Origin of the sequence: Pseudomonas sp. NCIMB 10586 (genome assembly GCF_023127895.1) — a bacterium.
Classification (GTDB): domain Bacteria; phylum Pseudomonadota; class Gammaproteobacteria; order Pseudomonadales; family Pseudomonadaceae; genus Aquipseudomonas; species Aquipseudomonas synxantha_A.
Genome location: NZ_SPKQ01000018.1, coordinates 403,701 through 461,371, shown reverse-complemented (window position 1 = coordinate 461,371; position 57,671 = coordinate 403,701). Strand labels below are relative to the sequence as shown.

General features: G+C 59.5%; 41 protein-coding genes and 2 pseudogenes (2 of these 43 cut by a window edge). 18 read left to right on the top strand and 25 right to left on the bottom strand.

Features of this window, described 5'->3' with window-relative positions; translation table 11 throughout:
- Positions 1-114 carry the 5' end (the start) of a carboxylating nicotinate-nucleotide diphosphorylase gene (nadC, locus tag E4P01_RS10020; RefSeq protein ID WP_032877839.1) on the bottom strand. The gene continues 735 nt to the left of window position 1, outside the view, so only the first 114 of its 849 coding nucleotides appear in the window; it begins with the start codon at positions 112-114; its stop codon lies beyond the left edge, outside the window.
- Between the two features lie 245 nt (positions 115-359).
- On the opposite strand from nadC, the gene E4P01_RS10015 reads away from it, so the two are divergent.
- From E4P01_RS10015 to E4P01_RS09995, 5 genes are all read left to right on the top strand, one after another.
- Positions 360-2,513 (top strand): DUF1631 domain-containing protein, encoded by a 2,154-nt coding sequence (locus tag E4P01_RS10015; protein WP_216090729.1) that lies wholly within the window; start codon positions 360-362, stop codon positions 2,511-2,513.
- Positions 2,514-2,574: 61 nt separating this feature from the next.
- A complete protein-coding gene (gene ampD, locus E4P01_RS10010; protein WP_078820266.1) occupies positions 2,575-3,138 on the top strand; it encodes a 1,6-anhydro-N-acetylmuramyl-L-alanine amidase AmpD in 564 nt (187 codons plus the stop codon).
- Entirely contained in the window at positions 3,135-3,971 is an 837-nt protein-coding gene (ampE, locus tag E4P01_RS10005) for a regulatory signaling modulator protein AmpE (RefSeq protein ID WP_032877836.1), read from the top strand. Before ampD ends, ampE begins: the two co-directional genes overlap by 4 nt.
- A 546-nt stretch (positions 3,972-4,517) precedes the next feature.
- Positions 4,518-6,548: a HAMP domain-containing methyl-accepting chemotaxis protein gene (locus tag E4P01_RS10000; protein ID WP_032877834.1), complete on the top strand. Its 2,031-nt coding sequence runs from the start codon at positions 4,518-4,520 to the stop codon at positions 6,546-6,548.
- Between the two features lie 125 nt (positions 6,549-6,673).
- Positions 6,674-7,102: a hypothetical protein gene (locus E4P01_RS09995; RefSeq protein WP_032877832.1), complete on the top strand. Its 429-nt coding sequence runs from the start codon at positions 6,674-6,676 to the stop codon at positions 7,100-7,102.
- Here E4P01_RS09995 and E4P01_RS09990 read toward each other — a convergent pair.
- Positions 7,049-7,825: a TatD family hydrolase gene (locus tag E4P01_RS09990; RefSeq protein ID WP_216090730.1), complete on the bottom strand. Its 777-nt coding sequence runs from the start codon at positions 7,823-7,825 to the stop codon at positions 7,049-7,051. The genes E4P01_RS09995 and E4P01_RS09990 overlap by 54 nt on opposite strands.
- A 2-nt stretch (positions 7,826-7,827) precedes the next feature.
- Positions 7,828-8,823, bottom strand: a complete 996-nt coding sequence (gene cra, locus E4P01_RS09985) for a catabolite repressor/activator (RefSeq protein WP_032877829.1) — start codon at positions 8,821-8,823, stop codon at positions 7,828-7,830.
- A 291-nt stretch (positions 8,824-9,114) separates the two neighbouring features.
- Between cra and ptsP the strand changes: the two genes are divergently transcribed.
- From ptsP to E4P01_RS09965, 4 genes are all read left to right on the top strand, one after another.
- Positions 9,115-11,973, top strand: a complete 2,859-nt coding sequence (gene ptsP, locus E4P01_RS09980) for a phosphoenolpyruvate--protein phosphotransferase (protein ID WP_216090731.1) — start codon at positions 9,115-9,117, stop codon at positions 11,971-11,973.
- Positions 11,974-12,894, top strand: a complete 921-nt coding sequence (pfkB, locus tag E4P01_RS09975) for a 1-phosphofructokinase (RefSeq protein WP_216090732.1) — start codon at positions 11,974-11,976, stop codon at positions 12,892-12,894.
- Between the two features lie 11 nt (positions 12,895-12,905).
- On the top strand, positions 12,906-14,624 hold the full coding sequence (locus tag E4P01_RS09970) for a PTS fructose-like transporter subunit IIB (RefSeq protein ID WP_216090733.1): 1,719 nt from the start codon (positions 12,906-12,908) through the stop codon (positions 14,622-14,624).
- A gap of 131 nt (positions 14,625-14,755) precedes the next feature.
- On the top strand, positions 14,756-16,297 hold the full coding sequence (locus E4P01_RS09965; RefSeq protein WP_216090734.1) for an alkaline phosphatase D family protein: 1,542 nt from the start codon (positions 14,756-14,758) through the stop codon (positions 16,295-16,297).
- Positions 16,298-16,366: 69 nt separating this feature from the next.
- On the opposite strand, the gene E4P01_RS09960 is transcribed toward E4P01_RS09965, so the two are convergent.
- Together E4P01_RS09960 and E4P01_RS09955 are read right to left on the bottom strand one after the other, a co-directional pair.
- A complete protein-coding gene (locus tag E4P01_RS09960; RefSeq protein ID WP_216090735.1) occupies positions 16,367-18,892 on the bottom strand; it encodes a sulfite reductase flavoprotein subunit alpha in 2,526 nt (841 codons plus the stop codon).
- A gap of 136 nt (positions 18,893-19,028) precedes the next feature.
- On the bottom strand, positions 19,029-21,314 hold the full coding sequence (locus E4P01_RS09955; RefSeq protein WP_148853454.1) for a TonB-dependent siderophore receptor: 2,286 nt from the start codon (positions 21,312-21,314) through the stop codon (positions 19,029-19,031).
- Positions 21,315-21,519: 205 nt separating this feature from the next.
- Between E4P01_RS09955 and E4P01_RS09950 the strand changes: the two genes are divergently transcribed.
- Together E4P01_RS09950 and E4P01_RS09945 are read left to right on the top strand one after the other, a co-directional pair.
- On the top strand, positions 21,520-22,200 hold the full coding sequence (locus E4P01_RS09950) for a Fe2+-dependent dioxygenase (protein WP_148853455.1): 681 nt from the start codon (positions 21,520-21,522) through the stop codon (positions 22,198-22,200).
- Position 22,201: 1 nt separating this feature from the next.
- Positions 22,202-22,951, top strand: a complete 750-nt coding sequence (locus tag E4P01_RS09945) for a tetratricopeptide repeat protein (protein ID WP_216090736.1) — start codon at positions 22,202-22,204, stop codon at positions 22,949-22,951.
- A gap of 48 nt (positions 22,952-22,999) precedes the next feature.
- On the opposite strand, the gene E4P01_RS09940 is transcribed toward E4P01_RS09945, so the two are convergent.
- From E4P01_RS09940 to E4P01_RS09920, 5 genes are all read right to left on the bottom strand, one after another.
- Complete coding sequence (locus E4P01_RS09940) at positions 23,000-24,163, bottom strand: type III PLP-dependent enzyme (protein ID WP_005784717.1); 1,164 nt, start codon at positions 24,161-24,163, stop codon at positions 23,000-23,002.
- A gap of 474 nt (positions 24,164-24,637) precedes the next feature.
- Positions 24,638-25,795 (bottom strand): ABC transporter ATP-binding protein, encoded by a 1,158-nt coding sequence (locus tag E4P01_RS09935; RefSeq protein WP_005784718.1) that lies wholly within the window; start codon positions 25,793-25,795, stop codon positions 24,638-24,640.
- Positions 25,792-26,445: an ABC transporter permease gene (locus E4P01_RS09930; RefSeq protein WP_005784720.1), complete on the bottom strand. Its 654-nt coding sequence runs from the start codon at positions 26,443-26,445 to the stop codon at positions 25,792-25,794. The genes E4P01_RS09935 and E4P01_RS09930 overlap by 4 nt, the downstream gene beginning before the upstream one ends.
- Before the next feature lie 12 nt (positions 26,446-26,457).
- On the bottom strand, positions 26,458-27,351 hold the full coding sequence (locus tag E4P01_RS09925) for a glycine betaine ABC transporter substrate-binding protein (RefSeq protein ID WP_032877818.1): 894 nt from the start codon (positions 27,349-27,351) through the stop codon (positions 26,458-26,460).
- A gap of 19 nt (positions 27,352-27,370) precedes the next feature.
- Complete coding sequence (locus E4P01_RS09920) at positions 27,371-28,087, bottom strand: ABC transporter permease (protein ID WP_004372306.1); 717 nt, start codon at positions 28,085-28,087, stop codon at positions 27,371-27,373.
- Positions 28,088-28,418: 331 nt separating this feature from the next.
- Here E4P01_RS09920 and E4P01_RS09915 point away from each other — a divergent pair, with 331 nt between their 5' ends.
- On the top strand, positions 28,419-30,002 hold the full coding sequence (locus E4P01_RS09915) for a peptide chain release factor 3 (protein WP_078820278.1): 1,584 nt from the start codon (positions 28,419-28,421) through the stop codon (positions 30,000-30,002).
- 86 nt (positions 30,003-30,088) lie between these two features.
- Here the strand turns inward: E4P01_RS09915 and E4P01_RS09910 are convergent.
- Together E4P01_RS09910 and tnpB are read right to left on the bottom strand one after the other, a co-directional pair.
- A pseudogene (locus E4P01_RS09910) lies at positions 30,089-30,498 on the bottom strand (transposase); the annotation flags it as partial.
- A 24-nt stretch (positions 30,499-30,522) separates the two neighbouring features.
- Positions 30,523-30,813: pseudogene (gene tnpB, locus E4P01_RS09905) on the bottom strand (IS66 family insertion sequence element accessory protein TnpB); the annotation flags it as partial.
- Positions 30,814-31,238: 425 nt separating this feature from the next.
- Between tnpB and E4P01_RS09900 the strand changes: the two are divergent.
- Positions 31,239-32,186 (top strand): fimbrial protein, encoded by a 948-nt coding sequence (locus E4P01_RS09900; RefSeq protein WP_248129984.1) that lies wholly within the window; start codon positions 31,239-31,241, stop codon positions 32,184-32,186.
- Positions 32,187-32,725: 539 nt separating this feature from the next.
- Here E4P01_RS09900 and E4P01_RS09895 read toward each other — a convergent pair.
- The 12 genes from E4P01_RS09895 to E4P01_RS09840 form a co-directional block, all read right to left on the bottom strand.
- Positions 32,726-34,984: a TonB-dependent siderophore receptor gene (locus E4P01_RS09895; RefSeq protein ID WP_216090737.1), complete on the bottom strand. Its 2,259-nt coding sequence runs from the start codon at positions 34,982-34,984 to the stop codon at positions 32,726-32,728.
- 331 nt (positions 34,985-35,315) lie between these two features.
- A complete protein-coding gene (locus tag E4P01_RS09890) occupies positions 35,316-36,287 on the bottom strand; it encodes a peptide ABC transporter ATP-binding protein (RefSeq protein WP_248129982.1) in 972 nt (323 codons plus the stop codon).
- Complete coding sequence (locus tag E4P01_RS09885) at positions 36,287-37,255, bottom strand: ABC transporter ATP-binding protein (RefSeq protein WP_057701629.1); 969 nt, start codon at positions 37,253-37,255, stop codon at positions 36,287-36,289. The genes E4P01_RS09890 and E4P01_RS09885 overlap by 1 nt, the downstream gene beginning before the upstream one ends.
- 10 nt (positions 37,256-37,265) lie before the next feature.
- Positions 37,266-38,177 carry an ABC transporter permease subunit gene (locus tag E4P01_RS09880; protein ID WP_005784738.1) on the bottom strand — a complete coding sequence of 304 codons (912 nt, stop codon included), beginning with the start codon at positions 38,175-38,177 and terminating at the stop codon, positions 37,266-37,268.
- 10 nt (positions 38,178-38,187) lie between these two features.
- Complete coding sequence (locus tag E4P01_RS09875) at positions 38,188-39,198, bottom strand: ABC transporter permease subunit (protein WP_003171721.1); 1,011 nt, start codon at positions 39,196-39,198, stop codon at positions 38,188-38,190.
- A 75-nt stretch (positions 39,199-39,273) separates the two neighbouring features.
- Positions 39,274-40,872 carry an ABC transporter substrate-binding protein gene (locus tag E4P01_RS09870; protein ID WP_216090738.1) on the bottom strand — a complete coding sequence of 533 codons (1,599 nt, stop codon included), beginning with the start codon at positions 40,870-40,872 and terminating at the stop codon, positions 39,274-39,276.
- Positions 40,873-40,952: 80 nt separating this feature from the next.
- Positions 40,953-42,353 carry an OprD family outer membrane porin gene (locus tag E4P01_RS09865; RefSeq protein ID WP_078820283.1) on the bottom strand — a complete coding sequence of 467 codons (1,401 nt, stop codon included), beginning with the start codon at positions 42,351-42,353 and terminating at the stop codon, positions 40,953-40,955.
- A gap of 171 nt (positions 42,354-42,524) precedes the next feature.
- Positions 42,525-44,129: an ABC transporter substrate-binding protein gene (locus tag E4P01_RS09860; RefSeq protein WP_032877813.1), complete on the bottom strand. Its 1,605-nt coding sequence runs from the start codon at positions 44,127-44,129 to the stop codon at positions 42,525-42,527.
- 304 nt (positions 44,130-44,433) lie between these two features.
- Positions 44,434-46,062 (bottom strand): ABC transporter substrate-binding protein, encoded by a 1,629-nt coding sequence (locus E4P01_RS09855; protein WP_005784750.1) that lies wholly within the window; start codon positions 46,060-46,062, stop codon positions 44,434-44,436.
- 259 nt (positions 46,063-46,321) lie between these two features.
- A complete protein-coding gene (locus E4P01_RS09850) occupies positions 46,322-47,923 on the bottom strand; it encodes an ABC transporter substrate-binding protein (protein ID WP_216090739.1) in 1,602 nt (533 codons plus the stop codon).
- 115 nt (positions 47,924-48,038) lie between these two features.
- Entirely contained in the window at positions 48,039-50,837 is a 2,799-nt protein-coding gene (locus E4P01_RS09845) for a hypothetical protein (protein WP_216090740.1), read from the bottom strand.
- 350 nt (positions 50,838-51,187) lie between these two features.
- Positions 51,188-51,898 (bottom strand): SIMPL domain-containing protein, encoded by a 711-nt coding sequence (locus E4P01_RS09840; protein ID WP_032877810.1) that lies wholly within the window; start codon positions 51,896-51,898, stop codon positions 51,188-51,190.
- 205 nt (positions 51,899-52,103) lie between these two features.
- Between E4P01_RS09840 and E4P01_RS09835 the strand changes: the two genes are divergently transcribed.
- The 3 genes from E4P01_RS09835 (at position 52,104) to E4P01_RS09825 (ending at position 55,744) form a co-directional block, all read left to right on the top strand.
- Positions 52,104-53,366 (top strand): ATP-binding protein, encoded by a 1,263-nt coding sequence (locus E4P01_RS09835; protein WP_032877809.1) that lies wholly within the window; start codon positions 52,104-52,106, stop codon positions 53,364-53,366.
- Entirely contained in the window at positions 53,359-53,919 is a 561-nt protein-coding gene (locus E4P01_RS09830; protein WP_003171731.1) for a response regulator transcription factor, read from the top strand. Before E4P01_RS09835 ends, E4P01_RS09830 begins: the two co-directional genes overlap by 8 nt.
- Before the next feature lie 100 nt (positions 53,920-54,019).
- Entirely contained in the window at positions 54,020-55,744 is a 1,725-nt protein-coding gene (locus E4P01_RS09825; protein ID WP_216090741.1) for an ABC transporter ATP-binding protein/permease, read from the top strand.
- Between the two features lie 190 nt (positions 55,745-55,934).
- On the opposite strand, the gene E4P01_RS09820 is transcribed toward E4P01_RS09825, so the two are convergent.
- Positions 55,935-56,372: a DUF1043 family protein gene (locus E4P01_RS09820; RefSeq protein ID WP_005784763.1), complete on the bottom strand. Its 438-nt coding sequence runs from the start codon at positions 56,370-56,372 to the stop codon at positions 55,935-55,937.
- 146 nt (positions 56,373-56,518) lie between these two features.
- Between E4P01_RS09820 and E4P01_RS09815 the strand changes: the two genes are divergently transcribed.
- Both E4P01_RS09815 and E4P01_RS09810 read left to right on the top strand, forming a co-directional pair.
- A complete protein-coding gene (locus E4P01_RS09815; RefSeq protein ID WP_005784765.1) occupies positions 56,519-57,148 on the top strand; it encodes an alpha/beta fold hydrolase in 630 nt (209 codons plus the stop codon).
- A 16-nt stretch (positions 57,149-57,164) separates the two neighbouring features.
- Positions 57,165-57,671 carry the beginning of a tryptophan--tRNA ligase gene (locus tag E4P01_RS09810; protein ID WP_078820287.1) on the top strand. Its footprint extends 849 nt past the window's final position, so the window shows 507 of its 1,356 coding nt (coding positions 1-507); it begins with the start codon at positions 57,165-57,167; its stop codon lies off the right edge, out of view.

The following is a 57,671-nucleotide window of genomic DNA, read 5'->3' as shown; positions in this document are numbered from 1 at the left end:
TTCGGCGGGGATCAACTGCGCGGTGATATCGCCACTGCCGATGTCTTCCAGCAGTGCGCGGCGCACGTTGGCTTCGATTTCGGCGGTGAGGTCGGCAAGACGGAGGTTCGGCATAACAGGCTCCACAAACAAAGTGCCTGGATTATAGGGGCTGCGTGCGTTCGAACCCAGCGCGCCGCTCATTTACAGCGTAAAGGCAGAGTTTGCTGGCGCAACCCCCCTCATTTGCAAGATAATCTCGCGCCTTTCAATTGGCGTCATAGCTTTGACGTCGAGGTGGTAGCCGGTTTATTTGCAGCGCACTGCCGTGCCTGCCCCGTTCTTTGCCCCTCTCAACACCGCCGTTTCAGGAGGCCAGGATGCACAATGACGGAAAGGTGGTGCCTATCAACAGGGCACAGGCCACGCCATCGCCGCTCGCGCGCCTGCCGGTGGTGTTGCTGCAGGTGCGTGACAAGGCCGCGCAACAATTGCAGCAGGGTTTGCAGGAACTGTTCGATAACGCCGACGACACCCTGTTCGAAATGGCTGACAAGGCCCGAAGCACCGTCGACCATCATATTTTTTTCGAAGCAATGCGCGACCTGCGCCTCAAGCGCAAGAACTTCGAACGCGTGTTCATGGAGCAGCTGTTTGTCGCCTTCGCCAATCTGGGCCAGGCCGGAAGCGGCGATCTGCACCTGGTGCCGGTGGTGTCCTACGAAGCGGTATCCGGTACCAGTGCCGACGATATGGAAAAAGCCGTAGCCCTTGAGGCGATGCTCGGTCGGGTGCGACATCGTGATGGCTTGGCCCTGGGACAGTTAAGCGCGCGCATGAGCCGATTGCTGGGCCGGCGACTGGATGACCATACCAACCCACTGGGTCCGGCACTGCTCTGTGAGTTTTTCCTGCAGGCAGGGCGCAGTCTGGGGGTGGAAATCCGCGTCAAACTGATCATGCTCAAGCTCTTTGAAAAATACGTGCTCAGTGACGCGGACCTGTTGTATGGCGAAGCCAATCAACTGCTGGTCGCCGTTGGTGTACTGCCTGAACTCAAGGCCGTGCCATCCCGTCGTCCCGGCGGGCGCGCCAGCCGGGAACACCAACGCGCCAGCCAGCCGATCGTCGACCCGCCGCTCGATCAAAGCGGCCAGCAAGCGTTCAGCGCATTGCAGAAGTTACTGCAAGCCGTGCGTGGCAGCGTGGCGCCGACCCTCGAAGCCAGTGCCGAGCCGCAACCCATTGCCACCCGTGATCTGCTACGCCTGCTGTCGCATTTGCAGCAGTACGTCCCCGAGCCCGAGGCTGAAGACGATTTCGACCTGCGTAACCAGCTTGAACAGCTGCTCACCCGAGTCAGCGTCAAGAGTGGCAAGTCGCGGGTCCTGGAAGATGCTGACGAAGATGTAATCAATCTGTTCGCTATGCTGTTCGCGTTCATACTCGGTGATAGCAGCGTGCCGGACGCGTTCAAGGGCCTGATCGCCCGTTTGCAGATACCCTTGCTGAAAGTCGCCGTGCTGGACAAGAGCCTGTTCAGTTGCACGCGCCATCCGGCGCGACGCTTGCTCAATGACATCGCGGGCGCCGTCATGGGCTGGAGCCCGCCCGAAGACGCTTCCCGCGATACTCTGTACCTGTGTGTCGAGCAGGTCGTGCAGCGTTTATTGAATGAGTTTGTTGAAGACCCGGCGATTTTCTCCCAGCTACTGACGCAATTCAGCGCGTTTACCGCTGATGAATCCAGGCGCAGCGAGTTGCTTGAGCGCCATACCCGAGAGGCCGAGCAGGAGCGCCTGCATACCGAGGCTGCCCGCCAACGTGTGGCGCAGGTGCTTGATCGAAGGCTGGCGGGCAAGGTTCTGCCGCAGTTTGTGGTGCAATTCCTCCAGCAAGCCTGGAGCCAGGTGTTGCTATTGGCCATGCTCAAGCATGGCGGACAGTCGCTGCAATGGCAGGCAGCGCTGCGCACCCTCGATGAGTTGATCTGGAGCGTCGGCCTGCGGGAAGACACCGAAGCGGGCCGGCATTTGCTTGAGCAACTACCCGCGTTGCTCAAGGCGTTGCGTGACGGTTTGGCCGCTGCGGCGTTCGACTCTTTTAGTACCCGCGAATTTTTCCGGCGGTTGCAGGCCATGCATGTTCAGTGTTGCGGGGGCGACGGCGGCGAAGTGCTGGTCGAAGTCCGTGAGTCCTTCACGCTTGGCACCGGTGCGCCGTCCGTCGTTGCGCCGCTGCCCGATGATGACCCCGACCTGCTCAAGGCCAGGCAGTTGCAGATCGGCGCCTGGGTAGCGTTTCAGCACGATCAGGAAAACACCCTGCGCTGCAAGTTGACGGCAATCATGCCGCCTACCAATACCTGTATTTTCGTCAGCCGCACCGGGCTCAAGGTTCTGGAAAAAACTACCGACCAATTAGCCCATGCGTTCAAGCGTGGTGTGCTGCGCACGCTGGATGATGGCCCTTTGTTCGAGCGTGCGCTGGCTGCGGTGATGGGCGACCTGCGTCAACTCAAACGCGGCAAGTGATCGCAACCGCAGGGTGGAACGCGGCATACTGGTAACACCTCGTCTCATTTCAGGAGCCTGTATGCAGTTGGACCCCGCCAGCGGTTGGTGCCAGGGCATCCGTCATTGCCCGTCGCCCAATTTCAACGAGCGCCCTGAAGGCGAAATCTCGCTGTTGGTGGTGCATAACATCAGCTTGCCTCCAGCGCAGTTCGCCACGGGCAAGGTGCAAGAGTTTTTTCAGAATCGTCTGGATGTTTCAGAGCATCCCTACTTTGCCGGTATCGACCACCTACGCGTGTCTGCGCATTTTCTGATTGAACGTGACGGCACTGTGACGCAATTTGTCTCGTGCCGGGACCGGGCCTGGCACGCCGGTATTTCCAGCTTCGAGGGGCGCGAGGTGTGCAATGATTTCTCGCTGGGGATCGAACTGGAAGGCACAGACGAACTGCCGTTCACCGATGCCCAGTACGCGGTGCTGACCGAGCTGACGCGCCAGTTGCTCAAGGCTTACCCAAAGATCACTCGCCAACGTATTTGTGGTCACAGCGATATCGCCCCGGGGCGCAAGACTGACCCGGGCCCCGCTTTTGATTGGGCGCGCTTTCTCGGCGCCCTGCAGGATGGAGGACACGAACAATGAGTTTCCTGGTGTTGGTGCTGGCGGTGTGGATCGAGAAGTTCTCGGCCTTGCGCCTGCGGTTGCAGCGTGACGGTGGATGGCTGCGTGAGCTGGCCAAGCTGGAGTCGAGCCCGCGTATGGGCAAGCGACCCTGGCTGATCCTGACGCTGCTGGTGCTGCTGCCGGTAGCGTTGCTGGCGCTGTTGTTGTTGGTACTGGAGCCGGTGGCCTATGGCCTGTTGGCGTTACCGGTGCACATGCTGGTGGTGATCTATAGCCTGGGCCGTGGTGATTTATTGGCAGGGCTGGGGCCGTTCCGTGATGCCTGGCGGCGTGGTGACCTGCAAGCCGCCGAGCATGTGGCCGAGCGCGACCTGAAGCTTGGCGCCGACAGTGGCGAGCAATTGCTGGAGCGGGTCCAGGGCTATCTGTTGTGGCAGGCGTACCAGAGCTTTTTTGCGGTGATTTTCTGGTATTTCCTGCTGGGCCCGGTGGCGGCTTTGGCCTACCGGCTGTTGGCGCTGGCCAGCGAACATAGCCAGAACCCCTTGGTGGCCGAACGTGCCGCGCAGTTGCGTCACGCGTTTGACTGGTTGCCGGTACGCCTGTTGGCGGCGAGCTTTGCTTTGGTGGGCAACTTTGTCGGGGTCAGTCGGGTGATGCTCCACGAACTGCTGAGCTGGGACATCAGCGCGGCGCAGTTGATGGAAAAGGTCGGGCTGGCCGCGGCTGAAATCCCTCCTCCAGTGGTGGGGGCTGACGGCATCAATAGCCTGGATCGGTTGTGGGAGCTGCTGCTGCGTGCGGCGGTGTTGTGGTATGCCGGGTTTGCCATTTGGACTGTGTTGCCCTGAACACTGTGGGAGGTGGGCTTGCTCCCGATGGCGGCCTCCGGGCCGACCAGGGTGCTGGATCAGACCGAGTACATATCCATTCCTGCGGTAACGGCCACGGTTGGTTCCGCTTTTACAGCGGGTCACTTTGGAAAAGAGCCCCAAAGTAACCGAAGGGCTCTTGCCCCACCACTCGGCACCTCGCTTAGGCTCGGTGTGCCCGTAATCCGCGAGTGATTTGGGGGGCCGCCGCCACGCGCCATCCATGGCGCGGGGCGGCTAAACCGGCATCCCTGCCGGTTTACCCCCCAAATCCCTGTCGAATTCCGGCCAGCGTGGTTTAACGGGGCGCCTAAGATCAAGATCAAAAGCAGATCAAGATCAAGAGCGGCTCGCTTCGCATCGTGGTTACGGGGGCAAGCCCTCCTACATGTGCTCTCCGGATCTGCCGTTAACCTTACGTTACAAAACTTCCCTTCGAATTGAGCTATACAGACAGAGCGCCAAATAGTGGCTATCTGCCGCCGCCCTGCGCCTCAATAACAATAAAAGAAGGGGAGGTCACCTGTGATGAGCTTGCTCTATCCTGCCGTCGCGCTGATGAACCGCCTGAGCTTCGGCATGAAGTTCAGCCTGATCAGCGTGCTGTTCCTGCTGCCGATGCTGGCGACCAACTATTACCTGGTGCGTGACTCGTGGCGCGAATTTCAGGGCACCCGTATCGAACTGCAAAGTCTCGACCTGCTTGGCAGCAGCCTGGCATTGCGCCGTGAGTTGGAAACGCTCAACAACCAGGTGCAGATCAACGTCATCCTCGGACAGTCCGGCAAGGCGGCTGATCTTGAAGCGCAGATTACTGCCCTGGAGCAAGGTGTGCTGGAGCGGTTGCAGGGGTTGCACGCCATGGCGACGCAGCCCGAGCAAGTCGAGGTTTTTGAAAACAAGCGCGACGAGCTGATCGCTGCGTTCAAGGCGCAGCAACAGGAAACCTCGTTGCTCAACAAAGCGGCGTTGATCGGCAAGTTACTCAACCAGGCCCAGATGCTCAGCCAAATCATCGCCAGCCAAGCCGGCTTGAGCCGTGATGCGCAGAGTGACCTGCGCCAACTCAGCGACCTGGTCACTGCGGTCACCCCACAGGTCACCCAACTACTCGGTGAGGGCCGCGCGATGGGCGCGTATTCCCTGGGCCAGGGCTTTATCAATTCCTCCTCCAGTACGCGCTTTGACGAGTTACTGCAGCAGGTGGAAAAGCTCCAGGGCGAATACGGCTTGAAGCTGCAGGACGCGCTGGGCGCCAGCAACGCCGCGCATGCAGCACTCGATAGCTTGGCGCAAGCCAGCCAGGCCAGCCTCAAGCAAGGCAGTGAGTTGTTCGAAGAACAGGTAGTGATGGCCGAGACCCTGGATACACCTTGGCAAGGTTTTTACGACGGCGTCAGTCAACTGATGGCCAAGACCTATCAACTCGATGACGCCACCTTAGCGTTCATCGGCCAGCAACTGGAGCAGCGTCTGACGCAAAACCGCCTGCACATGGTGTTGCTGGTCGCGGCCCTGGTGGCGGTATTTGCGCTGATCTTCTACTTGTATGCAGGTTTCTTTGTCTCCACTCGCACTACCTTGCGCAGCCTGGGGGCGATGATGGACAAAGTCGCGGCCGGTGACATGACGGTCACTTTCGTCGCCCACAGCCGCGACGAGCTGGGAGACCTGGGCCAAGTATTCAATGGCACCGTGGCCAAGATCCACGACCTGATTGAGCGCGTCGGGCATACGGTCAGCCAGGTCGAGTTGCAGGCCAGCCAGGTGCAGACGATTTCGGCACAGAGTAACCAGGCGGTATCCGGCCAGCGCAGCCAGATCGAACAAGTGGCAACGGCGATGAACCAGATGTCCGCCACCGCGCAGGAGGTAGCGCGCAGCGCGGCGGCGGCGGTCAACAGTGCACAGAGCGTCAATGATGAAACCGTCAGCGGGCGGGCGCTGGTGCAATCTCAACAAAGCGGCATCGCACGCCTGGCTTTAGAGATCGATGAGTCGGTGCGGGTGATCAATCAGTTGGCGGCCGATAGCCAGTCCATCAGCAGCGTATTGGAGGTGATCAAGAGCATCGCCGAGCAAACCAATTTGCTGGCGCTCAACGCGGCCATCGAAGCTGCGCGTGCCGGTGAGCAAGGACGCGGTTTTGCCGTAGTGGCCGATGAGGTGCGCACCCTGGCCCGGCGTACCCAGCATTCCACCGGAGAAATCGAGCAAATGATCAGCCGCTTGCACAGCGGCGTCGGTGCAGCGGTGAAGGCGATGGGCAGCAGCCATGAAATGGCGAGTGGCACGGTAGGGCAGTCGGAAAAGGTCCAGCACGCCCTGGAAAATATCCTCGGTGCCGTAGGCATGATTGTTGACCAGAACCAGCAGATCGCCGCTGCCGTGGAGCAGCAAACGGCGGTCGCTCACGACATCGACCAGAATATTGTCCAAATCAACCGCGCCGGTGAACATGCAGCACAAGGCGCCCAACAGACCGAAGCGGCCAGCCGGCAGTTGTCGGCGCAGGTCATTGAGCTGAAGCAATTGATTGGTGCGTTTCGGGTGTAAGAACTTTCTGTGGGACTGGGCCATGAATCACGTGGCATTTGTCCTGATTTGCCGGGCTGTGTTTTATCGCGACGTGAATGGGTGAGAATTTGTTTCATCAGTCACGGTCACGAGGGGATACGACGATGGCCGCTGCAATCGGCATCAAAGGGCATTGTGCCCAGTGCAACATGACGTTTGAACTCAAGCCTTGGCAACTGAACGCCATCGCCATGGAAGTACCGTTTGACTGTGCGTACTGCCACTCGGGCCTGCAGTTGTGCTGCCACAAGCAGTTGCGTCAGTTTCGCGCCCTGGACCAGTGGGCGCTGGTGCGGCCCGGCATGATCATGCTGACGTGCGCGACCTTGCTGATGGCGTTGTTCGCAGAGTGGTTGGGGCTGCTCAGCGTGATCGGGCAGCTGAACATTTCGCTGGTCGCGGTGTTGATTTATCTGCTGGTCGTGCGCTACGCCCGTTATCGGCAAAGGATGACCTTGAACTTGCAGGTCATCAGCCCGCTACCAGTTGAACAGCTCGCACGCATTGCGTGTGCTCGTCTCACCCAGCAATAAAGGGCTGATGCCCATACGCTCAGCCAGGGCGGTGCAGATATCCGGCAGGTGTTGCGGGCAATTGCGCTGGTTGGGATACATGGCCGGGGCCATGTCCGGCGAATCGGTTTCCAGTACCACGGCTTCAAGAGGCAATTGTGCCAGTACCTTGTGCATGCGCAGGGCCCGGGGCCAAGTGGCGGCGCCGCCCAGACCGAGTTTGAAACCCAGTTTGATGTACTCGCGGGCCTCTTCAATGCTGCCGGCGAACGCATGAATGATCCCGCCCCTCGGTAGACGGATGCGCTTGAGCGTGGCAATCACGACGGCGTGGCTGCGGCGTACATGCAGCAAGGCGGGGAGTTGGAAATCCGCCGCGAGTTTCAGCTGGGCTTCGAACAGGCTTTGCTGGCGCTCGCGATCCAGGTGCTCAAGGAAGTAATCCAGACCGATTTCGCCCACGGCGCAGAGTTGCCGGTGGCCGTGCAAGCGCGTCAACCAGTCACCCAGCTCCAGCAGGTCGGCAGGGCGATGCTCATCGAGATACACCGGGTGCAAACCAAAGGCCGCGAACAAACCGTCGTCATGCTGCACCAGATCCCACAGCTGCTGCCAGTTTTTCTGATACACCCCCAGTACCACCAGACGCCGCACCCCGAGTTCACGGCTATGGGCGAGGACTTGCGGGCGGTCGTGATCGAAGTCCGCAAAGTCCAGGTGGGTGTGGGTGTCGATCAGCTCCACGTTCAGACCTCGTGAATGCGCTGCTTGAACGTGCGGCCAATCGCATGCACACCCGGTTGGTACTGTTCTTCTTCGATGGCCGCCAGGGCCAGGCGCAGAGCTGTCTCGGCGATCAGTTGATGTTGCTGGGCCATGGCGTTGACTGGCAGCGGCAGGAAGTCCAACAGTTGGGTGTCGCCAAAGGTGCCCAGGCGTAGCGGCCGCGACCGGAGCGGGAAGTCATGCAGCGCATCGAACACGCCTTGCAGCAGCACGTAGGAGGTAGTCACCAGCGCGTCAGGCAAATGCCCCAGGCGCTGCAGCAGTTGCTCCATCAGCTGTCGGCCACAGTCACGGCTGAAGGCTTCGCCCTGTTCGATGATCACTTCGCCGGTGAAGTCTTGCAGCGCTTCACGAAAACCCGCAGTACGTTCCTGGCTGATGCTCAGCTCGGGACGTGCGCCGATCAGCGCGATTTGCTTGGGCAGCGGTTGTAGCAGGCTGCTGGTGAGTTGCTGACAGGCCTGGTGATCATCGCTGACCACTGAGCAGAACTGGTCAGGCTCCATCACCCGGTCGATGGCAATCACCGGCAACCCCTTGGCTTGCAAGTCGCGATAGCTGTCATCGCTGGCCGGCAGGCAACTGGCGACGAACAACGCATCGCAACGCCGCGCGCGGAACAGTTGCAGCAGTTGGCGTTCGCTGTCGGCTTCGTCATCGGAGCTGGCAATCAGCAACTGATAGCCCCGTGCCCGGGCGCCTTGCTCCAACAGCTTGGCAATGCGTGCGTAGCTGGGGTTTTCCAGGTCTGGCAGGATGAACCCCAGGGTGCGCGTATGCCGGCTGCGCAGCCCGGCGGCTTGAGGGTTGGGAGTAAAACCATGGGCCTGGACCACGGCACGCACACGCTCAACGGTTGCGTTGCTGATGCGCTGTTGTTCGGCCTTGCCATTGATGACATAGCTGGCGGTGGTCACGGACACACCGGCCAGACGTGCAATATCACTGAGTTTCAAACCGGGATTTCCTTGTTTTTTAGAGCGTGCCCCGACATTTTGTCCAATCGTAACCGATTCCAGCCCGCGACCAATGTCCCACGACAGGTGCCGAGTGGTGCTTCAAGCTTGCGCAATTAACGCGTAATCTGCCATAAATTCTAGATTAAACGTTTCAGCAAGCGTATTTTTACGATGTTCGCCGCTGAGTGGCTACTGCCAATTGACTACTCGGTCAGTTATTTTTGAACGTCGCGCTGATTTATTCAAAACAATACCTAGTGCGCACATCGCACTAACTAGGAGAACGGCATGCTTGAGCTCACTGTAGAGCAGATATCCATGGGCCAGGTGGCTGTGGATAAATCTGCTGCCTTGCACCTGCTCGCTGACAAACTGGTGGCCGATGGCCTGGTTGCCGAGGGGTATCTGAGCGGCTTGCAAGCCCGTGAGGCCCAGGGTTCGACCTTTCTCGGCCAGGGCATCGCCATTCCCCACGGTACGCCAGAGACTCGCGACCAGGTGTTCACCACGGGTGTGCGCCTGCTGCAGTTCCCCGAAGGGGTGGACTGGGGCGATGGCCAGATCGTCTACCTGGCGATTGGCATCGCCGCCAAATCCGACGAACACTTGCGCTTGTTGCAGCTGCTGACCCGTGCCCTCGGTGAAACCGATCTCGGCCAGGCGTTGCGCCGTGCCGGCAGTGCCGAAGCGTTGTTGAAGCTGTTGCAAGGTGCGCCCCAGGAACTGGCGCTGGATGCGCAGATGATCAGCCTGGGCGTGTCTGCCGATGATTTTGAAGAGCTGGTATGGCGCGGTGCGCGCCTGCTGCGCCAGGCCGACTGCGTGAGCAATGGTTTTGCTGCGGTGTTGCAACAGGTCGACGCGTTGCCCCTGGGCGATGGCCTGTGGTGGTTGCACAGCGAACAGACGGTCAAGCGCCCGGGCCTGGCGTTTGTCACGCCGGACAAACCCATGCGCTACCTCGGCCAGCCGCTGCACGGCCTGTTCTGCCTGGCGAGCCTGGGCGAAGCCCACCAAACCTTGCTTGAACGCTTGTGTGCCCTGTTGATTGAAGGGCGCGGCCAGGAATTGGGGCGTGCCACCAGCAGCCGTGCGGTGCTGGAAGTGCTGGGCGGCGAATTGCCGCCAGACTGGCCCAGCGCCCGCATCAGCCTGGCCAACGCCCACGGCCTGCACGCACGCCCAGCCAAGATCCTTGCGCAACTGGCGAAAAGTTTTGATGGCGATATCCGCGTGCGCATCGTTGATGGACCGGTGGGCGCGGTATCGGTCAAAAGTTTGAGCAAGTTGCTCAGCCTCGGTGCGCGTCGTGGCCAGGTGCTGGAGTTTGTCGCCGAGCCGACGATTGCCGGCGATGCACTGCCTGCACTGTTGGCCGCGGTCGAAGAGGGCCTTGGCGAAGAGGTCGAACCATTGCCGGCCCTGAGCGCCCAGCCTGCTCCTGTGGATATCGAGCCGGTGCTCAGCGCGCCATCGAGCGGCAGCCAGATCCAGGCCATCGCCGCCGCGCCGGGCATCGCCATCGGCCCGGCGCATATCCAGATTCCACAGCTGTTCGATTACCCCCTGCGCGGTGAGTCTGCCGCTATCGAACGCCAGCGCCTGCACACCGCCCTGGGCGATGTGCGTAAGGATATCCAGGGCCTGATCGAGCGCAGCCAGGCCAAGGCCATCCGCGAGATTTTCATTACCCATCAGGAGATGCTCGACGACCCGGAGCTGACCGACGAAGTCGATACCCGCCTCAAGCAAGGCGAAAGCGCGGAAGCTGCGTGGATGAGCGTGATCGAAGCCGCCGCCAAGCAGCAGGAAGCCTTGCAGGACGCCTTGCTGGCCGAGCGTGCCGCTGACCTGCGTGACATCGGCCGTCGCGTGCTGGCGCAGTTGTGCGGCGTCGAAACCGCCCAGGAGCCCAGCGAGCCCTACATTCTGGTGATGGATGAAGTCGGCCCCTCGGACGTTGCGCGCCTGGACCCGGCCCGCGTAGCCGGCATTCTGACTGCCCGCGGTGGTGCCACCGCTCACAGCGCCATCGTCGCGCGCGCCCTGGGGATTCCCGCCTTGGTCGGTGCTGGTGCTGCGGTGCTGCTGCTGAGCGCCGGTACGCCACTGCTGCTCGACGGCCAGCGCGGTCGCCTGCATGTCGACCCGGACGCCGCCACCCTGCAACGCGCCACCGTGGAGCGCGACACCCGCGAACAACGCTTGCAAGCTGCCTCGGCTCAACGCCACGAGCCGGCGCTGACCCGTGACGGTCACGCCGTGGAAGTGTTCGCCAATATCGGTGAAAGCGCCGGTGTGGCGAGTGCGGTGGAGCAGGGCGCCGAAGGCATTGGCCTGCTGCGCACCGAACTGATTTTCATGGCCCACCCTCAGGCGCCGGACGAGGCTACCCAGGAAGCCGAGTACCGCCGCGTCCTCGATGGGCTCGGCGGTCGCCCGCTGGTGGTGCGCACCCTCGATGTAGGCGGCGACAAGCCCTTGCCCTATTGGCCCATCGCCCAGGAAGAAAACCCCTTCCTTGGCGTGCGCGGCATTCGCCTGACCTTGCAACGCCCGCAGATCATGGAAGCGCAATTGCGGGCACTGCTGCGCTCGGCGGATAACCGGCCGCTGCGCATCATGTTCCCCATGGTCGGCAGCGTGGATGAATGGCGCGCCGCCCGCGACATGACCGAGCGCCTGCGCCTGGAAATCCCGGTCGCCGATTTGCAACTGGGCATCATGATCGAAGTGCCGTCAGCCGCCTTGCTGGCGCCGGTACTGGCCAAGGAAGTCGACTTCTTCAGCGTCGGCACCAACGACCTGACCCAGTACACCCTGGCCATCGACCGCGGCCACCCGACCCTGTCGGCACAGGCCGATGGCTTGCACCCAGCGGTCTTGCAACTGATCGACATCACCGTGCGCGCCGCCCATGCCCATGGCAAATGGGTCGGCGTATGCGGCGAGTTGGCGGCGGACCCGCTGGCGGTGCCGGTGCTGGTCGGCCTGGGGGTGGATGAGTTGAGCGTGTCGGCCCGCAGCATTGCTGAAGTGAAGGCGCGGGTGCGCGAATTCAGTCTGAGCGAGGCCCAGGGCCTGGCGCAACAAGCACTGGCGGTGGGTTCGCCCGCGCAAGTGCGTGCCCTAGTGGAGGCCGTGTAGATGGCGAAGATTCTGACCCTGACGCTGAACCCGGCGTTGGACCTGACGGTGCGCCTGGCGCGCCTGGAGCCCGGTGCAGTCAATCGCAGTGAGGCGATGTTGACCCACGCGGCCGGCAAGGGCGTGAATGTGGCGCAGGTGCTGGCCGACCTGGGCCACCACGTCAGCGTTGGAGGGTTTCTCGGTGACGCGAACCCTCAGGCTTTCGACGCGCTGATCGCCAGCCGCGGGTTTGGCGATGCGTTCGTCCGCGTGCCGGGCGAAACCCGCAGCAATATCAAGATTGCCGAACAGGACGGACGTGTCACCGATATCAATGCGCCGGGGCCGCTGGTGAGTGAAGCGGCGCAAACAGCGCTGCTTGAGATGATCGCGAAGAAGGGTGCGCAATTCGATGCGGTGGTGGTGGCCGGTAGCTTGCCGCGCGGCGTCAGCCCGCAGTGGTTTCAAGCACTGTTGGGTCAGTTGAAAGACCTCGGTTTGAAAGTCGCCCTGGACACCAGTGGTGAAGCGTTGCGCGCTGGTTTGCAGGCTGGCCCGTGGCTGGTCAAACCCAATACCGAAGAGCTGGCAGAGGCCCTGGATAATGCCACCGATGCGATCAGCCGACTGCATCAGCAAGGCGTCGAGCATGTGGTGGTCTCCGACGGCGCCGCAGGCGTGACCTGGTACCGCCCAGGCGCGGCTCTACACGCCACGCCGCCCAAGGTGACGGTGGCCAGTACCGTGGGCGCTGGCGACTCGCTGCTGGCCGGGCTGCTTCACGGTTTGCTCAGTGGCGATACGCCTGAGCACACTTTGCGCCGCGCCACGGCGATTGCCGCGATGGCCGTCACGCAGATCGGTTTTGGCATCAGCGATGACGCGCAGTTGGCGCGCCTGGAAAGCGGCGTCGATGTACGCGCGCTGACAGAACAATAAGAGGGTTTGTGATGAAGTTAGCCATTGTTACCGCCTGCCCCAACGGCATGGTCACCAGTGTGCTGTGCGCCCGCTTGTTGGACGCCGCCGCCCAGCGCATGGGCTTGCACACCAGTGTCGAGGTCGTTGATGTGCAGCGCCCGGAACGTCAGTTGTCCCAAGCCACGATCGATGATGCCGAGTGGGTACTGCTGGTCAGCAGCACGCCGGTGGATATGCAGCGTTTTGTCGGCAAGCGCGTGTTTCAGACCACACCGGCCCAGGCGCTGGCAGATGTCGAAGGCGTATTGCGCCGGGGCGCTGAAGAGGCCCAGGTGTATGTCGCCAGTGACGCCCCGGTATCGGCGAAGAATGCGCCGCGTATCGTCGCGATTACTGCGTGCCCGACCGGGGTGGCCCACACCTTCATGGCCGCCGAAGCTTTGCAGCAGACCGCCAAGCGCTTGGGCTACGACTTGCAGGTCGAGACTCAAGGCTCGGTCGGCGCCCGCACACCGCTGAGCCCGCAAGCCATCGCCGAGGCCGACGTGGTGTTGCTGGCGGCGGATATTGAAGTCGCCACCGAGCGTTTTGCCGGCAAGAAAATTTACCGCTGTGGCACCGGCATCGCCCTCAAGCAATCCGAAGCCATCCTTAACAAAGCCCTGGCTGAAGGCGCGGTGGAAAACGCCGGCAGTGGCGCGCCGGCCAAGTCGGAGAAAACCGGGGTCTACAAGCACCTGCTCACTGGCGTGTCGTACATGTTGCCGATGGTGGTGGCGGGGGGCTTGTTGATCGCCTTGTCATTTGTGTTCGGCATCCATGCTTTCGAACAGCCAGGCACCTTGGCAGCGGCGCTGAAAAGCGTCGGTGACCAGGCATTCCTGCTGATGGTACCGCTGCTGGCGGGCTACATCGCCTACTCGATCGCCGACCGTCCTGGCCTGGCGCCGGGCATGATCGGCGGCTTGCTGGCGGGGACGCTGGGGGCTGGGTTTATCGGCGGCATCCTGGCCGGTTTCGTCGCGGGTTACTGCGTCAAGCTGATCAGCCGTGCGGTGCAATTGCCCCAGAGCCTGGAGGCGCTCAAGCCGATCCTGATCATCCCGTTGCTGGCCAGCCTGTTCACCGGCCTGGTGATGATCTACCTGGTGGGCCCGCCGGTCGCACGTTTGCTGACGGGGCTCACCGATTTTCTCAGCACCATGGGCACTACCAACGCAGTGCTGCTGGGCATTTTGCTCGGCGGCATGATGTGCGTGGATTTGGGCGGGCCGATCAACAAGGCGGCGTATGCGTTTTCCGTCGGCCTGCTGGCGGCGTCGAGCGGCGCACCGATGGCCGCGACCATGGCTGCCGGCATGGTGCCGCCGATTGGCATGGGCATCGCTACGTTATTGGCTCGGCGCAAGTTCGCCCAGACTGAACGCGAAGCCGGCAAGGCCGCGATGATCCTGGGCCTGTGCTTTATCTCCGAAGGCGCGATCCCGTTCGCGGCCAAAGACCCGCTGCGCGTGATCCCGGCCAGCATCGCCGGTGGTGCGCTGACCGGTGCGCTGTCGATGTACTTCGGCTGCAAGTTGGCCGCGCCCCATGGCGGGTTGTTTGTGCTGGTGATTCCGAATGCGATGAACCACGCGTTGTTGTACTTGCTGGCGATTGTGGCGGGCAGTGTGTTGACGGGATTGGTGTATGCGCTGCTCAAGCGACCGGAAGCCGTGGAGCTGACGGACACTGCTGCCAGGGGCTGATGGGATTCAGAATGTGGGAGGGAGCAAGCCCCCTCCCACATTTGGATCTCCATTGTTTGTATGGCCGGTGTCATCTTCGCTTCATCCCATCATGCTTAAGTGGCCCTTTTGATACTCAAGAGGGCACCTGCATGAGCCACTTCGATCTCGGCCGCCGCCGCGTGATGCAAGCCGTGGGCGCCGGCCTGTTGTTGCCGGGCCTGGCCCCGGCGGTGATCGCTTCGGTGAAGGACCGGCCGCAACTCACGGATGGCGTGCAATCGGGCGACCTGCTCGGCGACCGTGCGGTGATCTGGAGCCGCAGCGACCGCCCCGCGAAGATGGTGGTGGAGTGGGATACGCGCAGTGTGTTCAGCAACCCCCGCCGCTTGGTTTCCCCCCTGGCCGACAGCCGCAGCGACTTTACTGCCCGTGTCGAGCTCACCGGTTTGCCGGTCGATCAGTCGATCTTCTACCGTGTTCACTTCGAAGACGCCCAGACCGGTGTCGCCAGCGAGCCCTGGTTCGGTCACTTGCGCAGCGAGCCGCAACAGCGTCGCGACATCCGCTTTGTGTGGAGCGGCGACACCGTTGGCCAAGGCTTCGGCATCAACCCGGAGATTGGCGGTATGCGTATCTACGAAGCCATGCGCCTGCGCCTGCCAGACTTTTTTATCCACAGCGGCGACACCATCTACGCCGACGGCCCGGTGCCCGCGCAGTTGACCACCGAAGGCGGACGTATCTGGCGCAACATCACCACCGAGGCCAAGAGCAAAGTGGCGGAAACCCTCGATGAGTATCGCGGCAATTACCGCTACAACCTGCTGGATGAAAACGTGCGCCGCTTCAATGCCCAAGTGCCGCAGATCTGGCAGTGGGACGATCATGAGGTGATCAATAACTGGTCCTCCAGCAAGCAACTGGATGAGCGTTACCAGACCCGCGACATCAATACCCTGGTCGGCCGTGCGCGGCAGGCCTGGCTGGAATATTCACCGATGCGCCGCCAGAGTGCCGACGGCGGCGGGCGTATTTATCGCAAGCTCAGTTACGGGCCGCTGCTGGACGTGTTTGTGCTGGATATGCGCAGCTATCGTGGGCCGAATGATGACAACCTGGGCGGCGAAAAACCCTTCCTCGGTCGCCAGCAACTGGACTGGCTCAAGCGCGAACTCAAGGCGTCGCAGGCGCAATGGAAGGTGATCGCCGCCGACATGCCGATTGGCCTGGGCGTGCCCGACGGTGAAGTCAGCCCCGGCGTGGCGCGTTGGGAAGCCATCGCCAATGGCGACCCCGGCCCGGCGCAAGGGCGTGAGCTGGAGATTGCCGAACTGCTTGGCTTTCTGCGTGCGCAGAAGGTGCGCAACCATGTGTGGTTGACGGCCGATGTGCACTACTGCGCGGCGCACCACTACCACCCGGACCGGGCGGCGTTCCAGGATTTCGAGCCGTTTTGGGAGTTTGTGGCGGGGCCGCTGAATGCCGGCAGCTTCGGGCCGAATCCGTTGGATAAAACCTTTGGCCCGCAAGTGGTGTTCGAGAAAGCGCCGCCTGCGCAAAACACCTCGCCGTTTGCTGGCTTTCAGTTTTTTGGTGAAGTGCAGATTGATGGGCAGACGGGGGAGTTGACCGTCATTTTGCGCGATCTCGATGGCGTTTCGGTGTTTGAGCAAAAACTGCAACCTGCCTGATTGGAATGCAGTTAAAACTGTGGGAGGGAGCAAGCTCCCTCCCACAATTGATCTTCATTGCCTGACGGGTCAGTAGACATCCCGGCGATAGCGGCCCTGTTCAATCAAGCGCTCCACCGCCTCACTGCCCAGGATATCCACCAACGCCTGATCCACCCCCGTCGCCATCCCTTGCAAACTGCCGCACACATAAATCGCCGCGCCGTCCGCCAGCCATTTGCGCAACACATCTGCCGATTCGCGCAGGCGATCCTGTACGTAGATCTTCTCTTCCTGGTCCCGCGAAAACGCCAGGTCCAGCAGCGCCAGGTCGCCACTGGCCAGCCAGCCTTGCAGTTCGTCCTGGCACAGATAATCGTGGGCGATATGGCGCTCGCCAAACAGCAACCAGTTACGCTGCTGGCCATCGGCAATACGCGCCTTGAGCAGGCTGCGCAGGCCCGCAAGGCCGGTGCCGTTGCCCAGCAGGATCAACGGCACGGGAGCGTCCGGCAGGTGGAAGGCACTGTTGCGGCGCAGGCGCAGGCTGATACCCGAACCGATGGCGGCGTGTTCGGTCAGCCAGCCGGAGCCCAGGCCCAGGCTGCCGTCGGGGTGGCGTTCCTGGCGCACGATCAGTTCCAGCACGCCTTCGCTGGCAATCGAGGCGATGGAATATTCGCGCATACCCAGGGGCACCAGTGCGTCCGCCAGGGCTTGGGCATGCAAGCCGACCAGGTGTGCACGGTTGTCCGGCAGTTGACGGTTGGCCAGGGCTTGATCGAGCGTTTGTGCCAAGCCGTCGATCAACACGCCGTCACTGCCGGCCAGGCCGAGGCCGTCGAGGAAATGCTCCACGGCCCACGGACAATTGCGCGGCAAGACCTCCACCAAGTCACCGGCGAGCCAGCTCTGAGGCGAGGGTGGAGTGAGACCTAGCAGGTAGACATCGGCCCCCACGCTGCCGGGGTTGAGCAGGCGGCGTTGGCTCAACGTCCAGTTTTCGTACGGGTCTGCCTGCCAGGCCGCCGCGGATGCGTGACCGGTGAGCTGGCCCAGTTGCTGTTGCCAGGTGTGCAAGGCCACTGCGTCGCCGCTGTCGACTTCCACCGGGGCAAACAGCGGGTTGCCGCCCTGGTTGGTCAGCCAGAAATGCAGGCGCCGGGCGAAGCCACAGAAGTGTTCATACTGCCGATCACCCAGGGCCAGTACCGAGTAGTTCAAGCCTTTGAGGGGCAGGTCCTGGCCGAGCACGCTGCGCTCGAAACCACGGGCGCTGTCGGGGGCTTCGCCGTCGCCGAAGGTGCTGACCACAAACAGCGCATGTTGTGATTGGCTGAGGTCGTCGCGGCTGACGCTGCCCAGGGGCTGCACCTTGACCGCAACGCCGGCGGCCTGCAATTGCCCGGCAGTCTGCCAGGCCAACTGTTCGGCAAAGCCGCTTTGGCTGGCAAACCCGATCAGCCAGGCCGGCGCATCGCTGTGAGGGGCACTCAAACCTTTGCGGGCTTCGCGTACCTGGCGTTTCTTGCGACGACGGTCGAGGTACAACAGCCAGCCAGTGATGAAAAACAGGGGCATGAGCAGCGAGCTGACGGTGAGCACGATGCGTCCGATCAGGCCGAAATAACTGCCGGTGTGCAACGCATAGACGCTGGTCAGCAGTTGAGCCTTGAGGCTCTTGCTGGCATAGCGATCATGGGATTTGACCTCACCGGTGGCCGGGTCCAGGTTGATCTGGTTCAGCGCACGGTCATGGGGTGAATCCTTGAGCAGGTAGTACACGGTGGCCGGTTGCCCGGCGACGGCCGGCATACGGATATTGTAGGCACTCAGGTCGGGGCCGGCGTTGCTGTAGATGCTGCTCCAGATCGCCTCGTAGTTGGCCACCGGGGCAGGGCCCGGGGGGGGCGGGCCGCGTTTACGCATCCGCTCGTTCTGCGGCGCATCGGAGAGCAGTTTGGTCACGCCCTGGTTGTACCAATCATAAGACCAGTACAACCCAGTCAATGCCGCCAGCAGATAAAACAGCAGGCACCAGGTGCCGAACACCGAGTGCAGGTCCCAGTTGAAGCTGCGGCCCTTTTTGCGCCAGTCCAGGGTCAACCATACGCGCCAGTTTTTTACCTGGCGCGGCCAGCGCAGGTACAAACCAGAGAGGCAGAAAAACACCAGGATCAGGGTGCAGGCGCCCGTGATATTGCGCCCAGTGTCGCCGATGGCGAGGAAGCGGTGCAGTTGCAGGATAAAGCCGAATACATCCTGGCCGACGGCGTCGCCCAAGTAGTCGCCGGTGTACGGGTCGAAGTAGCGCATCTGGCCACGACGCTCCCCCGGTGGCGGGGTGAAGGACACCCGACCGGCATTGCCGCTGTCGCTTTCCACCCACAGCATCGCGACGCTCTTGCCTTCGGTGGCCTCCAGCTTGCGCACCAGCTCGGCAGGCGGCAGTACGCCGGCTTCGCGTTTCTGTACGTTCAATACCGTGGGGTTGAGGGCCCGCAGGATTTCATCCTGGAACGAGTACGCAGCCCCGGTGATCCCCATCAAGGCCAGCACCAGCCCGGCAGTGATGCCGAAGAACCAGTGCAACTGAAACAGGGTTTTCTTCAACACGTTGGAGCGCCTCGCTGATCTGGATATCGATGTCACGGCGCGCATTATGCCGTGGGTTATCGAGAAAAATTCTGTTTTACACACAAAAGCCCCACGCATCCGATGCGTGGGGCCTTGGGTCGAGCATTGACTGCTTTTAGAAGTGGAAGCTGGTGGTCAACAGGGCGGTACGACCGGCCGCCTGGTTGGCGAAGTGAGTGGAGAAGGCCTTGTCGTAGTAGGTCTTGTCGGTCAGGTTCTGCACGTTAAGTTGCAGGTCGACGTTCTTGGTCAGCTTGTAGCTGGCCATGGCGTCGTAGCGAGTGTAGGAGGGTACGTACACGGTGTTGCCGACATCGCCGTAAACCTGATCGACATAAAAGGCGCCGCCGCCGATGGTCAGCTTGGGCGTGATGTCGTAGGTGGTCCACAGGCTGAAGGAGTTCTTCGGCGTGTTGGGCATCTGGTTGCCTTTGTTGGAGCCGGCACTCACTACACCGTTACGCCCGTTCAGGCCGGATTTGACCAGCTCGCTGTCCAGGTAGCTGTAGCCCGCAAACAACTGCCATTTATCTGTGATCTTGCCGCTGGCGGACAACTCGATGCCGTCGACCTGAGATTCACCGGCGTTCTGGTAGGTGAGAGCGTCCACCAGGATGCGGGTGTTTTTCTTCTCGGTGCGGAAGATAGCTGCGGTCAGAGACAGGCGATCGTGGAACAGGTCCCACTTGGTGCCCAGTTCATAGTTGACGGTTTCTTCGGGCTGCAAGTCGCTGGTGGCGGCACCGGCTGACAGTGGGTTGCCGTCGGAGCCTTCGCCGATCAGGCCACCGGCAGGCGTGGCCGAGGTCGCGTAGGAAGCGTAGATGCTGCCGTTCTCCAGCGGCTTCCACACCAGGCCGGCCTGCCAGTTGAAGAACTGGCTGTCGTCCTTGATCTTGGAGCGTCCGGCCACGGCGTTGCTGTTGGCCTCGGTATCGAAGGTGTCGTAACGCAGGCCCACGTTCAGCAGCCATTTCGGATCCAGCTCGATGGTGTCGAACACATAGGCGGCGCGGCTGGTGGCCTTGGTGTTGGTGCCCATGTAGTTGCGCGCAACGCTGCCGTTCCAGGCGTCGTCCGGGTTCGGGTTGCTCAGTGAGGTGCACTGGCCGCCCAGGCTGCCCTTGGCCGGGTTGCACACCGGGTTGGCGTTGGGGCTGACGGTATAGCCGCTGACACGGGTCTCTTCCCCGGTGAACTCCAGGCCGGTGGAGTAGCTGTGCTTGAAGCCCAGCGCCTGGAAGCTGCCAAACAGGTCGGTCTGGTTGGTGGTTGTGGTGGTCGTGGAAACACGGCTATTGGCACGACGCCATACGGTGCCGAACTTGTTGACGTTGAGTTTGCTGTCGTCCGGTTGTGTCAGCACATAGTCCTGGCCGGTGCTGCCATGGCGCAGGGTATTTTTCAGCGTCATGTTGTCGTTCAGATCGTGCTCGATGGAGAACGTGCTGATGTCGGCGCGGGTCTTGCGGAAGTCGCGGCTTTTCAAACCGTAGAAATTGTTGCTGTCGCCGCCGTCGTTGGGTTTGTCGTGCGCGTGGGCGGTGGCGGTCGAGGAGCCATAACCATACGGAATCCCCGAATCCGGCAGGTCATCGCTTTCCATATGGTAATAGCTGAGGTTGACGCGGGTCGGCGTGCCCAGGCCGAACGTCAGCGACGGGGCTACACCCCAGCGGTCGTAGTTCACCGCATCGCGGCCTGCCACGTTTTGTTCGTGGCTCATCAGGTTCAGGCGGAAGGCGGCGCTGTCGTCGAGGAACTGGCGGTTCACGTCGAGCACGTAGCGGCGGGTCTGGTCGGAGCCGTAGGTAAAGCCGCCGTTGGTGAAGTCACGTGCTTGTGGGGTTTTGCTCACCAGGTTGAGGCTACCACCGGCCGAACCACGGCCGCCGAACGAGGAGTTCGGGCCCTTGCTGACTTCGATGGACTCGATATCGAAGATCTCGCGGCTCTGGCCGCCGGTGTCGCGCACGCCGTCCAGGTAAGTGTCGCCTTGGGCATCAAAACCACGAATGAACGGGCGATCGCCTTGGGGGTTGCCGCCTTCACCGGCGCCGAAGGTAATGCCCGGTACGGTGCGCAAGGCGTCCTGCAACGACGTGGCGGCAGTGTCCTTGAGTACTTGTTGCGGCACCACGGTGACCGAACGCGGTGTGTCCACCAGCGGCGCGGTGTATTTCTGCGACGAGGCTTTTTCCACCTGATAGGAGGTGTTGTCCTGGTCCTGGCCGGTAATGTTGGTGGCGCCGAGGGAGATAGGGTTGCGCTCGCCTTTTTGCTCGGTGTTTTCTGCTGCCTGCGCCAGGTGGGCGGCAGAGCTGGCGCTGAGGGCAACGCCGATGGCCGAGGCCAGCATACGTGGTGAACTGGCGGTTGTTATTAGCGTAGTGCGCGACATGACGTGTCCCTTCCCCAAGGATGTGAGGCCGCGGAATATAGGGCCAACAAGACTTTGTATCAATTGAGAGATATTGCTATTCGCATCGAATTTACATTCTTTACACTTTTTCGTTACGGATTTTGCGTTCTCGTTCGTCCCCGGGTTTTACAGGGCGGATAAGAATCAATACCATTGGCGCCTCTCTGATCGCAGGTATTGCCTCATGTTGCTGCACATTCCCGGCCTGTTCTCTCGCGAGGAGGTGCTGCGCATTCGCCAAGCCCTGGAAGAGGCCGAATGGGCCGATGGCAAAATCACTGCCGGGCATCAGTCCGCCAAAGCCAAGCACAACCTGCAATTGCCCGAAGGCCACCCATTGGCCAAGGAAATCGGCGCAGCCATGCTGGAGCGGTTGTGGAGCAACCCGCTGTTCATGTCGGCGGCGCTGCCGCACAAGGTCTTCCCGCCGCTGATCAACTGCTATACCGCAGGTGGCAGTTTTGACTTCCATATCGACAATGCGGTGCGCCAGCCCAAAGGCAGCCACGAGCGCGTGCGCACCGACCTGTCGTCCACGCTGTTCTTCAGCGATCCCGACGAGTACGACGGCGGCGAACTGGAGATCCAGGACACCTTCGGCCTGCAACGGGTCAAGCTCCCCGCCGGCGATCTGGTGCTGTACCCCGGCTCCAGCCTGCATAAAGTCAACGCCGTGACCCGTGGTGCTCGCTATGCCTCGTTCTTCTGGACCCAAAGCCTGGTGCGCGAAGACAGCCAGCGCACCTTGCTGTTCGAAATGGACGGCGCCATCCAGCAACTGAGCCGCGACGTGCCCGAGCACCCGGCGCTGATCCAGCTCACCGGCACCTATCACAACCTCCTGCGCCGCTGGGTCGAGGTCTGAGATGGGCTTTTTATTGCGTCGCCAGGAAGTGCTCAACGTCGAGCAATTGCAGTCCATGCTTGATGATTCCCCGGTGCGCGCCGCCCAGGCGATTCTGATCGCAGCCAAGGAAGGCGTGGTCGATGCCCAGGCGTTGCTCGGGCAGATCCTGCTGGAAGGGCGCGGCATTGCACGCGATGAAGCGCTGGCGCTGCGCTGGTTCCAGATTGCGGCGCAGGGCGGGCACGTGATGGCGCGCAATATGGCCGGGCGTTGCCTGGAGCATGGTTGGGGTTGCGCCGTCGATGAAGCGGCAGCTGCGCGGCAATACCGGCTGGCAGCAGAGACCGGCCTGGATTGGGGCCAGTACAACTACGCCAACCTGCTGGCGACCGGCCGTGGCGTTGTGCAAGACCAGGCCCAGGCGCTGATGCTTTATCGCCAGGCGGCAGAGCAGGGCCACGCCAAGTCGATGAATCTGTTGGGGCGTTATCTGGAAGATGGGCAGTATTGCCCCAAGGATCTTGAGGCAGCCGTTGAATGGTACCGGCGCTCCGCCGAAGCCGGGGATTTTCGGGGGCAGTTCAGTTATGCGGCGGTGCTGGCGCACAGAGGCCAAATCGACGCTGCGCTGGAGTGGCTGCGCAAGGCGTTGGCGCATGGGAATCTCAAATTCCTGCGAACGGCGCACAAGGCGCTGGCGCTGGCCAATGAGCCGCAGATTCGCGCCATGGCCAATGCCTATCAACAGCGTGCCGCGACCTTTTCCTGAAGCCAAAAAAACCCATGACTTGTCATGGGTTTTTTATATGCGGCGTTCTTACACGTAGAACGATTTCAACGGTGGGAACCCATTGAACTCAATCGCGCTGTAGCTGGTGGTGTACGCACCGGTCGACAGCCAGTACAAACGATCACCAATCGCCAGGTTCAGCGGTAGGCCGTACTTGTAGTTCTCGTACATGATGTCGGCGCTGTCGCAGGTTGGGCCGGCAATGACCACTTCTTCCATCTCGCCTTTCTTCTCGGTCCAGATCGGAAACTTGATGGCTTCGTCCATGGTTTCGATCAGGCCGGAGAACTTGCCCACATCCGTGTACACCCAACGCTCGACGGCGGTACGCGACTTACGGGCCACCAGCACCACTTCGCTCACCAGGATACCGGCGTTGGCGATCAGCGAACGGCCTGGCTCCAGGATGATTTCCGGCAGGTCGTCGCCGAAGTCTTCCTTGAGGAAGCGGATGATTTCTTCGGCGTAGGTTTCCAGGCTGTTGGTGCGGGTGATGTAGTTGGCCGGGAAGCCGCCGCCCATGTTGATCAGCTTCAGTTCGATGCCGTCTTCTTCTTTCAAACGCTCGAAGATCACCTTGACCTTGGCGATGGCCGCGTCCCACACGCTGATGTCGCGCTGTTGCGAGCCAACGTGGAACGAGATGCCGTAAGGCACCAGGCCCAGGTCGCGGGCGAGGATCAGCAGGTCCATGGCCATGTCGGTCTGGCAGCCGAATTTGCGCGACAAAGGCCAGTCGGCCGTGGTCGAGCCTTCGGTGAGGATGCGCACATACACTTTCGAGCCCGGCGCGGCCTTGGCGATGTTGCGCAGGTCGGCTTCGGAGTCGGTGGAGAACAGGCGCACGCCCTTCTCATAGAAGTAGCGGATGTCCTTGGATTTCTTGATGGTGTTGCCGTAGCTGATACGGTCGGCGCTGACGCCGCGGTCCATGACCTTGTCCAGCTCGTAGATCGAGGCGATGTCGAAGCTCGAACCCTTGTCTTTCAACAGGTCGATGATCTCCACGGCCGGGTTGGCCTTGACGGCGTAATACACTTTGGCGAATTCGAAACCGGCGCGCAGGTCATCGTAGGCCTGGCTGATCATCGCGGTGTCGATCACCACGAATGGGGTTTCTTGCTTGTCGGCGAACGCCTTCATTTTGTCAAAGGTGGCGCGCGCGAAATAATCTTCGACGTTGATCGACATGCTGGGGACTCCTAGGGGCAAACTGAAATTAGCAATGGGTGCAAATGAACGTCCTCCGTATCCCCACTTTGGTTCGCCTACTTCCCAAGGCATGTCGCCGAAAGCAAAAAGGCCACGGGATAAGCTTCCCTTGGCCTTGCTGTCTCGTCGTCAGTACTTGAGCCGGATGGATCGTTTCCAGCATGGACGTTCGGCGCGAACTTTAGGGCTTGATGGGCGTGGGATCAACTAAAAATGTCGCGTTTTTGCACGCGTTCGTCGCGGGACCCAGTCCAGCTACTTATGTAACCGACCGGTGTGACGGATTGATGTTCCCCGCTGAGTGGGAATTGAGGACATTTCCCTGACTCACCGAGGGGCAAATGTGGGAGGGGGCTTGCTCCCGATAGCGGTGTGTCAGTCACTTCTCAGTCACTGATTCACCGCTATCGGGAGCAAGCCCCCTCCCACATTTTTTATCCCTGTTGTGTCAGGTCAGGCCAGGGCGGTCTCGGCCGGCGAGACAATACTGGTCTTGCCGCCACGGGACTTGCCGGAACTCAGGTACTCGGCAATCGACTCCTGAGTCACTTCACCCAGGAACACCCGCTCGGCATCCATCACCGGCAACCACGAGCGGTTGAACTCGTACATGCGCGACAGCAGGATGCGCAAATGCTCGTCGTAGGCAGCCGTGGCGTTGAACTCACGCAGGTACTGGCCGCAGGTACCGGTCTGACGGTGCAAATCGCGACGGCGCACATACCCCAGTGCCTTGTTCTCGGCACAGGTGACCACCACGTAGCGGCGGTCGTGCTCGTCCATCAGCTCCAGCGCATCGGCCACCGGGGTTTCCGGGCTGACCGACGGGGCGTTGTCCGCCGCGTCTTCGGCCTTCACCAATAGCAGGCGCTTGAGCGTGCTGTCCTGGCCCACGAAGTTGCTCACGAACTCATCGGCCGGGTGTGCCAGCAGCGTGTCCGGGTGGTCGATCTGCAGCAGCTTGCCGGCACGGAAGATGGCGATCTTGTCACCCAGCTTGATGGCTTCGTCGATGTCGTGGCTGACCATGATCACGGTCTTGTTCAGCGCGCGCTGCATCTCGAAGAACTCGTTCTGGATCATCTCGCGGTTGATCGGGTCAACCGCGCCGAACGGCTCATCCATCAGCAACAGCGGCGCATCGGCCGCCAGCGCACGGATCACGCCGATACGCTGTTGCTGGCCACCGGACAGTTCACGCGGGTAGCGATGCAGGTACTGCTTGGGTTCCAGCTTGATCATGCTCATCAGTTCGCGGGCGCGGTCGTGGCATTTTTGCTTGTCCCAACCGAGCAGCTTGGGCACGACCACGATGTTTTCCTCGATGGTCATGTTGGGAAACAGGCCGATCTGCTGGATTACATAGCCGATGTTGCGACGCAGGGTCACTTCGTCCAGGTCAGTGGTGTCTTCACCGTTGATCAGGATCTTGCCCGAGGAGGGTTTGATCAGGCGATTGATCATCTTTAGCGTGGTGCTCTTGCCGCAGCCCGAGGGCCCCAGGAATACGCAAATCTCGCCTTCGTTGACGGTCAGGCTTACATCGTTGACGGCGGTGACAGTCTTGCCGTTGCTTTGAAAAGTCTTGGACAGGTTTTGAAGTTCGATCATTTGAGCAATCCTTTTGGAGTCAGCGAGCGTTGCAGCCATTGCAGAAGCAGGTCGGCGAAGATGGCCAGGAGACTGACCAGCACGGCGCCGACAATCAGCATCGACATATCGCTGCGGCTGATGGAAGCCAGAATAAGTACACCCAGGCCACCGGCACCGATGGTGGCGGCGATGGTCATCACACCGATATTCATCACGACGGCGGTGCGCACGCCAGCGAGGATCACCGGCACGGCAATCGGCAGTTCGACCATGCGCAGGCGCTGGCCGAAGGTCATGCCGATGCCTTTGGCGGCCTCGCGAATGCCTGGCTCAACGCCGGTGAGGGCCAGGTAGGTGTTACGCATGATTGGCAGCAGGGAGTACAGGAACACGGCGGTGATCGCCGGCATCGGCCCCAGGCCCTGGCCGAACTTGGAGTAGAACGGCAACAGCAGCCCGAACAGCGCAATGGATGGCACGGTCAGCAACACCGTGGCGCTGGCTTGCAAGGGACCTGCGAGGGTTGGGAAGCGCGTCATCAGAATACCCAGGGGCACGCCGATAAAGATCGCGAGGATCACGGCGATGCCGACCAGGGTGATGTGCTGCCAGGTCAGGTGCAGGACTTGGGCCCAATCAAGATGGGAAAAGGCGTTCAAAAATTCCATGTCTTCTCCTTCTTAGTTGATCGGATGTTGGCGCAGGAAATCGGCGGCGACAGCGGACGGGCTTTCGTGGTCGACGTCGACCCGCGCATTCAGCTCGCGCATGGTTGCGTCGTCGAACAGCTCGGCCAAGGGCTTGAGCTCTGCGGCCAATTGAGGATGCTGGTCGAGATATTCCTGACGGATCACCGGAGCTGCGGTGTAGTCCGGGAAGTAATGCTTGTCGTCGGCCAGCAGCTTCAATTTGAACGCGTTCAGGCGGCCATCGGTGGTGTAGACCAGACCGGCAAACACCTGGCCATTACGCAGGGCGGTGTAGACCAGGCCAGCGTCCATCTGCCGGGTGTTTTTGCGCGTGAGGTTCATGTCATACAACTTGACCATGCCGCCCATGCCGTCGGAACGGTTGGCGAACTCGGTGTCGAGGGCCACCAGGCGGTTTTCCTTGGTGTCCTCGGCCAGGGCTTTGGTCAGGTCGCTGATGCTGTTGATCTGCGGAAATTCCTTGGCCACGTTTTCCGGCAGTGCCAGCGCGTAGGTGTTGCTGAATTTCGACGGCGAGAGCCAGACCAAGCCTTTTTTCGCGTCGAGTTCTTTCACCCGGGCGTAGGACTGCTCGCTGTCGAGCTTCTCGTCGATGTGGTTATAGGCCACCAGCGATACGCCGGTGTATTCCCAGATCAGATCCAGTTGCCCGCTTTCCTGGGCACTGCGTGCCAGGTTGCTGCCCAGGCCACCCGTCACACGGGCGTCGTAACCCTTGGTGCGCAGGTACTGGGAGGTGATTTCGGCGAGCAGGGTCTGCTCGGTGAACACCCGGGCGCCAATGCGAATCACCGGTTTTTCAGCGGCTTGCGCAATACCTGCAAACAGCAGGACGCAGCCTAATATCAAGCTTAGTTTTTTCATGTCGATTCCTTTCCTGGCGTTAAGACGGGCGCAACCCGCGTTCCAGCCAGAGGCGGCTGGCCATGGTCACCAGGCCGTCAAGCAGCAATGCCAGCAGCGCGGTGCATGCAGCGCCGAGCAGCAGTTGCGGCTGGTTGTTCAGGGCAATGCCGGGGAAGATCAGGCTGCCCAGGCTGTTGGCACCAATCAGGAACGCCAGTGGCGCGGTGCCGACGTTGATCGCCAGGGCCACACGTACACCGCCGATGATGATCGGCACGGCGTTGGGCAGTTCCACGCGAAACAGCACCTGGCGCGGCGTCATGCCGATGCCGGTGGCGGCTTCCTTGAGGGAACCCTGGACGTTTTTCAAGCCTTCGTAGGTGTTACGCACGATGGGCAGGAGGGAGGCGAGAAACAGCGCGAAGATGGCCGGGCCGCTGCCGATGCCGAGGACGCCGAGGGCGATGGCCAGTACAGCCAGGGGAGGGACGGTGTTGCCGATGTTGAAGATCTGCATGAAACGTTCTGCACGCCCGACCATGTTGGGTCGGCTGAGCAGGATACCAGCGGGGATGCCCACAATCAGGGCTGCCAGCATGGAGACTAGGACAAGAATCAGGTGAGCTTGCAGGTAAAACAACAAATCGTCGCGGTACAGTTCGATCGTGTTGATGCCGATCCAGTGGACCAGCAGGGCCAGGAGCGCGACGACAACCGCGCCTCCTATCAGCCCTTTGCCATAGCGAATAGCCACAGGCGGACTCCTTTTTTCTTTTGTCGGCGAACACATTCTCCGGCGGCAATGCCATTCCTGGCTGTCGGCGAATAAGTTCGCGAAAAGCAGCTCGCCGATACTGGCAATGCAGTATGCGATCAAGCCATGAGCGCAGCCTCGTCAGGCTAACTTGCTGATATTTCAGCCCCTGTTCCGAGTGCGGTAGCAGGGGAGTGGACGTCTCGACCTTTTAAAAGGTTCCACACTTGGGCGCATTTAGCCACCCCCAATGGGCTCAACGGTGGTCCGTACCCCCTCGTTTGCGCTATACTCGCCGCCCTTTTTTGACTCACCTGCCAGGCGATTTCCCATGACCCACCAGGCCGCCGAAGTCGCGAAACGCCGCACTTTCGCCATTATTTCCCACCCCGATGCCGGTAAAACCACCATCACCGAAAAGCTGTTGCTGATGGGCAAGGCGATCGCGGTAGCCGGCACGGTGAAATCGCGCAAATCCGACCGCCATGCCACATCCGACTGGATGGAGATGGAAAAACAACGGGGTATTTCCATTACCACGTCGGTCATGCAATTCCCGTATCGCGACCACATGGTCAACCTGCTCGACACCCCCGGGCACGAAGACTTCTCCGAAGATACCTACCGCACCCTGACGGCGGTGGACTCGGCATTGATGGTCCTCGACGGCGGTAAGGGCGTTGAGCCACGTACCATTGCGCTGATGGACGTTTGCCGCCTGCGTGACACGCCGATCGTCAGCTTCATCAACAAACTCGACCGTGATATCCGCGACCCGATCGAGTTGCTGGATGAAATCGAAGCCGTCCTGAAGATCAAGGCCGCGCCGATCACCTGGCCGATTGGTTGCTACCGCGACTTCAAGGGCGTGTACCACCTGGCCGACGACTACATCATTGTCTACACCGCCGGCCATGGTCACGAACGTACCGAAACCAAGATCATTGAAAAGCTCGACTCGGACGAAGCCCGCGCCCATCTGGGTGACGAGTACGACCGTTTCGTCGACCAGCTGGAACTGGTGCAGGGCGCCTGCCACGAATTCAACCAGCAGGAATTCCTCGACGGCCAGTTGACCCCGGTGTTCTTCGGTACCGCCTTGGGCAACTTCGGCGTCGACCACGTGCTCGACGCGGTAGTGGACTGGGCACCGCGCCCGCTGGCGCGTGTCGCCAACGAGCGCACCGTGGAACCGGTTGAAGAGAAATTCACCGGCTTCGTGTTCAAGATCCAGGCGAACATGGACCCGAAACACCGTGACCGTATTGCCTTCATGCGCATCTGCTCCGGCAAATACGAAAAAGGCATGAAGATGCGCCACGTGCGTACCGGCAAGGACGTGCGCATCGGCGACGCGCTGACGTTCTTCTCCTCCGAGCGTGAACAGCTCGAAGAAGCCTACGCCGGCGACATCATCGGCCTGCACAACCACGGCACCATCCAGATCGGTGACACCTTCACCGAAGGCGAAGCGCTGGGCTTTACCGGTATCCCGCACTTCGCCCCGGAACTGTTCCGCCGCGTGCGCCTGCGCGACCCGCTCAAGTCCAAGCAACTGCGCCAAGGCTTGCAGCAATTGGCCGAAGAAGGTGCCACCCAGGTGTTCTTCCCCGAGCGCAGCAACGACATCATCCTCGGCGCCGTGGGTGTGCTGCAGTTCGACGTGGTCGCCAGCCGCTTGAAAGAGGAATACAAGGTGGAGTGCTCCTACGAGCCGATCACTGTGTATTCGGCGCGCTGGATTGATTGCAGCGATAAGAAGAAGTTGGAAGAGTTCTCCAACAAGGCCGTGGAAAACCTGGCAATCGACGGCGGTGGTCACCTGACCTACCTGGCGCCGACCCGGGTGAACCTGGCGCTGATGGAAGAGCGTTGGCCGGATGTGAAATTCCGTGCGACCCGTGAGCATCATTAAAGCTAGAGCGGTACACCCAAGGGCGAAGCTGTGATGGCTTCGCCCTTTTTATTGGGGGGCTGGTATGGCCCGTTGGGCGTGAGCGCAATCAGGTTCAGCAACGGCTGGAAGTGTTCGCTGCACTGGATAATCCAGCGTGCCAACGTTTGCCGGGGGATCTCGATACCGTGTCGGCTCTGCACCGTTTCAAAACGATGCAGCGGCAAGCCATCGACATACTTGGTGGTCAGCAGCATGCCAGTACGCTTGGGCTGGCCATGCTCTTTTCGATTGACTGCGCAGGCTTGTCTGCGGTGATCGGGGCTCTTTCACAACCGCGGCAGCCGTAGACCTTGCGCACATGTTTGATCACGTGGATCTGCATCGGCAAGATGTTCAACTGCTCGCTGGTTTCTTCGCCAATGACATGTTCGCAGCAACCACAAGCGCAGGTCAGATCGTGCTCTGGCAAGTCGTGGATGACTTCGATATGCGCCAGATCAGCCGACAGCGGCTCGCTTTCCGGCTCGTTGAGCCAGTTCAGTTCCTGGACGCTCAGGACAATAGCTTCGTCAGTAATGTCGGGCGAGGTTTTGAAACGTTCGGACTCCAGGCGCTTTAGCCAAAGACAGAAACTGTTGCGCTCCCAATACAACACCTTGACCCGATTGCGGTGGCGATTTAGAAAAACGAAAAGCACGAAAAGCACGGGGTCAGACACCGCCACCTTGATATCCAGTTCGACAAGGGCTGCCAAGCCGTCGATGGGTTTTCGACAGTCGACCGGTTTTGGATAGAGGTACACTTTTTCAACGCTGGTATTGGGACGCATCATGACGATGGGCTTCTGGTTGAAGTCGAGAGCACAGCATGATGATGACAGTTGTCCTAGCACTGAAGGGCGCGAGTTACAAAAAAAATAATGCGTGCCCCCTCCTGCTGACAGTATCTAGCGAAACACATTAAGAATCGTCTTATTTTGCCCTCCACCAAAAACACAATATAATTATAATTCATTCCATCCCACTCCCCTCTGTTAATATTGGGGTCCAACTGTCAAAGCGAAGTTAGCACATGAAAAGGCACGCGTTTAATATTTTGCACTCCCTATGTTTAATGGCGCTCGCTGGGTGTTCACCTATCTCTATGCCGCAGACGTAGCTCAACCTGCCCGCGTCCGATTTCGAAACATATAGAAGCGACTTCAAAGTCAGGTTCCACAATTAAACTCAGTCTTCCTTCAAGAAGCTAGGCACTATGAAAGTCATTAGGCTATTATTGCTATTTTTTATCTTTTGCACGACGGCCAATGCAGTTGCAGCAGTATGCGAGTACGAAACAGGCGACTCTGCTGTTACGCGAAACATCGTGCTGCCCACAAGTGTATCGATACCTAGAGATGCAGCTAACGGCACAGTTATATATGAGAGCGTGCAAGTTACAAATGCTGAGGTGGGCGTTTTCAATTGCAGCGATTTTCATTTGGAGGGGATCAAGAATTACTTGGGCCAGGACGTGGCCGGGACAATACAGCCTATTGGGGATACAGGAATTGGTTGGCAATGGCTTTATAATGGATACCCACATTATGGAGTGGCAAACAATAATAGTGGCCATCCTAGCCGATACTCGTTCAAAGACACAGCTGTCGCGTTAAGATTTGTAAAAATAGGAGCAATAAAAAGCAATGCTCTAATACCTGCCGGAGCAATCGGTGCGTTCGAAGTTGGAACAATTTTTCCGTTTATAATCGAAACCAGCGGAATGTCTATAGTAGTACCTTCATGCGAAACACCCGATGTAATTGTGGACATGGGAAGCCAAGACTTGAGTCAGTTTTTTTACAATGCTCCATACACTGCATCGAAGCGCTTCAACATAAAACTCAACGACTGTCCAGTTGGCATCAAAAAAGTAAATTACAAATTGATTGCAACATCAACAGCTCCTGCCATAGATCCAACCTCAGGAATTATTAGCCTAAACTCCACCTCAACTGCCAAAGGCATTGCATTGCAAATAATGGACAGTAGCGAGCAGCCAATAAATCTCAACCTGACACATGTATTCAACGATTACTCAAGTGGCGGGGGGAGTTTCGAAATCCCTATGTTTGCACGATACTTTAAGAAGACAGGGGGAGATGGAGAAATCAAAGCCGGAACCGCAAATACGGAGATTACTTTTGTTATGAGTTACTTATAATGTCGCTCAGTCTCCTTGTCACATAGAGCGACTTAAGGAGCCCTTGAACGTGGCTATCGCAATCGAACCTCAAAAACGTATAGACTTTGTTTTTTTTGAATTCGGACGAAACGGTAGAACTGGCGAGAAAAACCTCATTGCTCGGCAGTCGTGTTGATCCATGCGTATGGATGGCAAGTTTGAAATTCATCAAGCCGACTAAGTCAAGCAAATCGCATAGTGTATTCCAATACATTCACGTCCTCAGATCCTATCCAAGTCTTAGGAGGAACTCGACTCTGGGCCACTACCGCCACACTTGTCCGCACACCCAGAATTCTCTGCTCCCTATCACCACCTACAGTGATGTTGTGCTTCTGCCCTACCACCAAGTTGAAGTCCCGCCCGGTGACCAGTATCAGGGCGGCAGCAAGGACGATAATGACGCCACCACTAGCGACGATCCGGATGATGAAGGCGATAGCCAGACCTAGTCCCGGCCAGATACAAACCCGCCCGGCTAGCCGGGCGGAGTACGTTATGAACTTACAACGGCCCGATCAGAACGAAGTGGTCACCGACGCGAAGTAAGCCCGGCCCGGCTCATTGTAAGTCTGCGCACCCGCATCCTCGGCGTTGCCTTTGCGCGACAGGCGCTTGTCCAGCAGGTTGTTGATGCCCACCCGCACGCTAAGGTTTTTGCTGAACTCATAGCCGCTGCTCAAGCCCATCAACCCGTACGGGTCGACGTCCTGCTGGGCGCTGCGATCGTAACTGCTGGCGCTGCGTGAGTTGAGCGTCGGTGCTTCTTGTTTGCCGTAATAGGTGCCGCTGACCTGGAATGACAGCTTGTCAGTGGCTTGCCAGTCCAGCGTGGTGTTGACGGTGTACTTGGGGATGATGCTCAAGGGCTCGCCGGTGTCTTTGTCCTTGGAGTCGATCATATAAGTCAGGTTGGTGTTCAAGTCCAAGTCATCGCGCAGGCTGACGAACAGGTTGCCTTCAACGCCCTGGACCAAGGCTGGGCCGCTGTTTTCCCACTCCAATACACGTCGGCCGTTGCCCAGACGGAAAGCCGCCTCGTTACTGGCGTTGATCTTGTTCTTGTAGTCATTACGGAAGTACGTCGCACTGGTGCGCCAGGTGCCCTTGTCGAAAGCCAGGCCGATTTCCTTGTTGACGCTGATTTCCGGCTTCAGGTCCCGGTTGCCCACCAGGTAGCAACCGCCCATGTTGGCTTCGCTGGCGTTGCAGCCATTACCACGGCTGTAGAGCAAATAGTTCGGGTTGGACTGGTACAGGTTGGGGGTTTTGTAGGCGCGGGCAATGCCGCCCTTGATGCTCAGTTCGTCGGTCAACTGGTGCGAGGCATTGAAGCTGGGGCTCCAGTTGCCGCCGTATTCCTCATGATCGTCGAAGCGCAAGCCAGGCGTGATCACGGTTTTGCTGCCCAACTCGATGTTGTTCTCGGCAAACAAGGCGTAGCTCGAGGCGGTGGTCTTGGTGCTGTTGCGGCTGACGCCCGGGATGGCGGGTACGCCGCCGGTGCCCGGGTCATAGCTTTGCGGGCGCAACGAGCCTGGGTCGTTCATCGACTCGTAGAGGTATTCGCTGCCCAGGGTCAGGACTTGTTCGGCACCGAAGCTCAGGGGCAGGTTGACCTCGGCGGTGGCCCGGGTGTTACGCAGGCGTGATTCGAAACGCCCGGCGCTGGCCGAAGGCGCGCCCTCGCCGGATCCGGCCAGGCCTTCGTTGAGACGCTCATTGCGGGTCAGGTCGTGGGTCAGCGAGGCCAGGGTCGAACCCCAGTCAAATTCGCCGCGGTGCGTGGCCGAGAAGCTGCTGCGTTGAATCACGCTGGTTTCCTTGCCCACCAGGCTTTCAACGAATGCGCCACCGCCGTTGAGCATGGTATCGCCGGCGAAAATATTGCCCTGGCGGCTATAGCTGGCTTCCAGGTCGAGTGTTTGCTCGGGGGTGAATTGCCAGCTCAGCAAGCCATTGACGTCTTTATTGCGCACGCCCTCGCGGCCAGCGACCAAAGAATCAGGCGTCGCTTGAGCTGCGCGGTTGATGTCGGCGTCATCGGCGTCGGTCTTGTTCAGGCCGCCATAGACGCGGAATGCCAGAGTGTCGGTCAACGGGCCGCTGAGGTTGAAGTTGGTGCGCTTGCTCGCGCCTTCGGCATCGTTTTCGGGGAAGGCGGTGTAGGCGGTCAGCGAACCGTGCAATTGATCGGTCGGGCGTTTGGTGATGATGTTGATCACCCCGCCCATGGCCCCGGAGCCATAACGAGCGGCGGCCGGGCCGCGCAGGATTTCGATGCGCTCGACTTCTTCGGCCGGCACCCAGTTGGTTTCGCCACGGGTATCACGGTCACCGCTCCAGCCATAACGCACGGCGTTGCGTGAGGTGGAGGGCTTGCCATCGATCAGGATCAGGGTGTTTTCCGGGCCCATGCCGCGCAGGTCGATCTGACGGTTATTGCCGCGGCTGCCGCTGGAACTATTGCCGGTCAGGTTGACGCCTGGCTCGCGGCGGATGATCTCCGACAGGTCGTTGCTGGGTGGGCGCTTCTTGATGTCTTCGGCGGTGATGATCGACACGCCGGGTGCTTGCTTGAGTTCTTCGGCAGCGGTCCCCAAAACACGCGTCTCGCCCAACACCAAGGCTTGGGAGGTGCCATCTACAGGCAGGTCCGTTGCCTGGATCGGCACTTTATCGCGCTCTTTTTCCACACTCTCCGCCAGCAGCGCGGGAGACGAGAGGGTAGCGATAAACGCCAGCGATAGATGGCTGAGCCTGAATTGAGACGACATGTCCACAAAGTCCTTTACGAGGGGCGATTGAACGAGAGGCGTCTGAATTTTTCGCGTAGCCAACCGTGGCTTGGCAGCCAGTATCCAGCGCCCTCTTTGCGTCGTGATGGTATTGATTCTCAAACAAAAGTAAATTTCATTTACAATCTATACACTTTCCAGAGGGCTCTGGCGCAATGTTTTCAAGGCCGGAGGCATTGAACGGCGCAGGTCCATCTGTATTTTCTTTGCTACAAACGCGCAAAAAAAAGCCCCTCCGGCCAGACTGATGCGCAATCTGGCGGGAAGGGCGATGGAACTCATTGAAGCTGCAGTTCCTACAAGGGAGGCGTCAGGCCACGAATTGCTCTGCGTAGTGGCAAGCCACCTGCCGATTATCCAATGGTCGCAACAGCGGCTCCTCGCTGCTGCAGCGCTCGGTCGCATACGGGCAGCGCTTGTGGAACGCGCAGCCAGGTGGCGGGTTCAGCGGGTTAGGCAGTTCGCCGACGATTTTGATCTTCGGCTTGTTCGGGTCCGGGTGAATGGTCGGTGTGGCCGACAGCAGCGCCTGCGTGTACGGGTGCAGCGGGCGGGCGTAGATGTCTTCCTTGGGGCCTACTTCCACCGGGCGGCCGAGGTACATCACCATCACGTCGTCGGCGACGTGTTGCACCACCGCCAGGTTGTGGGAGATGAACACGTAGGCGGTGTTGAATTCCTGCTGCAAATCCATGAACAGGTTGAGCACCTGGGCCTGGATCGACACGTCCAGCGCCGAGGTCGGTTCGTCTGCCACCAACACTTTGGGTTGCAGCATCATCGCCCGAGCCAGTGCGATACGTTGGCGCTGACCACCGGAGAACATGTGCGGGTAGCGCTGATAATGCTCAGGGCGCAGGCCCACTTGCTTCATCATCGCCTGGACTTTTTCGCGGCGCTCGGCGGCGGACAGGTTGGTGTTGATCAGCAACGGCTCCGCCAGTTGATCACCGACTTTCTGGCGTGGGTTCAACGACGCATACGGGCTTTGGAAAACCATCTGCACGTCTTTACGCAATTGCTTGCGCTGGGCCTTGTCGGCACCGGCCACTTCCTGGCCGGCAATTTTCAAGGAGCCCGAAGACGGCTCTTCAATCAGCGTGAGGGCACGGGCCAGGGTGGATTTGCCGCAACCCGACTCGCCCACAACCGCGAGGGTCTTGCCGGCTTCCAGCTCAAAGGACACGCCATTGAGAGCACGCACGGTGGCGTGGCCCTTGAACAGGCCACGGGACACTTCATAGTGACGGGTGAAGTCGCGGGCGGTAAGTACGACGGCCATTACGCCACCTCCTGGTTCAGCGGGTAGAAGCAGCGGGCGAGGCTGTTGCTTTTCGGATCAAGGCTTGGACGCTGGGCGCGGCAGGAGTCCTGGACATACGGGCAGCGCGGTGACAGCAAGCAGCCCTGCGGACGGTCATAGCGGCCGGGAACGATGCCCGGCAGCGTGGCCAGGCGCGTGGCGCCGAGGCTGTGCTCCGGGATCGCCTTGAGCAGCGCTTCGCTGTACGGGTGCGCCGGAATGTCGAACAGTTGCGGCACCTGGCCGACTTCCACCGCTTGGCCTGCGTACATCACGCATACGCGCTGGGCGGTTTCAGCCACTACCGCGAGGTCGTGAGTGATCAGCACCAGGCCCATGTTCTGCTCTTTTTGCAGGGCCAGCAGCAGTTCCATGATCTGCGCCTGGATGGTCACGTCCAACGCAGTGGTCGGTTCATCGGCGATCAGCAACTTGGGCTCGCCGGCAATCGCCATGGCGATCGCAACACGTTGGCTCATACCGCCGGACAATTGGTGCGGGTAGGCATCCATACGGCTGGCAGCGCCTGGGATCTCGACTTTTTCCAGCAGTTCGATAGCCCGCTTGCGCGCTTGCCTGCCGGACATTTTCAAATGCAGGCGCAGCACTTCTTCGATCTGGAAACCCACGGTGTAGCTGGGGTTCAGCGCGGTCATCGGGTCCTGGAACACCATCGCCAGGTCTTTGCCGACGATCTGGCGGCGCTGGCGGTTGCTCAGCTTGAGCATGTCCTTGCCGTCGAAGTTCAGCGCATCGGCGGTAACGATGCCGGGATGCTCGATCAGGCCCATCAGCGCCATCATGGTCACGGATTTACCCGAGCCCGACTCGCCAACGATCGCCAGTACTTCGCCTTTGTCGACCGACAGGTCGAGGCCATCGACCACTGGTACGGCGGTCTTGTCGCCGAAGCGGACGTTGAGATTCTTGATTTCTAACAGTGACATGGGAATCTCCTCAGGCGGCGTTCTTGAGTTTCGGGTCCAGCGCATCGCGCAGGCCGTCACCCATCAAGTTGATTGCCAGCACGCTGAGCAAAATGGTCAAGCCAGGCAGGCTCACGACCCACCAGGCGCGTTCGATGTAGTCACGGGCCGAAGCCAGCATGGTGCCCCACTCGGGGGTTGGCGGTTGTACGCCAAGGCCGAGGAAGCCCAGGGCCGCGGCATCGAGAATCGCCGAGGAAAAGCTCAAGGTCGCTTGTACGATCAGCGGCGCCATGCAGTTAGGCAGCACGGTGATGAACATCAGGCGTGGCAGGCCGGCACCCGCGAGGCGGGCGGCGGTCACGTAGTCGCGGTTCAGTTCGCCCATCACCGCGGCGCGGGTCAGGCGCACGTAGGACGGCAGCGACACGATAGCGATGGCGATCACGGTGTTGATCAGGCCAGGGCCGAGGATGGCGACAATCGCCACGGCCAGCAGCAGCGACGGCAGGGCCAGCATGATGTCCATCAGACGCATGATGGTCGGGCCGAGCAAACGCGGGAAAAAACCGGCGAACAGGCCCAGCAGGATGCCCGGGATCAGCGACATCACCACCGACGACAAGCCGATCAGCAACGACAGGCGCGAACCCTGGATCAGGCGCGAGAGCAAGTCACGCCCCAGTTCGTCGGTGCCGAGCAGGAACTGCATCTGCCCGCCCTCCAGCCACGCCGGTGGGGTCAGCAGGAAGTCGCGGTATTGCTCGCTGGGGTTATGCGGCGCAACCCAGGGGGCGAAGATCGCGCAGAACACGATCAGCAACATGAACAGCAGGCCGGCAACCGCGCCCTTGTTCTTGGAGAAGGCTTGCCAGAATTCTTTGTACGGGGACGGGTACAGCAGGCTCTGATCGACTGCTGACACTGGAGTAGAGGTAGTCATGGTCATGATCTCAGCGCTGGTGACGGATGCGTGGGTTGGCGAAGCCGTAGAGGATATCCACCACGAAGTTCACCAGGATCACCAGGCAGGCGATCAGCAGAATGCCGTTTTGCACCACCGGGTAGTCCCGCGCGCCAATGGCTTCGATCAGCCATTTGCCGATGCCGGGCCACGAGAAGATGGTTTCGGTCAGTACCGCACCGGCCAGCAGCGTGCCGACTTGCAGGCCGACCACGGTCAGTACCGGGATCAGCGCGTTGCGCAGGCCGTGCACGAATACCACGCGCGCCGGCGACAGGCCCTTGGCCTTGGCGGTGCGGATGTAGTCCTCGCGCAGTACTTCAAGCATCGATGAGCGGGTCATCCGTGCGATCACCGCCAGCGGGATAGTACCCAGCACGATAGCCGGCAGGATCAGGTGGTGCAGGGCGTCCCAGAACGCGTCCGGCTCGTCGGCCAGCAGGGTGTCGATCAGCATGAAGCCGGTGCGCGGCTCGATGTCGTAGAGCAGGTCGATACGCCCGGAAACCGGGGTCCAGCCCAGGCTCACCGAGAAGAACATGATCAGGATCAGGCCCCACCAGAAGATCGGCATCGAATACCCCGCCAGGGAGATGCCCATCACCCCATGGTCGAACAGGGATCCTCGCTTGAGTGCCGCGATCACCCCGGCCAACAGGCCCAGGATACCGGCGAACAACAGCGCGGCCATGGACAGTTCCAGGGTGGCGGGGAAGAGGGCGGTGAATTCGGTCCACACGCTGGTGCGGGTGCGCAGCGATTCGCCAAGGTCGCCCTGGGCGAGCTTGCCGACATAGTCCAGGTATTGCGCATACAACGGCTTGTTCAAGCCAAGGCGTTCCATTGCCTGTGCGTGCATTTCGGGGTCAACCCGTCGCTCGCCCATCATGACTTCTACGGGGTCGCCTGGAATCATGCGAATCAACGCAAAGGTCAGCAACGTGATGCCGAAGAACGTGGGGATCAATAACCCCAGTCGGCGGGCAATAAAACTAAACATCTTGGTGTGTACCTCAATCAGCCGGTTAGGCAGGTCCGGCACCGCCAGTGTCGACGGTGCCGAGCGTTTTTCTTATTACTTCACCTGGGTGGTGGCGAAGTTATTTGTACCCAGAGGGCTTTGGGTGAAGCCTTCTACGTTCTTGCGCATGGCGGTGAACAGTTTCGGGTAAGCCATGGGAAGCCAGGGTTGGTCTTTTTCGAAAACATCCTGTGCTTGTTCATAGAGCGCGGCCCGTTCGGCCGGTTCCGCGATTGCACGGGCTTTGTCGATCAAGTCCTGAAACTCTTTGTTACACCAGCGGGCGTAGTTTTCGCCGTTTTTGGCTGCATCGCAACTCAGGTTCGGGGTGAGGAAGTTATCCGGGTCGCCGTTATCACCGACCCAGCCCGCCGAAACCATGTCGTGCTCGCCGTTTTTAGCCCGCTTGAGCATCTCACCCCATTCCATGACTTTGATGTTGATCTTCAGGCCGATCTGGGCCAGATCCGCCTGCATACGCTGGGCGCCGAGCATCGGGTTAGGGTTGGTCGGGCCGCCGCCGTTGCGGGTGAACAGGGTGAACTCGGTGCCTTCCGGCACGCCGGCTTCCTTGAGCAGGGCGCGGGCCTTGTCCAGATCACGGGGTGGGTTCTTCAGTTTTTCGCTGAAACCCAGCAAGGTCGGTGGGTAGGGGCCGGTGCCGACTACTGCATTGCCTTTGCCGAACAGCGCTTCGGTATAGCCGGCCTTGTCGAACGCGATGTTGATAGCGTGGCGTACCCGCGCATCGCTCATGTATTTGCGGGTGGTGTTCATCGCGGTGTAGCTGGTGGTCATCGCCGCCAGTTCATCGACTTTCAGGTTCGGGTCTTTCTTGATGCTTGGGATGTCATCCGGCTTGGGGAACAACGCGATCTGACATTCGTTGGCCTTGAGCTTTTGCAGGCGCACATTGTTATCGGTGGTGATCGCCAGAATCAGGGGGTCGACCGCCGGCTTGCCGCGGAAATAGTCCGGGTTGGCCTTGAAGCGCGCCTGGGCATCCTTTTGATATCGATTGAAGACGAATGGGCCAGTGCCGATAGGCTTGGCGTTGAGGTCTTCAGTTTTACCGGACTTGAGCAACTGGTCGGCGTATTCCTTCGAGTGGATTGACGAGAATGCCATGCCCAGATCGGCCAGGAATGGAGCTTCAGGACGGGTCAGGGTAAAGACGACGGTGTGGTCATCGGTCTTCTCTACGCTCTTGAGCAGTTCCTTGAACCCCATGCTTTCGAAGTACGGGTAGCCCACGAGGGACTTGTTATGCCACGGATGATTCGGGTCCAGCTGGCGCTGGAAGCTCCAAAGCACATCATCGGCATTCAGGTTGCGCGTGGGTTTGAAATAGTCGGTGGTGTGGAACTTGATGTCGTCACGCAGGTGGAAGGTGTAGGTCAGGCCATCGGCGCTGATTTCCGGCAGGTCTTTAGCCAGGGCGGGAACCACTTCGGTGGTGCCGGGCTTGAAATCCACCAGACGGTTGAACATGGTTTCAGCGGCGGCATCGGCGGTCACGGCGGTGGTGTACAGGACCGGGTCGAAACCTTCCGGGCTGGCTTCGGTGCACACCACCAGCGGTTTGGCCGAAACGCCGATCGCCACGCTCAACAGCGCGGCAGCCATGGCGGCTTGTAGCGGGAGCATTTTCATTCAGAGCCCTCTGCAATCGATGGAACCAGAAAAGCGTAGACGGCGAACTCGTCCTGAGTCCGCCGCCTGCCTGGCGCTAATTAAAGGATGTTGAATGGGATGGTGGTGACCAGACGGAACTCTTTGATGCTGCCGTCGGATTGGAACTCGCTGCCACGGTGTTCAACGTAGGTGGCACGAATTGCGGTGGCCTTGAGCGGGCCGCTCTGGACCGCGTAGGAAGCGCCGATACCGTATTCCTGGTGCTTCTCGCCGTCCTGGGACTGGATGCCGTCGTAACCTTTGCCGACTACACCGCGGTTACCGGTGTAGTGGGTGCCGTCGATGCCCCAGCCGCGAGCGGAGTAGGCGTTGAACTTAAGGCCTGGCACGCCGTATTCGGCCATATTGATGGCGTAGGCGATCTGGAACGATTTCTCGTTCGGGCCGTTGAAGTCGGACGTCAGGGAGTTGGCCAGGTAGATACCGTTGGTTTCGTGCAGGTAGTCGAAGTACTCGTTACCGTTCACGGCCTGGTAGGCGAAGGTCAGGCTGTGGGCCTGGTGAGTCAGGCCAAAAGACAGGGAGTAGGTATCGTTGTCGATATCCCCCATCAGCTTTTTGCCTTCATCGACGGTCTTGTAGTAGTTGAAACCGGTGGTCAGCGCCAGTTGCTGGCTGTCACCCAGTTCATGGGTAGCGCCGAAGTAGTACTGGTTCCAGAAATCCTTGACGTTGGCGCCGAAGAAGCTGGTCTTCAGGCTCTTGAATGGCTGGTAGTTGGCGCCCAGGGTATAGACCTTGTCGGTTTCAACCTTTGCGCTGTTGGTGTATTCGGAGCGGAATTTCGACAGGCTCTGTTCGCTACGTGGCGAAACGCGGTCAAACACGCCGCCCTGGAACGACAGGTTGCTGAACTCTTCGCTGTTGAAGCTCACACCCTGGAAGCTTGAAGGCAGGGCACGGTTGCCGATGGTGTCGACGATGCCGCTGCTGAAGTTCTGGCGACCGGCGGTCAAGGTGGTGTTGGACACGCGGAACTGCACGTTGGCCAGGCCCAGTTTGCTCCACTGGTCTACGGCGTCACCGTTGGAGTCCGCCAGGGTACGGTTGGAGCCGCCCTTGATATCACGCTTGCTGCGGTCCAGTACCAGAGCGTTGTAAACCGCCACTTCGGTCTTGACGCCGACAGTGCCCTGGGTGAAACCCGAGCTGGCGTTGAGGATGGTGCCCTGTACCCAGTTGGTACGGTTACGGTCGGTCAGGGTCTGGCCATGCTTCTGGTACGCGAAGGTGCCCCCACGATATTTGCTTTCATGGGAGTACCAGTTACGTGTGGTGCCGCCAAGGCTGAAGTCTTCAACGAAGCCTTTAGCCTCGCTTTGGGCGCTGGTGCCGGCCAACGTGGTAGGAACGAAGTCCTGGCTTTGCGTTTCAGCGTAGGCGGTTGCCGTGATGCTGCTGATGGCCAAGGCCAGAAGCGCTTTGCTGCTCAGTTTCATGGGTGAAGCTCCTTTGGTTCTCTTTTTTAATGCCGGTCTTTTTAGGTGAACCGGCTATTGGGTGTGGAACTCGTTCAAGCCTGTGCAAACGTTTGGCGTAGGAAATTTCCCAACAAAAGCCTGCGCGTTTGCCGGGAAGCGAACTTCGCTCCCCGCAATCCGGTTATTTTCTTATGGGGTAATGCTGACGCCCGAGAACACGTTGCGGCCGAAGGGGCTCACCTTGAAACCTTCGACTTTGGCGCTTAACGGCTGGTTGACCGTCGAGTGGGCGACTGGCGTGATCGGCACCTGCTGCTTGAGCAGTTGCTGCGCCTGTTTGTAAAGAACAGTCCTTTGTTCGCGGTCGGTCACGACCTTGGCTTGCTTGATCAGCTTGTCGTACGCCGGGTCACACCACATGGAGTAGTTGTTCCCGCCGATGGCGTCGCAGCTGTAGAGGGTGCCCAACCAGTTGTCCGGATCACCGTTGTCGCCGGTCCAGCCAATCAGGCTGACATCATGCTCACCGTTCTTGGTGCGCTTGATGTACTCGCCCCATTCGTAGCTGACGATTTTGACTTTCAGACCGATCTTGGCCCAATCGTTCTGCAGCATCTCGGCCATCAGCTTGGCGTTGGGGTTGTACGGACGTTGTACCGGCATCGCCCACAGGGTGATCTCGGTGCCTTCCTTGACGCCGGCGGCCTTGAGCAGCTCCTTGGCTTTTTCCGGGTTGTAGGCGGCGTCCTTGATGCTGTCGTCGTAGGACCACTGTGTCGGCGGCATGGCGTTGACCGCCAGTTGCCCTGCGCCCTGGTACACAGCGTTGAGGATGCTCTGCTTGTTCACCGCCATGTCCAGCGCCTGGCGCACTTCAAGCTGGTCGAACGGCTTGTGGCGCACGTTGTAGGCGATGTAGCCGAGGTTGAAGCCAGGCTTGGTCAGCAGTTGCAGGTTCGGGTCGGCCTTCAGCGCGTCTACATCGGCGGGGCGCGGATGCAGGGTGACCTGGCATTCGCCGGCCTTGAGCTTCTGCACCCGTACCGAGGCGTCGGTGTTGATGGCGAAGATCAGTTGGTCCAGCTTGACGCGGCTCGGGTCCCAGTACTGTTTGTTGCCCACGTAACGTATCTGCGAGTCTTTCTGGTAACGCTGGAACACAAATGGGCCAGTGCCGATCGGCTTCTGGTTGATGTCGCTGGGCTTGCCTTGCTTGAGCAACTGCTCGGCGTATTCGGCGGACAGGATTGCAGCGAAACTCATGGCGATGTTCTGTACGAACGCGGCATCGACCGTGTTCAAGGTCATCACCACCGTGTGCGGGTCGGTTTTTTCGACCTTGGCGATATTCTTGTTCAGGCTCATCCCGTTGAAGTACGGAAACTCGGTAGGGTAGGCCTTGCGGAATGGATGCTCGGGGTCAAGCATGCGGTTGAAGGTGAACAGCACGTCGTCGGCGTTGAAGTCGCGCGTCGGCTTGAATTCCTTGTTGCTGTGGAACTTCACCCCCTCACGCAGGTGGAAGGTGTAGGTCAGGCCATCTGGCGAAATATCCCATTTGGTCGCCAGCCCAGGTACTACGTCGGTCGCGCCTTTTTCGAATTCAACCAGGCGATTGTACAAAGGCTCTGCCGCATCGTTGTCGGTGGCCGTGGTGTATTGCGCAGTGTCAAACCCTGCCGGGCTGCCTTCGGAGCAGAACACCAGGCTCTTCTTTTCGGCGGCCTGGCCCATCGTGGCCACGGCCAGCAGGCTGGTGGCAAACATCGCGGATAGAACAGTGGTATGGCGCATGACGATCCCGATCCTTGTTTGTAGTTATCAACAGCAACCCTCCCGCTGGCCATGGCCAGGAAGACATCACTGATCCCACGCACAGCAAGTGCCATTTCCCAGAGTGATGCCTCTGCTGTCCTACGACGTTATGGGACGCGGACCTTGCAGTAAATGCGCCAATTCTGACTGGACTTGTAGGTAACGGAGACACAAGGCGCAGTTCGTTGCTGTAGGACGGCAACGCTTACAAATGTGGTCTGTTTCCTATGGCCCTGGCGGATGGAATAACGGCGACGTTGTGAAACGTCGCCGTTATTGATCCTTACTTGCCGCTTACGCTAACGCCGTAGAAGGAGTTCAAGCCAAATGGGCTGATCTTGAAGTCCTGTACGGTATTACGCATGGGTTGATACACCGTCGAGTGCGCGATAGGTGTCATCGGGACTGCATCTTTGAGGATATGTTGCGCCTGCTTGTACAGCTCGGTGCGTTTGGCGACATCCGATGTGGCCTTGGCTTCTTTCACGATGCCGTCGAATTTCTTGTCGCACCACTTGGAGAAGTTGTTGCCCGACAGCGAGTCGCAGCCGAACAGCACGTTCAGCCAGTTGTCCGGGTCACCATTGTCGCCGCTCCAGCCAATGATCATGGCCTGGTTCTCGCCGCCTTTGGAACGCTTGATGTACTCGCCCCATTCGTAGCTGGTGATCTTGACCTTCAGGCCGATCTTGGACCAGTCGTTCTGCAGCATTTCAGCCATCAGCTTGGCGTTCGGGTTGTACGGACGCTGAACCGGCATGGCCCACAGGACGATTTCGGTACCTTCCTTGACGCCGGCTTCCTTGAGCAGCGCCTTGGCTTTCTCTGGGTCGTACTTAGCGTCCTTGATGCTGGTGTCGTAGGACCATTGGGTCGGCGGCATGGCGTTGACGGCCAGTTGGCCGGCGCCCTGGTACACGGAGTCAATGATCTGCTGCTTGTTCACCGCCATGTCCAGCGCCTGGCGTACGCGCAGGTCAGCCAGCGGGTTAGGCTGGTCGCTGCCCTTGACCTTGTCCATCACGTTGTAGGCCACATAGCCCAGGTTGAAACCGGCCTGGTGCGGCAGCTTCAGGTCTTTGTCTTCGCCCAGCGCCTTTAGGTCGGCCGGACGTGGGAACAGAGTGATCTGGCATTCGTTTTTCTTGAGCTTCTGGATACGCACCGACGGGTCAGTGGTGATGGCGAAGATCAGGTTGTCGATCTTCACGTCTTCAGGTTTCCAGTAGTCCTTGTTGCCGGTGTAACGAATGTTCGAATCTTTCTGGTAGCTCTTGAACACGAACGGGCCAGTGCCGACCGGCTTCTGGTTGATGTCGGCGGGTTTGCCTTCCTTCAACAATTGCGCGGCATATTCAGCGGACTGGATCGAAGCAAAGCTCATGGCCAGGTTCTGGATGAAAGCCGCGTCCACGGTGCCAAGGGTGAACTTGACGGTGTGATCATCGACTTTCTCGATGTTCTTGATGTTGGTGTCCATCCCCATGTCCGTGAAGTACGGGAACTCGGTGGGGTAGGCCTTACGGAACGGATCGTCTTTGTTGATCATCCGGTTGAAGGTGAACAGTACGTCGTCAGCCGAGAATTCACGAGTAGGCTTGAAGTACGGGGTGGTGTGGAACTTGACGCCTTCGCGCAGGTGGAAGGTATACGTCAGGCCGTCCGGCGACACATCCCAGCTGGTGGCCAGGCCAGGAACGACGGCGGTGCCGCCACGCTCGAACTGGCTCAGACGGTTGAACATGGTTTCGGCCGAGGCATCGAAGTCTGTTCCGGTGGTGTACTGGCCTGGGTCGAAACCGGCCGGGCTCCCTTCGGAGCAGAACACCAGGTTAGTTGCCGCCAGGGCTACGGGGGCTGCGGCCATAAGGCCAGCGCTCACTAATAACGGAAGGACTGCGTGTTTAAGCATGTTGGCCTCATGATTTGTTGTCATTTTTGGTGGTGAGGGCGACCTCGTGAGTCGGCCTGCGGATACTTTATGCAGGCGCCATACCCAATGCAAGATGCTGAACGGTTACGAGCGGTAAACAGTGGTACGAACGTACAGGAATGTCGCAATTATGAAAGTTTTGCCATAAATGCGTCGATTTGATGGTTTTTTTCGGTGCAATGTGCGCACCAAAAAAGCCCAGCCGAGGCGTCTAGCGCACTCGGTTGGGGCGTCGATGTTACTTATCTAGACTCACGCCGTAGAAGGGCGTCAGTCCAAACGGGCTGATCTTGAAGTCGCGCACTTCCTTGCGCAGGGGCTGGAAAACCGTCGAGTTCGCAATAGGCGTTATAGGTACCTGTTCCTTAAGGATTTTCTGCGCCTGTTGATACCACTTGATGCGCTGCTCGCGATCATTGCTGACCTTGGCTTGCTGCACCAGCTTGTCGTAGGCCGGGTTACACCATTTGGCATAGTTGCTGCCCTTGACTGCGGCACAACTGTAGAGCACGCCGAGCCAGTTGTCCGGGTCGCCGTTGTCGCCGGTCCAGCCGTAAATCATTGCGTCGTGTTCGCCATTTTTAGCGCGTTTGATGTACTCGCCCCACTCATAGCTGACGATGTTGGCTTTGATGCCGACCTTGGCCCAATCCTGTTGGATCATTTGTGCGGACATCCGCGCATTGGGGTTGGAGGCGCGTTGCACGGTCATCGCCCACAGATTGATGGTGGTACCTGGTGCAACCCCTGCTTCTTTTAGTAGCAACCGGGCTTTGCTCGGATCGTAGGGGGCATCCTTGATGCCTGGGTCATAAGACCACTGCGCCGGCGGCAATGCGTTCTGCGCCAATTGTCCGGCGCTCTGGTAAACGGCCTTGATGATTGCTGGTTTGTCGATCGCCATGTCCAGCGCCTGGCGCACCTTGAGTTGGTCTAGCGGCGGGTGCGTTACGTTGTAGGCCAGGAAGCCCAGATTGAAACCCGCTTGTTGCAGCACGCGCAGATTGGGATCTTGCTTCATCACGTCGATGTCGGCAGGACGTGGGTAACCGCTGATCTGGCATTCACCGGCCTTTAGTTTTTGCAGGCGCGCAGCGGCGTCCGGGGTGATCGCAAATACCAGGTTATCGAGCTTTACGTCCTCGGGCTTCCAGTATTGTGTGTTGGCCACATACCGGATCTGCGCATCTTTCTGGTAACGCTTGAACACAAACGGCCCGGTGCCGATGGGCTTTTGATTGATCTGCTCGGCCTTGCCCTCTTTCAACAGCTGGGCGGCGTATTCGGCCGATTGCACCGAGGCGAAACTCATCGCCAGGTTCTGTACGAATGAAGCATCGACATTGTTCAGGTTGAAACGCACGGTGTGTTCGTCGAGTTTGTCGACGCTCTTGATCGTGGCGTTCAAGCCCATGTCAGTGAAGTAGGGCGATTCGGAGGGGTAGGCCTTGCGAAACGGGCTGTCGGCATCGAGCAAGCGATTGAAGGTGAACAACACATCATCGGCGTTGAAATCACGGGTCGGGGTGAAGAAGTCGGTGGTGTGGAACTTGACGCCATCGCGCAGGTGGAAGGTATACGTCAGGCCGTCCTTGGATACATCCCAGTTCGTGGCCAGACCCGGTTCTACCTCGGTGCCACCGCGCTTGAACTGAGTCAGACGGTTGAACACGGTTTCGGCGGACGCGTCAAAATCGGTGCCGCTGGTGTACTGGCTGGGATCGAACCCGGCGGGGCTGGCTTCGGAGCAGTAGACCAGGGTGGTTGCGGCCTGGGCCATCGGCATAAAAGCCAGTAGGCTTGCGGCGAGGAGCAGTGGCTTGACGGCGATTCTTTCCATGGAGACCCCTGAAATGGCAGGCAGACCAAAGCTGCCTAAACGAAAACGGCGGTCACCGAGGTTACCGCCGTTCTGGTTACTCAGGTAGGGACATCTGCATCAAAGGGGGCCTTGATTACTGAGGGAGATCATCGGGGATCGAGACTTCCAGTTGAGTTGGAGCGTAATCGTCAATCGTGTAAAGGTCGCCGGACACGTCATTGTTCTCGCGAATGGTGAAGGTTCTGACGGAGGTTGCTTCTAAATCCGGAATCACTTTTGGAACGTGATCGCTGACATCGCTTACAAACCACGTGGTGACGACTTTGACTCGGGCTTCACTGTTTATCGGGTCGTAATCAATAAAGTAAGAAGTATTGCTTGCTGTGACGCCGTAGCCTTCTTTTAAGCTTTGGAGCAACTCCCAATTGGCGGGAAATACTGATCCTTGATGGGCAACCTCGGAGATACGGGATCGCAGTTGTGCATCGGGAATCTCTTTCTCGAATTTCTTTAGACGGCTCAGTCTTGTCGCTTCGGGTGTGTCTGCACTGGCGTCCAACGGCACCTCGATATCGCCGCCTTTTGAGCTTTTGATGACCGTGTAGTTGTTACGATTCAGGTCGGGAAGAAAGTTCTCTGAATAATTGGTCTCGCTCAGAGGCGTAGGAGCCGCTCGCTCCGAGGGCAATACTTCGAACTTCTCCTTGGGGGCCTCCCAGCCAATATTCAGCTTTCTTTTAACAACGCCGTTTTCTTCATAGCCGCGGGTCGATACGGCGTAAGGTCTGGTCTCATCCACTTTCATGAATTGGTCGAATCTGTCGGCTCGCGCCACGGCCTGTTGATCGACATCGGCGAACAGGTCCGAAAAATGGGGGGTCAGATTTTCACTAGGTGTTGGCGATGGTGAGCGCTGCCACGGCCACCTCACCCCCCCATTGGCTGCATTGCGAACCCAGTTTCCGTCACCGGCTGAATGCACGGTCAATACAATCTTTCCGGAGCGATCAATAATCTGCACGTAGTCATTGCTAGGTTTGAAGTTGCTTTTTATTTCATATACGCCAGGGACGCCTGTCCCATCGGTGTAGCGAATAAACCAGCGATCTTCGTCGGTGGCGGTGTTCTTGAGCTGATAGATGCCCTTCTGGTTGTGCGTGGCCTTTTCAATCAACTGCTCGCCGTCAGGGATGGCATATTCGCTGATCATCCCCGCGTGACTGGGCCGCAACGGGTTCACCTGGGGCGTCGAGTGATTTGCAACCGGGTTGGTATCACTCTCGCTCAACGCGTTTGGCGTGCGCAAGAGTTCAAGATCGCTAGTGTCCTGACTGAATCGCCAGCTGTAGGGTTTTGCGCTGGGAGCGCCAGGTGTCAAAACCGCCTCCCCAAGTCCGGCTTCCACTCCAATGGGGGCAATCTCGTGCGCCAGTTGCAGGCTGGAAATTACCGCCGCGGCGTTACCTGCGACACGATCATCAGCCGTCTTGCCGTAGAGGCCATCATGTACGCCGAAGACAATGTTGCCCACATTGCCTACGATCGGTAAGTAACCAAACGTTTTACCCCAAAACTCTTTGGCTGCTTTCCAACTTTGTTGGGAGGCGCCAAAGACCTCGGTTTGATCGGTCCAGCGTGCATTCTTGGCATTTATCGCCTGGTAGTGGGGGGCAATACCGTTTTTAAGGTCGCCAAATTTCAAGTAGTAATCGCTGTCTCGCGATTGTGTGTAATTGAATGTCTCCCGGACCGGTACGGCCTGATCTGTGAACGGGCCTTTTCTTCCTGGAAACGTAGAACGGTTATCCTGAATCAATGCATTGAGTACATACCCGGCCCCTACCCAGTGAGCATCATGACCGCCTTGCCTGTCACGAGCGTTGAAGCGGCTAACCAATTGAGCCTGATTGTTTTTAGCCCAACTGGCAAAGTCGTCATCACCGTGTATTTCACGGGCGGAGCCATTCTTTAAGTCAATCATCAGTCCCTTATTCGGGCGGTGGTCATAATCACCGTGATAATTGATATAAGGAATAAATGCATAACCCTCTAAGGGATAGCCATATATGTTGGGGATTACCGCGTTTCCGTCTTCTTCAAGTGTGCGGACAATGGCGGCCCGCGCAGCGGGGGTTAGGTGTTTGTTACTGGAATTGTCGTCATGCAGACTTTGTAATATTCCTCGCAACACATAGGCATCCGCTTTGCCCGATCGCTTCGCCAGTTGCCCCGAGGCGTCGCGCATGGGCGCCGCTATTTCATTTTCCCAATGGCCTTGGAGTTGGCTGCCCAAGGATTCCAGTTCGTGAAGCTTGTTTTTATCTTGCGGGTTGATGTGCATGCCCTGGAAGTTCAACGGGCCGCCCCTTGACACCTTGTCGTGCGCAAGAGCGCCGGCTGCAATCTCCCATGCAAAATAGGTGCGTACCTCCTTGTTGGTTTCCTCCTGGGGCTTGCCCATTCCTACATAGGAGTGGAAGGTCACCGAGATTTTTTCATGGGGATCGTAGCCGGCTGCTAGCAACCCGCCGCTGAAGTAACCTGCGGGTTCAAGAAACAGGCGAGTTTGCTGGAACTTGATATTGCGTTCTGAGTCGCTGCCATTTTCGATGTGTTGAATGTGCGCGACGACTCGACCGGCATAGGCATCGATACGATGCATTCGCTCTTGCTGTGTATAACCCGCGTTTGGCGGAATAACGTTGACTGACCCATAGATGATGCTTTTGGAAGCATCGAGCTCATGGGCGGGTGTAGGCAAGGGGAACGGGGGTTGGTCGAGCAATTTTTTTGGATGTTTTGAAGAGGTTTCTTCTGCCTGCTGCCGGGTTTGCGTTGCGGGCAAATCATCAAGCGCTCGACGCTGGCGATAGTGTGTGGGAGGGAAAGAGGGAACGACGAGTGTGGGAGCGAGAGACGGCGTTATATTCATTATCGACTCACATTAATTATTGGGTAAATAACTGCCGTTCATCGAGAAACAAAGAAATCGATATGTGTGATGTTCTGTTGTCAGTACGTCCGTGTGTGGCAAATAACCTGTTCGATGTTCTGATTCAAGATGATGTGCATGGCAACCCTGGGTGGGAAGTTGAGTGTCGTAAGTTCCAGGCCTGCATTCGTAATGTTTGACGAGTGGTGTCGTGAGGGCGAGGTTTAGATAGATTAGAGTAAGGCTGTAGTATCAAGTTACTTGGTGTGTGGTAGCGGTCTGAGTGTTCCGTGGGCGGCAACACCACAGCGTAACCGGTGAAGGTTACGCCGTGTTGGTCTCGCGAAGACTTACGGTAAAACTTCGATCACTCCATCGGCGCTCATGCTCACTTGGCTGGTGCCCGCTTCAACGTCAGGCGTCGGTGCAGAATCTGCCATGGCCGCCTTCATCATCATGCCGCCACGGGCATAAGGCATCGGGTAACCATTGGTGTTGAAGTTCAGATTGACGATCTTGTAACCCTTGCCGCCCAGTGCATCGGTAGCCAGTTGCGCACGGGCCTTGAACGCAGTAACCGCGTCCTTGAGCAACGCATCTTCGCTGGCCTTGCGCGTGGCATCGGCGATGGCGAAGTCCATGTTTTCCATTTTCAGCGTGTTCAACAGCTCGCCGGTGAGCTTGGACAGCGCCGGGAAGTCCGCGCTTTCCAGGCGCAGTTCGGCGCGCTCACGCCAGCCGGTGATCTTCTGGTTCTTGTTGTCGTAGATCGGGTAGCTGTTACGGCTGCCCTGGCGCAGGGTCACGCCTTTGACTTCGCGGGCCTGGCCTAAGGCTGTGTTCATGGTGGTGGTGATTTCAGCGGCAAGCTTGGCCGGGTCGGCGTTTTGCGACTCGGTATAGAGGGTGACGATCATCTTGTCGCGGGCTACTTCCTGGCTGACTTCGGCGCGCAGGGAGATCTGGTTGTAGTTCAGTGCATCGGCGGCCATGGCCGGCAGGCTGGCAATGGCGCTGGCGCTGAGAGTGATGATGGCTGCACTGCGAATGAAACGAGACATGGAAGCTCCTTGAGGTAGTCGTGCTCGGTATGACTGTAGACGCTGGCATAGGGTTCTTCGGGTTTACACATTACCAACAAGTTATGCGGGCGCCGACGAACGGTCATTTAGCCGGCCTGCGTCAAAGAGCCACACGCGCCGTGCCAGCAGGTCCGCTTCGTTTATACTCGTACCGATCCGCCTGCAGCGCTCATCGGGAGAGCTCATGCTCGCCGCCGTAAAACTGACTTCCGCCACTCGCCAGAACCTCTGGCGCCTGACGTTCATTCGCACCCTGGTATTGGCCGCACAGGCCGGTTCCGTCGGGCTTGCCTATTGGTTCGACCTGCTGCCGCTGCCCTGGCTGCAACTGGCTGTGACCCTGGGTTTTTCCACCGTGTTGTGTGCATTTACCGCCATACGGCTGCGCACCACCTGGCCGGTGACCGAGTTGGAATATGCCCTGCAACTGGCTTGCGACCTGTTTATCCACAGCGTGTTGCTGTACTTCTCCGGTGGGTCCACCAACCCGTTCGTTTCGTATTACCTGGTGCCACTGACCATCGCTGCGGTGACGTTGCCATGGCGCTACTCGGTGGTGCTTTCGGGGATCGCGCTGACGCTGTACACCCTGTTGCTGGCTCAGTTCTACCCGTTGCAGACCTTCCCTATCGCCCGGGAAAACCTGCAAATCTACGGGATGTGGTTGAGTTTTGCCCTGTCTGCCGCCGTCATTACCTTTTTCGCCGCACGTATGGCCGAAGAGCTGCGCCGCCAGGAAGAGCTGCGCGCCATTCGCCGTGAAGAGGGCCTGCGTGACCAGCAACTGCTGGCCGTTGCCACCCAGGCTGCCGGTGCCGCCCATGAATTGGGCACGCCGTTGGCGACCATGAGCGTGCTGCTCAAGGAAATGACCCAGGACCATCACGACCCCGCGCTGCAAGACGACTTGAGCGTGCTGCAGGAACAGGTCAAGCAATGCAAGCTGACGCTGCAGCAACTGGTGCGTGCCGCCGAAGCCAATCGCCGCCTCGCGGTTGAAATGCAGGATGTGACCCAATGGCTCGATGAAGCCCTGAACCGTTGGCACCTGATGCGCCCCGAGGCCAGTTACCGCTTCAACCTGTTGGGCCAAGGCAGCGTGCCGCGCCTGGCGCCACCGCCAGACCTGACCCAGGCGCTGCTCAACTTGCTGAACAACGCCGCTGACGCCTGCCCTGAAGGGCTCGGTGTACAGTTGGACTGGGACGCCGAAAACATCACCATCAGCATTCGTGACCACGGCGCGGGCGTGCCGCTGGCCATTGCCGAGCAGATCGGCAAACCCTTCTTTACCACCAAGGGCAAAGGCTTCGGCCTGGGCCTGTTTTTGAGCAAGGCCAGCGTGACCCGCGCGGGCGGCTCAGTGAAGCTCTATAGTCATGAGGAAGGTGGCACGCTCACCGAGCTGCGCCTGCCCCGTGTCGCACGAGGAGATATCGATGAGTGACGAGATCCAAGTCGAAGGCGAAGAACTGCCGCACCTGTTGCTGGTAGATGACGATGCCACCTTTACCCGCGTGATGGCGCGCGCCATGAGCCGTCGCGGTTTTCGCGTCAGCACCGCAGGGTCTGCCGAAGAAGGCCTGACCATCGCCCAGGCCGACCTGCCCGACTACGCCGCCCTCGACCTGAAAATGGACGGCGACTCCGGCCTGGTGCTGCTGCCCAAGCTGCTGGAGCTCGACCCCGAAATGCGCGTGGTGATCCTCACCGGTTACTCCAGCATCGCCACCGCTGTCGAGGCGATCAAGCGCGGCGCCTGCAACTACCTGTGCAAGCCGGCGGACGCCGACGACGTGCTGGCCGCTCTGCTTTCCGAGCACGCCGACCTCGACACCCTGGTACCGGAAAACCCGATGTCGGTGGACCGCCTGCAATGGGAGCATATCCAGCGCGTGCTGACCGAGCACGAAGGCAATATCTCCGCCACTGCCCGTGCTTTAGGCATGCACCGCCGTACCTTGCAGCGCAAGTTGCAGAAGCGCCCGGTACGACGCTGAACGAACACTGAACAACCTGCTTCAGGCTGCACGGATGCGCGAACCGATCACCTATGATCGGTTCAAACGCCTGTGATGTTTTTCCTGCCGAGCCTGAACAATGAACCAGAACGCTGAGTACTCCGCGATCAACGACGCGGTGCGGGGGCAATTCTTCCGCCGAACCTGGGCCATGATCACACCGTATTGGCGTAGCGAAGAGAAGGGCAGGGCCTGGCTGTTGCTGGCTGCAGTGATTGGCCTGTCGCTGTTCAGCGTGGCGATTTCCGTGTGGATCAATCACTGGTACAAGGATTTCTACAACGCCCTGGAGAAGAAGGACACCGCCGCCTTCTGGCAACTGATAGGTTATTTCGGCGGCATTGCGGCGGTGGCGATTCTCGGCGCGGTCTACCGTCTCTATCTGACCCAGATGCTGACGATCCGCTGGCGCGCCTGGCTCACCGAAAAACACTTCACCCGGTGGCTGGCCCACAAGAATTACTACCAGCTGGAACAGGGTGGTTATACCGACAACCCAGACCAGCGGATTTCCGAAGACCTCAACAACTTCACCTCCGGCACCTTGAGCCTCGGCCTTGGGTTGCTGCGTAATGTGGTCAGCCTGGTGTCGTTCTCGATCATCCTGTGGGGCGTATCGGGCAGCATCGAAGTGTTTGGCATCACCATCCCCGGCTATATGTTCTGGTGCGCGCTGCTGTACGCCACCGTGGGCAGTTGGCTGACGCACCTGATCGGCCGACGCTTGATCGGCCTGAGCAACCAACAGCAACGCTTCGAGGCAGACCTGCGTTTTTCCATGGTGCGGGTGCGTGAGAATGCCGAGAGCATTGCCCTGTACAACGGCGAGCCCAATGAAAGACAACGCCTGAGTACGCGCTTCGGCAAGGTCTGGCACAACTTCTGGGACATCATGAAAGTGTCCAAGCGCCTGACCTTTTTCACCGCCGGCTACAGCCAGATTGCGATCATCTTCCCGTTTATCGTGGCCGCGCCGCGCTACTTCAGCGGCAAGATCGAGCTGGGCGAGCTGATGCAAATCAACTCGGCGTTTGGCAACGTGCAGGAAAACTTCAGCTGGTTTATCAACGCCTACTCGGAGCTGGCGACATGGCGCGCCACCAGTGATCGCCTGCTGAGTTTCCAGCAAGCCATGAGCGACAACGAGCAGCGAGCCCCGGCCATCGATGTGCGCCCTGACGGCGAGCGCCTGGTGATCACGGATCTGGGCATGGACCTGGCCGACGGCCGTCACCTGCTCACCGACGCCGACATGACCGTGGAGCCTGGCCAGCGCGTGATGCTCAGCGGGCGTTCCGGTAGCGGCAAGAGCACCTTGTTGCGGGCGATGGGCCATCTTTGGCCCGCAGGTCATGGCAGCATTCGGTTGCCGGCGACGTGCTACCTGTTCCTGCCGCAGAAGCCTTACCTGCCGATTGGTACGCTCAAGGCGGTGCTGAGTTATCCACAAGACGACAGCGTCTATCCGGCAGAACGTTATGCACAGGTCCTGCAAACCTGCCGCCTGCCGCACCTGCTCAATCGTCTGGATGAAGCCAACCACTGGCAACGCATGCTTTCGCCGGGTGAGCAACAGCGCCTGGCCTTTGCCCGTGCGTTGTTGTTCGCACCGCAGTGGCTGTATATGGATGAAGCCACTTCGGCGATGGATGAAGAGGATGAGGCAACGTTGTACCAGGCGTTGATCGATGAATTGCCGGGATTGAGCATCGTCAGCGTCGGCCACCGCAGCAGCCTCAAGCGTTTCCATGGGCGGCATGTGCGCATCGAGGGTGGGCGGTTGCAGGAGCAACAACTCACTTGAGCTCATCCTCGGTGAGTGTGGGAGGGGGCTTGCTCCCGATGGCAGCCTGTCAGTAACAGATGCATTGGCTGATCCACCGCTATCGGGAGCAAGCCCCCTCCCACATTGATCTGCATTGTTCTTGAAGTGGCGCCCAAAAAAACCCGGCTGATCATAGATCAGCCGGGCTTTTTTAATGCTCGAAGATGACTTACTTCTTCAAGCCGTAATGCTCATCCAGCATTCCTGGGGCGTTCGGCGTCTTTGGCGCGTAGTCCCGTGGTGGCTCCTGGTTTTCCCGAGGCGGGGTCAGGCGTTCCCGTGGGGTTTGCGGTGCATCGGAATGCAGCGCAGCCAGCAGGCGCTGGCGGGTGATGTCGTCGAGGGCCAGGCGATTAGCGCCTTCGGCGAGGTGATCCTGTACTTCCTGGTAGCTCTGGGTGAGCTTCTTGACCAGGGTCGCGGTGCTGTTGAAGTGGGTAACAACCTCGTTCTGATAACTGTCAAAACGTTCCTGAATGTCATCCAGCTGACGCTGCGTGCGGTTAGGCGCGGCATTCGGCAGCAGGCGGGCAACCAGGAATCCAATGGCGACACCGGCAACCAGGGCAAGAGTCGGCAACAACCAAACTAAGAGCGAGTGTTCCACGAGTCCTTCCTCTATAAACGGCTTTGCTTTACGTTAACGGCTCAAACCTGCGCTGTATACCGCGATTAAGCTCGCAATGATGCCATGCACAGACTTTTAGCTAGACGAGTCGACCCCTTGAGAGGTCACGGAGTTCATCCTTGCTCATGCGTGAAACCCCCGTTTTGATCGATGGCCCGGTGGGCCAATTGGAAGCCTTGTACCTGGATCACCCCGAACCACGTGGCCTGGCGCTGATCTGCCACCCTAACCCGGTGCAGGGTGGGACCATGCTCAATAAAGTGGTGTCGACCCTGCAACGCACTGCGCGCGATGCCGGTTTGATTACTTTGCGTTTCAATTATCGTGGCGTCGGTGCCAGCGCCGGTACACACGATATGGCCAGTGGTGAGGTCGACGATGCCGAAGCGGCCGTCACCTGGCTGCGGGCAAAACATCCCGAACTGCCGATCACCTTGTTGGGTTTTTCCTTCGGTGGCTATGTCGCGGCCAGTCTCGGCGGCCGTCTGGAAGCCAAGGGTGAAAAGCTTGCGCACCTGTTTATGGTGGCTGCCGCCGTGATGCGCCTTGGCGATGCAGATGTGTTGCCCCAAGGCTGCCCGTTGACCCTGATCCAACCGGAAAGCGATGAAGTGGTCGACCCGCAATTGGTCTACGACTGGTCCGCCGCCCTGAAACGCCCCCATGAGTTGCTGAAAGTGGCAGAATGCGGACACTTTTTTCATGGCAAGCTGACCGATCTCAAGGATCTGGTGCTGCCACGCCTTTCGAATTGATGACAAGCGATCACCCATGACGACCCGTACCCGAATCCTCACCGGCATTACCACCACCGGCACGCCGCACCTGGGCAACTACGCCGGTGCGATTCGCCCGGCGATCCTCGCCAGCGAAGACGCGAATGCCGACTCCTTCTACTTCCTGGCCGACTACCACGCGCTGATCAAGTGCGACGACCCGCAGCGCATCCAGCGCTCGCGCATGGAAATCGCCGCGACCTGGCTGGCCGGTGGCCTCGATGTGAACCGTGTGACCTTCTATCGCCAGTCGGACATCCCGCAGATTCCCGAGCTGACCTGGCTGCTGACCTGTGTTGCCGCCAAGGGCCTGCTCAACCGCGCCCATGCGTACAAGGCGTCGGTGGACAAGAACGTGGAAAACGGCGAAGACCCGGATGCGGGCATCAGCATGGGCCTGTACAGCTACCCGGTGCTGATGGCGGCGGACATCCTGATGTTCAACGCACACAAAGTGCCGGTCGGCCGCGACCAGATCCAGCACGTGGAAATGGCCCGCGAC

Excerpts from the sequence above, each read along its gene's own strand:
- E4P01_RS10015 (WP_216090729.1), top strand. The coding sequence starts at position 360 with ATGCACAATGACGGAAAGGTGGTGCCTATCAACAGGGCACAGGCCACG.
- ampD (WP_078820266.1), top strand. The coding sequence starts at position 2,575 with ATGCAGTTGGACCCCGCCAGCGGTTGGTGCCAGGGCATCCGTCATTGC.
- ampE (WP_032877836.1), top strand. The coding sequence starts at position 3,135 with ATGAGTTTCCTGGTGTTGGTGCTGGCGGTGTGGATCGAGAAGTTCTCG.
- E4P01_RS09995 (WP_032877832.1), top strand. The coding sequence starts at position 6,674 with ATGGCCGCTGCAATCGGCATCAAAGGGCATTGTGCCCAGTGCAACATG.
- ptsP (WP_216090731.1), top strand. The coding sequence starts at position 9,115 with ATGCTTGAGCTCACTGTAGAGCAGATATCCATGGGCCAGGTGGCTGTG.
- pfkB (WP_216090732.1), top strand. The coding sequence starts at position 11,974 with ATGGCGAAGATTCTGACCCTGACGCTGAACCCGGCGTTGGACCTGACG.
- E4P01_RS09970 (WP_216090733.1), top strand. The coding sequence starts at position 12,906 with ATGAAGTTAGCCATTGTTACCGCCTGCCCCAACGGCATGGTCACCAGT.
- E4P01_RS09965 (WP_216090734.1), top strand. The coding sequence starts at position 14,756 with ATGAGCCACTTCGATCTCGGCCGCCGCCGCGTGATGCAAGCCGTGGGC.
- E4P01_RS09955 (WP_148853454.1), bottom strand. The coding sequence starts at position 21,314 with ATGTCGCGCACTACGCTAATAACAACCGCCAGTTCACCACGTATGCTG.
- E4P01_RS09950 (WP_148853455.1), top strand. The coding sequence starts at position 21,520 with ATGTTGCTGCACATTCCCGGCCTGTTCTCTCGCGAGGAGGTGCTGCGC.
- E4P01_RS09945 (WP_216090736.1), top strand. The coding sequence starts at position 22,202 with ATGGGCTTTTTATTGCGTCGCCAGGAAGTGCTCAACGTCGAGCAATTG.
- E4P01_RS09940 (WP_005784717.1), bottom strand. The coding sequence starts at position 24,163 with ATGTCGATCAACGTCGAAGATTATTTCGCGCGCGCCACCTTTGACAAA.
- E4P01_RS09935 (WP_005784718.1), bottom strand. The coding sequence starts at position 25,795 with ATGATCGAACTTCAAAACCTGTCCAAGACTTTTCAAAGCAACGGCAAG.
- E4P01_RS09930 (WP_005784720.1), bottom strand. The coding sequence starts at position 26,445 with ATGGAATTTTTGAACGCCTTTTCCCATCTTGATTGGGCCCAAGTCCTG.
- E4P01_RS09925 (WP_032877818.1), bottom strand. The coding sequence starts at position 27,351 with ATGAAAAAACTAAGCTTGATATTAGGCTGCGTCCTGCTGTTTGCAGGT.
- E4P01_RS09915 (WP_078820278.1), top strand. The coding sequence starts at position 28,419 with ATGACCCACCAGGCCGCCGAAGTCGCGAAACGCCGCACTTTCGCCATT.
- E4P01_RS09900 (WP_248129984.1), top strand. The coding sequence starts at position 31,239 with ATGAAAGTCATTAGGCTATTATTGCTATTTTTTATCTTTTGCACGACG.
- E4P01_RS09895 (WP_216090737.1), bottom strand. The coding sequence starts at position 34,984 with ATGTCGTCTCAATTCAGGCTCAGCCATCTATCGCTGGCGTTTATCGCT.
- E4P01_RS09890 (WP_248129982.1), bottom strand. The coding sequence starts at position 36,287 with ATGGCCGTCGTACTTACCGCCCGCGACTTCACCCGTCACTATGAAGTG.
- E4P01_RS09885 (WP_057701629.1), bottom strand. The coding sequence starts at position 37,255 with ATGTCACTGTTAGAAATCAAGAATCTCAACGTCCGCTTCGGCGACAAG.
- E4P01_RS09880 (WP_005784738.1), bottom strand. The coding sequence starts at position 38,177 with ATGACTACCTCTACTCCAGTGTCAGCAGTCGATCAGAGCCTGCTGTAC.
- E4P01_RS09875 (WP_003171721.1), bottom strand. The coding sequence starts at position 39,198 with ATGTTTAGTTTTATTGCCCGCCGACTGGGGTTATTGATCCCCACGTTC.
- E4P01_RS09870 (WP_216090738.1), bottom strand. The coding sequence starts at position 40,872 with ATGAAAATGCTCCCGCTACAAGCCGCCATGGCTGCCGCGCTGTTGAGC.
- E4P01_RS09865 (WP_078820283.1), bottom strand. The coding sequence starts at position 42,353 with ATGAAACTGAGCAGCAAAGCGCTTCTGGCCTTGGCCATCAGCAGCATC.
- E4P01_RS09860 (WP_032877813.1), bottom strand. The coding sequence starts at position 44,129 with ATGCGCCATACCACTGTTCTATCCGCGATGTTTGCCACCAGCCTGCTG.
- E4P01_RS09855 (WP_005784750.1), bottom strand. The coding sequence starts at position 46,062 with ATGCTTAAACACGCAGTCCTTCCGTTATTAGTGAGCGCTGGCCTTATG.
- E4P01_RS09850 (WP_216090739.1), bottom strand. The coding sequence starts at position 47,923 with ATGGAAAGAATCGCCGTCAAGCCACTGCTCCTCGCCGCAAGCCTACTG.
- E4P01_RS09845 (WP_216090740.1), bottom strand. The coding sequence starts at position 50,837 with ATGAATATAACGCCGTCTCTCGCTCCCACACTCGTCGTTCCCTCTTTC.
- E4P01_RS09840 (WP_032877810.1), bottom strand. The coding sequence starts at position 51,898 with ATGTCTCGTTTCATTCGCAGTGCAGCCATCATCACTCTCAGCGCCAGC.
- E4P01_RS09835 (WP_032877809.1), top strand. The coding sequence starts at position 52,104 with ATGCTCGCCGCCGTAAAACTGACTTCCGCCACTCGCCAGAACCTCTGG.
- E4P01_RS09830 (WP_003171731.1), top strand. The coding sequence starts at position 53,359 with ATGAGTGACGAGATCCAAGTCGAAGGCGAAGAACTGCCGCACCTGTTG.
- E4P01_RS09825 (WP_216090741.1), top strand. The coding sequence starts at position 54,020 with ATGAACCAGAACGCTGAGTACTCCGCGATCAACGACGCGGTGCGGGGG.
- E4P01_RS09815 (WP_005784765.1), top strand. The coding sequence starts at position 56,519 with ATGCGTGAAACCCCCGTTTTGATCGATGGCCCGGTGGGCCAATTGGAA.